General features: G+C 72.6%; 51 protein-coding genes (2 of these 51 only partly in view). 22 read left to right on the forward strand and 29 right to left on the reverse strand.

The window, feature by feature from the left end; genetic code table 11:
* The 10 genes from Aau02nite_RS10625 to Aau02nite_RS10670 all read right to left on the reverse strand — a co-directional run.
* Positions 1 to 388, reverse strand: partial view of a nuclear transport factor 2 family protein gene (locus Aau02nite_RS10625; protein WP_212988169.1) — the 5' portion only. The gene continues 155 nt to the left of window position 1, outside the view; the window shows 388 of its 543 coding nt (coding positions 1–388); it begins with the start codon at positions 386 to 388; its stop codon lies beyond the left edge, outside the window.
* On the reverse strand, positions 375 to 911 hold the full coding sequence (locus Aau02nite_RS10630; protein WP_212988170.1) for a YybH family protein: 537 nt from the start codon (positions 909 to 911) through the stop codon (positions 375 to 377). Before Aau02nite_RS10630 ends, Aau02nite_RS10625 begins: the two co-directional genes overlap by 14 nt.
* A complete protein-coding gene (locus tag Aau02nite_RS10635; RefSeq protein WP_212988171.1) occupies positions 908 to 1,282 on the reverse strand; it encodes an Atu4866 domain-containing protein in 375 nt (124 codons plus the stop codon). Before Aau02nite_RS10635 ends, Aau02nite_RS10630 begins: the two co-directional genes overlap by 4 nt.
* Positions 1,283 to 1,455: 173 nt before the next feature.
* On the reverse strand, positions 1,456 to 2,145 hold the full coding sequence (locus Aau02nite_RS10640; RefSeq protein WP_212988172.1) for a TetR/AcrR family transcriptional regulator: 690 nt from the start codon (positions 2,143 to 2,145) through the stop codon (positions 1,456 to 1,458).
* Positions 2,146 to 2,174: 29 nt separating this feature from the next.
* Positions 2,175 to 3,173: an XdhC family protein gene (locus Aau02nite_RS10645; protein ID WP_212988173.1), complete on the reverse strand. Its 999-nt coding sequence runs from the start codon at positions 3,171 to 3,173 to the stop codon at positions 2,175 to 2,177.
* A 25-nt stretch (positions 3,174 to 3,198) separates the two neighbouring features.
* Complete coding sequence (locus Aau02nite_RS10650; RefSeq protein WP_212988174.1) at positions 3,199 to 5,397, reverse strand: xanthine dehydrogenase family protein molybdopterin-binding subunit; 2,199 nt, start codon at positions 5,395 to 5,397, stop codon at positions 3,199 to 3,201.
* Positions 5,394 to 6,374: an FAD binding domain-containing protein gene (locus tag Aau02nite_RS10655; protein WP_212988175.1), complete on the reverse strand. Its 981-nt coding sequence runs from the start codon at positions 6,372 to 6,374 to the stop codon at positions 5,394 to 5,396. Before Aau02nite_RS10655 ends, Aau02nite_RS10650 begins: the two co-directional genes overlap by 4 nt.
* Positions 6,374 to 6,835: a (2Fe-2S)-binding protein gene (locus tag Aau02nite_RS10660; RefSeq protein ID WP_212988327.1), complete on the reverse strand. Its 462-nt coding sequence runs from the start codon at positions 6,833 to 6,835 to the stop codon at positions 6,374 to 6,376. Before Aau02nite_RS10660 ends, Aau02nite_RS10655 begins: the two co-directional genes overlap by 1 nt.
* Positions 6,836 to 7,153: 318 nt before the next feature.
* Positions 7,154 to 8,578, reverse strand: coding sequence for a cytochrome P450 (locus Aau02nite_RS10665; protein WP_212988176.1), 1,425 nt, complete (start codon positions 8,576 to 8,578; stop codon positions 7,154 to 7,156).
* A 109-nt stretch (positions 8,579 to 8,687) separates the two neighbouring features.
* Positions 8,688 to 9,809, reverse strand: coding sequence for a PQQ-dependent sugar dehydrogenase (locus Aau02nite_RS10670; protein WP_246595043.1), 1,122 nt, complete (start codon positions 9,807 to 9,809; stop codon positions 8,688 to 8,690).
* Between the two features lie 158 nt (positions 9,810 to 9,967).
* Here Aau02nite_RS10670 and Aau02nite_RS48050 point away from each other — a divergent pair, with 158 nt between their 5' ends.
* The 4 genes from Aau02nite_RS48050 (at position 9,968) to Aau02nite_RS10685 (ending at position 13,327) form a co-directional block, all read left to right on the forward strand.
* Complete coding sequence (locus Aau02nite_RS48050) at positions 9,968 to 10,141, forward strand: hypothetical protein (protein WP_212988177.1); 174 nt, start codon at positions 9,968 to 9,970, stop codon at positions 10,139 to 10,141.
* The gene (locus tag Aau02nite_RS46325) at positions 10,138 to 11,364 is read left to right on the forward strand and encodes a sensor histidine kinase (protein WP_246595044.1); all 1,227 of its coding nucleotides are present in this window, start codon (positions 10,138 to 10,140) and stop codon (positions 11,362 to 11,364) included. Before Aau02nite_RS48050 ends, Aau02nite_RS46325 begins: the two co-directional genes overlap by 4 nt.
* On the forward strand, positions 11,361 to 12,020 hold the full coding sequence (locus Aau02nite_RS10680; RefSeq protein ID WP_246595045.1) for a response regulator: 660 nt from the start codon (positions 11,361 to 11,363) through the stop codon (positions 12,018 to 12,020). The genes Aau02nite_RS46325 and Aau02nite_RS10680 overlap by 4 nt, the downstream gene beginning before the upstream one ends.
* Before the next feature lie 83 nt (positions 12,021 to 12,103).
* Entirely contained in the window at positions 12,104 to 13,327 is a 1,224-nt protein-coding gene (locus Aau02nite_RS10685) for an alpha/beta fold hydrolase (RefSeq protein WP_212988179.1), read from the forward strand.
* A 280-nt stretch (positions 13,328 to 13,607) separates the two neighbouring features.
* Here the strand turns inward: Aau02nite_RS10685 and Aau02nite_RS10690 are convergent, their stop codons facing one another.
* Positions 13,608 to 16,100: a family 16 glycosylhydrolase gene (locus Aau02nite_RS10690; protein WP_212988180.1), complete on the reverse strand. Its 2,493-nt coding sequence runs from the start codon at positions 16,098 to 16,100 to the stop codon at positions 13,608 to 13,610.
* Positions 16,101 to 16,320: 220 nt separating this feature from the next.
* Here Aau02nite_RS10690 and Aau02nite_RS10695 point away from each other — a divergent pair, with 220 nt between their 5' ends.
* From Aau02nite_RS10695 to Aau02nite_RS10710, 4 genes are read left to right on the forward strand one after another with little or no spacing between them, the layout of a single operon-like run.
* Positions 16,321 to 17,388, forward strand: a complete 1,068-nt coding sequence (locus tag Aau02nite_RS10695; protein WP_212988181.1) for a hypothetical protein — start codon at positions 16,321 to 16,323, stop codon at positions 17,386 to 17,388.
* Complete coding sequence (locus tag Aau02nite_RS10700; RefSeq protein ID WP_212988182.1) at positions 17,385 to 21,482, forward strand: Hint domain-containing protein; 4,098 nt, start codon at positions 17,385 to 17,387, stop codon at positions 21,480 to 21,482. The genes Aau02nite_RS10695 and Aau02nite_RS10700 overlap by 4 nt, the downstream gene beginning before the upstream one ends.
* Positions 21,476 to 21,853: a hypothetical protein gene (locus Aau02nite_RS10705; protein WP_212988183.1), complete on the forward strand. Its 378-nt coding sequence runs from the start codon at positions 21,476 to 21,478 to the stop codon at positions 21,851 to 21,853. The genes Aau02nite_RS10700 and Aau02nite_RS10705 overlap by 7 nt, the downstream gene beginning before the upstream one ends.
* 10 nt (positions 21,854 to 21,863) lie before the next feature.
* The gene (locus tag Aau02nite_RS10710; protein WP_212988184.1) at positions 21,864 to 22,289 is read left to right on the forward strand and encodes a P-loop NTPase family protein; all 426 of its coding nucleotides are present in this window, start codon (positions 21,864 to 21,866) and stop codon (positions 22,287 to 22,289) included.
* Here the strand turns inward: Aau02nite_RS10710 and Aau02nite_RS10715 are convergent.
* The 3 genes from Aau02nite_RS10715 to Aau02nite_RS10720 are packed head-to-tail and all read right to left on the reverse strand — an operon-like array spanning position 22,277 to position 24,745.
* The gene (locus tag Aau02nite_RS10715) at positions 22,277 to 22,930 is read right to left on the reverse strand and encodes a response regulator transcription factor (RefSeq protein ID WP_212988185.1); all 654 of its coding nucleotides are present in this window, start codon (positions 22,928 to 22,930) and stop codon (positions 22,277 to 22,279) included. The two genes, Aau02nite_RS10710 and Aau02nite_RS10715, sit on opposite strands and share 13 nt — an antisense overlap.
* On the reverse strand, positions 22,848 to 23,135 hold the full coding sequence (locus Aau02nite_RS48055) for a helix-turn-helix domain-containing protein (protein WP_438841119.1): 288 nt from the start codon (positions 23,133 to 23,135) through the stop codon (positions 22,848 to 22,850). The genes Aau02nite_RS10715 and Aau02nite_RS48055 overlap by 83 nt, the downstream gene beginning before the upstream one ends.
* The gene (locus Aau02nite_RS10720) at positions 23,132 to 24,745 is read right to left on the reverse strand and encodes an AfsR/SARP family transcriptional regulator (protein WP_212988186.1); all 1,614 of its coding nucleotides are present in this window, start codon (positions 24,743 to 24,745) and stop codon (positions 23,132 to 23,134) included. The genes Aau02nite_RS48055 and Aau02nite_RS10720 overlap by 4 nt, the downstream gene beginning before the upstream one ends.
* Before the next feature lie 109 nt (positions 24,746 to 24,854).
* On the opposite strand from Aau02nite_RS10720, the gene Aau02nite_RS10725 reads away from it, so the two are divergent.
* Genes Aau02nite_RS10725 through Aau02nite_RS10750 form a run of 6 tightly spaced genes read left to right on the forward strand, consistent with a single transcriptional unit; the run spans position 24,855 to position 32,758 of the window.
* Entirely contained in the window at positions 24,855 to 25,517 is a 663-nt protein-coding gene (locus tag Aau02nite_RS10725; protein ID WP_246595059.1) for a response regulator transcription factor, read from the forward strand.
* Positions 25,514 to 26,767, forward strand: coding sequence for a sensor histidine kinase (locus Aau02nite_RS10730; RefSeq protein ID WP_212988188.1), 1,254 nt, complete (start codon positions 25,514 to 25,516; stop codon positions 26,765 to 26,767). Before Aau02nite_RS10725 ends, Aau02nite_RS10730 begins: the two co-directional genes overlap by 4 nt.
* Positions 26,768 to 26,819: 52 nt before the next feature.
* Positions 26,820 to 28,661, forward strand: coding sequence for a fibronectin type III domain-containing protein (locus tag Aau02nite_RS10735; protein WP_212988189.1), 1,842 nt, complete (start codon positions 26,820 to 26,822; stop codon positions 28,659 to 28,661).
* Positions 28,654 to 29,610: an AAA family ATPase gene (locus tag Aau02nite_RS10740; RefSeq protein WP_212988190.1), complete on the forward strand. Its 957-nt coding sequence runs from the start codon at positions 28,654 to 28,656 to the stop codon at positions 29,608 to 29,610. Before Aau02nite_RS10735 ends, Aau02nite_RS10740 begins: the two co-directional genes overlap by 8 nt.
* A gap of 23 nt (positions 29,611 to 29,633) precedes the next feature.
* The gene (locus Aau02nite_RS10745) at positions 29,634 to 30,704 is read left to right on the forward strand and encodes a DUF58 domain-containing protein (protein WP_212988191.1); all 1,071 of its coding nucleotides are present in this window, start codon (positions 29,634 to 29,636) and stop codon (positions 30,702 to 30,704) included.
* Positions 30,701 to 32,758: a transglutaminase TgpA family protein gene (locus Aau02nite_RS10750; protein WP_212988192.1), complete on the forward strand. Its 2,058-nt coding sequence runs from the start codon at positions 30,701 to 30,703 to the stop codon at positions 32,756 to 32,758. The genes Aau02nite_RS10745 and Aau02nite_RS10750 overlap by 4 nt, the downstream gene beginning before the upstream one ends.
* A 1-nt stretch (position 32,759) precedes the next feature.
* Here Aau02nite_RS10750 and Aau02nite_RS10755 read toward each other — a convergent pair whose 3' ends face one another.
* A complete protein-coding gene (locus tag Aau02nite_RS10755; RefSeq protein WP_212988193.1) occupies positions 32,760 to 33,713 on the reverse strand; it encodes a protein kinase family protein in 954 nt (317 codons plus the stop codon).
* A 183-nt stretch (positions 33,714 to 33,896) separates the two neighbouring features.
* Here Aau02nite_RS10755 and Aau02nite_RS10760 point away from each other — a divergent pair, with 183 nt between their 5' ends.
* Positions 33,897 to 34,727, forward strand: a complete 831-nt coding sequence (locus Aau02nite_RS10760; protein ID WP_212988194.1) for an alpha/beta fold hydrolase — start codon at positions 33,897 to 33,899, stop codon at positions 34,725 to 34,727.
* Positions 34,720 to 35,142, forward strand: coding sequence for a DUF4260 domain-containing protein (locus tag Aau02nite_RS10765; RefSeq protein ID WP_212988195.1), 423 nt, complete (start codon positions 34,720 to 34,722; stop codon positions 35,140 to 35,142). Before Aau02nite_RS10760 ends, Aau02nite_RS10765 begins: the two co-directional genes overlap by 8 nt.
* Before the next feature lie 93 nt (positions 35,143 to 35,235).
* Here Aau02nite_RS10765 and Aau02nite_RS10770 read toward each other — a convergent pair whose 3' ends face one another.
* A complete protein-coding gene (locus tag Aau02nite_RS10770) occupies positions 35,236 to 37,491 on the reverse strand; it encodes a discoidin domain-containing protein (RefSeq protein WP_212988196.1) in 2,256 nt (751 codons plus the stop codon).
* Between the two features lie 264 nt (positions 37,492 to 37,755).
* Positions 37,756 to 38,325: a TetR family transcriptional regulator gene (locus tag Aau02nite_RS10775; protein ID WP_212988197.1), complete on the reverse strand. Its 570-nt coding sequence runs from the start codon at positions 38,323 to 38,325 to the stop codon at positions 37,756 to 37,758.
* Positions 38,326 to 38,431: 106 nt separating this feature from the next.
* Here Aau02nite_RS10775 and Aau02nite_RS10780 point away from each other — a divergent pair, with 106 nt between their 5' ends.
* From Aau02nite_RS10780 to Aau02nite_RS10790, 3 genes are all read left to right on the forward strand, one after another.
* A complete protein-coding gene (locus Aau02nite_RS10780; protein WP_212988198.1) occupies positions 38,432 to 39,472 on the forward strand; it encodes an NAD(P)-dependent alcohol dehydrogenase in 1,041 nt (346 codons plus the stop codon).
* Positions 39,473 to 39,573: 101 nt separating this feature from the next.
* On the forward strand, positions 39,574 to 40,269 hold the full coding sequence (locus Aau02nite_RS10785; protein ID WP_212988199.1) for a hypothetical protein: 696 nt from the start codon (positions 39,574 to 39,576) through the stop codon (positions 40,267 to 40,269).
* Positions 40,270 to 40,357: 88 nt separating this feature from the next.
* Complete coding sequence (locus Aau02nite_RS10790; RefSeq protein ID WP_246595046.1) at positions 40,358 to 40,975, forward strand: copper resistance CopC family protein; 618 nt, start codon at positions 40,358 to 40,360, stop codon at positions 40,973 to 40,975.
* Between the two features lie 25 nt (positions 40,976 to 41,000).
* On the opposite strand, the gene Aau02nite_RS10795 is transcribed toward Aau02nite_RS10790, so the two are convergent.
* From Aau02nite_RS10795 to Aau02nite_RS10850, 12 genes are read right to left on the reverse strand one after another with little or no spacing between them, the layout of a single operon-like run.
* The gene (locus Aau02nite_RS10795; RefSeq protein WP_212988200.1) at positions 41,001 to 42,056 is read right to left on the reverse strand and encodes a DUF6177 family protein; all 1,056 of its coding nucleotides are present in this window, start codon (positions 42,054 to 42,056) and stop codon (positions 41,001 to 41,003) included.
* Positions 42,053 to 42,424: a hypothetical protein gene (locus Aau02nite_RS10800; protein ID WP_212988201.1), complete on the reverse strand. Its 372-nt coding sequence runs from the start codon at positions 42,422 to 42,424 to the stop codon at positions 42,053 to 42,055. The genes Aau02nite_RS10795 and Aau02nite_RS10800 overlap by 4 nt, the downstream gene beginning before the upstream one ends.
* Positions 42,421 to 46,368: a type VII secretion protein EccCa gene (eccCa, locus tag Aau02nite_RS10805; protein ID WP_212988202.1), complete on the reverse strand. Its 3,948-nt coding sequence runs from the start codon at positions 46,366 to 46,368 to the stop codon at positions 42,421 to 42,423. The genes Aau02nite_RS10800 and eccCa overlap by 4 nt, the downstream gene beginning before the upstream one ends.
* Complete coding sequence (locus tag Aau02nite_RS10810) at positions 46,365 to 47,453, reverse strand: nucleotide-binding protein (protein WP_212988203.1); 1,089 nt, start codon at positions 47,451 to 47,453, stop codon at positions 46,365 to 46,367. The genes eccCa and Aau02nite_RS10810 overlap by 4 nt, the downstream gene beginning before the upstream one ends.
* A gap of 4 nt (positions 47,454 to 47,457) precedes the next feature.
* A complete protein-coding gene (locus Aau02nite_RS10815) occupies positions 47,458 to 48,777 on the reverse strand; it encodes an EsaB/YukD family protein (RefSeq protein ID WP_212988204.1) in 1,320 nt (439 codons plus the stop codon).
* The gene (locus tag Aau02nite_RS10820; RefSeq protein ID WP_212988205.1) at positions 48,774 to 49,016 is read right to left on the reverse strand and encodes a hypothetical protein; all 243 of its coding nucleotides are present in this window, start codon (positions 49,014 to 49,016) and stop codon (positions 48,774 to 48,776) included. The genes Aau02nite_RS10815 and Aau02nite_RS10820 overlap by 4 nt, the downstream gene beginning before the upstream one ends.
* Before the next feature lie 40 nt (positions 49,017 to 49,056).
* Positions 49,057 to 49,458: a TY-Chap domain-containing protein gene (locus Aau02nite_RS10825; protein WP_212988206.1), complete on the reverse strand. Its 402-nt coding sequence runs from the start codon at positions 49,456 to 49,458 to the stop codon at positions 49,057 to 49,059.
* Positions 49,459 to 49,465: 7 nt separating this feature from the next.
* Positions 49,466 to 49,951 (reverse strand): DUF6301 family protein, encoded by a 486-nt coding sequence (locus Aau02nite_RS10830; protein ID WP_212988207.1) that lies wholly within the window; start codon positions 49,949 to 49,951, stop codon positions 49,466 to 49,468.
* A 43-nt stretch (positions 49,952 to 49,994) separates the two neighbouring features.
* Complete coding sequence (locus tag Aau02nite_RS10835; RefSeq protein ID WP_212988208.1) at positions 49,995 to 53,033, reverse strand: hypothetical protein; 3,039 nt, start codon at positions 53,031 to 53,033, stop codon at positions 49,995 to 49,997.
* Positions 53,034 to 53,062: 29 nt separating this feature from the next.
* On the reverse strand, positions 53,063 to 53,389 hold the full coding sequence (locus tag Aau02nite_RS10840) for a DUF6507 family protein (protein WP_212988209.1): 327 nt from the start codon (positions 53,387 to 53,389) through the stop codon (positions 53,063 to 53,065).
* A 13-nt stretch (positions 53,390 to 53,402) separates the two neighbouring features.
* Complete coding sequence (locus Aau02nite_RS10845; RefSeq protein ID WP_212988210.1) at positions 53,403 to 53,708, reverse strand: pore-forming ESAT-6 family protein; 306 nt, start codon at positions 53,706 to 53,708, stop codon at positions 53,403 to 53,405.
* Positions 53,709 to 53,725: 17 nt separating this feature from the next.
* Entirely contained in the window at positions 53,726 to 54,049 is a 324-nt protein-coding gene (locus Aau02nite_RS10850) for a hypothetical protein (RefSeq protein ID WP_246595047.1), read from the reverse strand.
* Positions 54,050 to 54,229: 180 nt separating this feature from the next.
* Between Aau02nite_RS10850 and Aau02nite_RS10855 the strand changes: the two genes are divergently transcribed.
* The 3 genes from Aau02nite_RS10855 to Aau02nite_RS10865 form a co-directional block, all read left to right on the forward strand.
* Positions 54,230 to 56,104: a WD40 repeat domain-containing protein gene (locus tag Aau02nite_RS10855; RefSeq protein ID WP_212988212.1), complete on the forward strand. Its 1,875-nt coding sequence runs from the start codon at positions 54,230 to 54,232 to the stop codon at positions 56,102 to 56,104.
* Positions 56,105 to 56,244: 140 nt separating this feature from the next.
* Entirely contained in the window at positions 56,245 to 56,733 is a 489-nt protein-coding gene (locus Aau02nite_RS10860) for a TlpA family protein disulfide reductase (protein WP_212988213.1), read from the forward strand.
* A protein-coding gene (locus Aau02nite_RS10865) for a cytochrome c biogenesis CcdA family protein (protein WP_212988214.1) crosses the window boundary here: on the forward strand, positions 56,733 to 57,473 show its 5' portion. Its footprint extends 111 nt past the window's final position; the window shows 741 of its 852 coding nt (coding positions 1–741); it begins with the start codon at positions 56,733 to 56,735; its stop codon lies off the right edge, out of view. Before Aau02nite_RS10860 ends, Aau02nite_RS10865 begins: the two co-directional genes overlap by 1 nt.

Below are 57,473 nucleotides of genomic sequence, written 5' to 3' on the forward strand. Positions count from 1 at the left end.
CCCACACGGCCACCACCGTGTCGCCCTCGGCGTAGAGCGCGCGGACCTGCGGGTAGATCGGCGTACTGAGCCGGCTGAGGATGGGCGCCGACCCCCGAGCAAGGAACTGCGCCCGGTTCGGGTAGGTCCGCGGGGGCACCGACGCCACCGTCCAGATCGCGTCCTCGTGCAGGATGTCGAGGTAGAAGTCGTTGGCCTGATTGAGGGTGCCGTGCTCGGCCGCGGCGCGGAAAGCCTCCGCCACCCGGCGCTTGTTGCGGCTCTCCCGTCCCCCGCTGCCGGCATGCGCGGGGCCGGCGCTCAGACCGAGCAGTCCCAGGGTCGCCGCGGCAGAGCCCCCGAGCAGCGCACGACGCCCCCAGTGGCCGTGCAGGTCATCGGTTTCCATGGTCATCCTCCTTCAGAGAGGTGTCGTCCCGCGCTCCGGGAAGGGTCGTCAGCAGCAGGTCGGCCTCGTCGGCCGGGATCCGCCGGGAGGAGGTGTGGTCGCCGACGATCTTCCAGTCGTCGCCGAGCCGTTGCCAGATCAGGGTGTTGTGGGTGCGGATGTCCACGACCGAGCCTTCCGCGACGGTCAGGCGGGCGATGAACACCAGCCGCGAGACGGCCAGGTCCCCGGACCGTACGATCTCCGGGCGGTCCTCGAGCCGGTGCACCGCCGAGCGCAGGCTGTTGAATGTCGGCTCCCAGATCTCCTGGTAGGCGCGGGCGCTGCGGACGGTCCGGTGCTCCGGATCCATGTCGTCGTAGAGCCGGAGCGTGTCGAGGTCCCAGTCGTAGTGCGAGCCCTGGATCGCACGGAAGTCCCAGTGCCCGGGATCCGGCTCCTTGTCCCAGCCCCAGAGCCACCGGAGGTGCCGGGCCCGGACGGCGGCGATGTCGTCGGCTGCCGGAACTGAATCCTCGCTCATGACCGGCCTGCGATCGCCCGGCGGTGGGCCTCGCTGCCCTCTCGATAGAAGGTGTAGCCGCCGTGGTCCAGGACGTCGCCGTCGAACGTGCCGTCCGCGGTGAAGCCCGTGTCGTCGACGTAGTCGATCCGGTTGCCGGAGACCCGGTAGGAGCCGGTGTAGGCGCTCTCCCGGTCGCCGCGGGCCTCGTCGTAGCGGCCGTCGGCCAGCAGTTGCTGGCGGATGTGACCGTCGGCCGTCACCCACATCCCCACGTACGGGTGCGCCGACGCATCTGCCGCCCGGGCACCGGTGCCGGGCGCCCCGAAGCACCCGCTGAGCAGCACGGTCAGGAACCCGCCGCCGACCAGGGCGAGTACACGTCGCATCATCGGTCCGGCCCCTGCCGCTGTGTCTGTCGGTTGTCCATGACCCGACGGTACGAACACCCGCGTGATCGAGGGAGGCCGCGCTGCACCCCCTCAGAGCGGCGCGGACGACCGCAGGAGCGACGTCCCAGCCGGGCCCGCACCTGATCGAAGCGGTCCTCAGCGCTTGACGAGGGTCAGCTGCGGCTGATCCGGCCCAGCCACTCGTCGAGCAGGGAGCGTTCCGCCGCGGTCAGGACGGTGGCCTCGTCGAGCGAAGCCTGGAGCGAAACCGCCGCGTTGAGCAGCCCGGCCGGGGCGGCCTCGGTGGCGGCGCCGTCGGTGATCGTGGCCAGTACCGATTCGCGGGCCATGGTGGAGAGGCTGAGGTCGCGTTTCTCGGGCAGAGTCGCGATGAGGGTGAGCGTGATCCCCTTGCCGGTGGAGTGGACCAGTTGCGCCGCGCGTTCCTCGCTGACCCGCAGGCGGCCGGCCTGGGCGACGCGTTTCACCCGGTGGGCCAGGACGGCGGCGGCCTGCTTGACGGCCGTGGACTCGTGGCCGGGGCGCGCGTCGCCGAAGATGAGCGTATAGAACCACGGCTGGGCCAGGCCGAATCCGACGTGCAGGTCCCAACCGGTACGGAGATCCTCGACCGGGTCGTCACTCTCCTTGATCGCCGACTTCTCGGCCAGGTACGAGGTCAGCCCGAAGCTGCCGGCCGCGTCGAGCAGGCCCGCCATGTCGCCGAACAGCCGGTAGATCGCCGGTGCCTGAACGTCGGCCGCCGCGCACACCGCACGGGTCGACGCGGCATCCCGCCCGCCCTCCGACAGCAGCTTCGCAGTGGCCTCGATGATGCGTTCGCGGGTGGTCTTGGCCGGCATGGCCGTAATGTACATCCACCGCATGACGGCTACGGCGCGACCACGCTGTCCGCGGGGTGGCAGCGGATCGGATCGGTGAGGTGGCGCAGCCGCCCACCGGCGCGGCGGTTGGCCACCGCGACGACCTCGGCGAGCATCGACAGCGCCGTCTCGGCCAGGGACGTCCCGCCGAGGTCGAGGCCGGCTGGACCGGCGAGGCGGTCGAGCCCGGGGACATCGGCCAGCCGGGCCAGGCGCCGGGCATGCGTGGTCCGGCTGCCCAGCACGGCGATGTGCCCGGCAGCACTGCCGAGGGCCGCGCGGATCGCCCGGTCGTCGATGCGGGGGTCGTGCGTGAGCACCAGCACGGCATCGTGTGGCCCCGGCGGATGCGCCGTGAGCCACTCGTCCGGCCAAGCTCGGACAACCGTCGTCCCGGCCGGGAACATCGCGTCGCGCGCGTGGTCGGCTCGGGGATCGACCACGACCACGCGGCGCAGCGTGACGGCGAGGTCCGCCACGGCGGCGGCCAGGTCGGTGGCGCCGACCAGGACGAGCCGGGCGCGGGGCCGCAACTCCTCGAGGAAGTACGCGTCCCCGCCGGCACCGGGGCCGGTGAGCGCCTCGGCGGTGGTGGCCACCGACCAGCCGTACGGGGCCCGCAGGTCGATGCGCAGGGCGAGGGCCTCGTCCGCAGCCAGCGCGGCGGTGATCGCCGTACGGACCGGGTCCGGCGGCACCGGCGTCAGCAGCACACTGAGCGCTCCGGCACAGGCCGGCGCCTCCTCCCAGGGCATCAGGTGCTCACCGGGGCTCACCGAGATCAGCCGGGGTGTGGCGCCGGCCAGGGTCAGCCGGGCCTCGGCGAGCACGATGCCTTCGACGCAGCCGCCGGAGACCGACCCTCGCCACGTACCGTCGTCGGCCACAGCCATGGTGGCTCCCAGCGGGCGCGATCCGGGCCCGTCGCGGCCCACCAGGCGGGCCAGCACGACGTGACGGCCCGCCTCGTGCCGGGCCTCGGCGAACGGCCAGATCTCCGTCAGCATGCGATTCTCTCCCCGGTGACGGCGGTCAGGACAGGGCCGCGATGACCTTGTCCTGGGTGATGGGCAGGTCCCGGATGCGCTTGCCGATGGCGTGGTGCACGGCGTTGCCGATCGCCGCGGTGACTCCCGTCATCGGTGTCTCGCCGAAGCCGCGAGCGCCCAGGGCGGGACTGGACGGGTCGGGCCGGTCGATGAAGCCCACCTCGATGTCCGGCACGTCCGCGTTGACCGGCACCAGATAACCCGACAGGTTGGGGGTGACGACCCTTCCCAGGTGCGGATCGATCAGGGTGTGCTCCATCAGGGTGAAACCGATGGCCCAGATCGCCCCGCCGATGGCCTGGCTGCGGGCCGTCTGCCGGTTCAGCACCCGGCCGGGATCGAAGACACCGACGACCCGCCGGACCCGGATCCGGCCGATCGCCGGATCGACGTGCACCTCGACGAACACGGCCCCCGTCGAGTAGCCCAGCGCGGCGGGCGCGGGGTCGCTGGTGACCTCGATCGGCTGCCCGTGGCGGCGGAGCACACTGCGGTAGCTGACCCGGCGGGAGGGCTGGCCCGTGACGTGGAGGTAGCCGTCGGCGGTGCTGATCCGGGCGGGCTCGACGCCGTACAGCGGGCTGCGGGGATCGGCGACCGCCAGCGCGACCACCCGGCCGCGGGCGGTGGTGGCGGCCCGGACGACACCGCTGCCGACGCCGGGCACCGTGGCGGATGCCGCCGACGCGAAAGCCGGCGGGAAGTTGGTGTCGCCGAGGTCGAAGCGCACCGCGTGCAGCGGCAGCCCCAGCACCTGGGCGCCGATCTGCTGCATCACGGTGTAGGTGCCGGTGCCCAGGTCCTGGGTGCCGGAGCGGATCAGCGCGGTGCCCTCGACGGAGATCGTCACCGCGGCACCGGCGCCGGGACGCCCGCCGGCGGTGTGCGCGGCGGTGGCCATGCCCCAGCCGATCAGCCCGTCACGGTCGCGCATCGAGCCCGGCCGGGGATCGCGCCGGGCCCAGCCGAACTCCGCGGCGCCACGCTCGTAGCATTCCCGCAGGAAGTTGCTGCCGTGCGGGGCGCCGGTCTCCTGGTTGACCGCCGACCAGTTGCGCAACCGCAGCTCGACCGGGTCCAGCTGCAACGCATGACTGAGCTCGTCCAGAGTGGACTCCAGCGCATGGCTGGTGGCGGCTTCCGGGGACCGTACGAAGCTCGCGGTCGGCAGGTCGAGCCGGACGGCGCGCTGGGTCGAGCGCACGTGGGGGCAGGCGTAGAGCATGCGGGTGGGCTCGGAGCTGTTGAAGACCAGCTCGTCACTGCGCGACACCGGCTGGGTGACGACGTGCTCGATGGCGGTGAGCCGCCCGTCACGGGCGGCGCCGATCCGGAGCGTCTGGTGGGTCTCCGCTCGATGACCGTGGGAGGTGTACGTGTGGGCCCGGGTGAGGACCAGCTTGACCGGCGTGCCGGCCAGCCGGGCGACGGCCGCGGTCAGCAGGGTGTGCGGCCACACCGGACCCTTGGCGCCGAATCCCCCGCCGACGAACGGCGTGATGACCCGCACGTTCTCCCGGGGCACGCCGAGGGCCTGCATGAGCGCGTTCTGCGTGTTGGAGATGCCCTGCGTCGACTCGTGGACCGTCAGCCGATCGCCCGACCACGCAGCGACCGTGACCGACGGCTCCAGGGGATTGTGGTGCTGCAACGGCGTTGTGTACGTGGCGTCGACGATGACGCCGGCAGCGGCCAGCCCCGCCCCGGTGTCCCCGCGAACGTAGTCGTTGGTGCCGTCCGAGCCGGGCGCCGGCACGTACGCGTCACCCAGGCCGTCGGCCAGTACGACCTGCGGAGTCTGCGATTCGTAGCGCACGATCACCAGGACGGCCGCCTGCTGCGCCTCCTCCAGGGTCCGGGCGACGACGATGGCGACCGGCTGACCGGCATGCTGGATGTTCTCGTCCTGCATCGGCACGAACCGCTTGAAGTAGCCGGTCGTCGGGGCGGGGACCGTCAGCCTCGGCATGGTGAGGTGGGTGTAGACGTCGACGACACCGGGGGCAGCCTGGGCCGCCCGGGTGTCCAGCGCGACGATGCGGCCCCGGGCCACGGTGCTCATCACCAGCACACCGTGCGCCACGCCGCGGACCTCGGCGTCGGCGGCGTAGCGGGCGGCTCCGGTCACCTTCGCGCGCCCGTCGACCCGGGCGATGGCCTTGCCCACGACACCCGCGCTCATCGCCTGCCTCCGAAACCGTCGAGAACGTCGGCCAGTGCGCGTTGCACCAGCGGGATCTTGAAGCCGTTGTGCTCACGCGGAATAGCGCCACGCACCAGGGCACGGCCGGCCGCTGCGACGGTCGCGGCGTGCAACGGCCGGCCGATCAGGGCCTGCTCCGCCTCGGGCGACCGCCAGGGCCGCGGTGCGACACCGCCGAAGGCGAGGCTCGCCTGCCGCACGACGCCGTGGCGTACGGCGACCACGGCCGCGACCGAGACCACCGCGAACTCGAACGTCGCCCGGTCGCGGACCTTGAGGTAGCGCGACTCGGCCGACCGGTCGGTGGCCGGTACGTCAAGGCCGGTGATCAGCTCTCCCGGCCGCAGAACGGTCTCGCGATCGGGGGTGTCACCGGGCGACAGATAGAACTCCCGCACCGGAATGCTCCGCGGGCCCTGGGCACTGAGGGTGGTCACGGTGGCATCCAGGGCGGTCAGCGCGACCGCGAGGTCGGACGGGTGCACGGCGATGCACCGGTCGCTGCCGCCCAGCACAGCGTGCCACCGGTTGAGTCCTTCGAGCGCCGAGCAGCCACTACCGGGTTCGCGTTTGTTGCAGGGCATCGTGGAGTCCCGGAAGTACCAGCAGCGGGTGCGCTGCAACAGGTTGCCGCCGATCGACGCCATGTTGCGCACCTGCGGCGACGCCCCGGCCAGCAACGCCTGCGACAACAGCGGCAGTCGGCGCCGCACGCCCGGATGCCCGGCCACGTCGCTCATCCGGGCCAGCGCTCCCAGCCGTACCCGGTCCTCCGAGACCGTGATCTCACGCAGCGGAAGGTTGTTGATGTCGATCAGCCGGTCGTGCTGCTGCACGCCGTCCTTCATCAGATTGAGCAGGTCGGTGCCGCCGGCGATGTAGCGCGCCTGCGGTTCGGCGGCCAGCCGGACGGCGGCCTCCGGCGAATCGGCCGGGGTATAGGCGAACGCTCGCATCAGGACATCTCCTTGGCGGCCTCGCGGACGGCGGCCACGATGTTCGGATAGCAGCTGCAGCGGCACAGGTTGCCGCTCATCCACTCCCGGATCTCGTCGTCGGACCGGGTGTGACCCTCGCCGATCAGCGCCACCGCGGACATGATCTGGCCCGGGGTGCAGAACCCGCACTGCAGGCCGTCCTCGCGGACGAACGCGGCCTGCACCGGGTGCAGCCGGTCACCGCGCGCCAGGCCCTCGACCGTGGTGATCTCCTTGCCCTGCTGCATCACGGCCAGGGTGAGGCAGGACTTGATCCGCCGTCCGTCGACCAGGACGGTGCACGCCCCGCACTCACCGCGGTCGCAGCCCTTCTTCGTCCCGGTGAGCCCGAGGCGTTCACGCAGGGCGTCCAGCAGGGTGACGCGTGGTTCGACAGTGCAGGGGCGGGCCACCCCGTTCACCGTCAGCGAGACCTCCACCGGCGATGTCGCGGTGGCGGCGGCCGCAGCGGAAGCCGGCGCCTCGCCGAGCAGAGCCGGCAGTGGCGTGCCGGCGGCCAGCGTGGTGGTGGCGCCGGCTTTCAGGACGGTACGTCTGGTGGATCCGACCTTGGTCGGAGTCTCTTCCTCGGACACTCGAACGCCTCCCGTTCCGGGACATACGCGCAGATGAGGGTGCGCCGCTCGACCGGCTCACGACGGTGCGTCCCCGGCTGCGACTCGATGACAGCGACGATAACAAGATATTCGTATCGACGCTACCGTTCCCTCGATGCCGGCGACTGACCCGGCGGGCCGTCAATCGGTGCGGTGGCGCAGCCGTACGCCCAGGTTCGTGGGGAACGAGGTGAACGCCGTCCGCTCCCCGACCGGGCCGGCGGAGTGATCCGGTTCCAGGTCGAACGCGCGGCTCAGCACCGAGACGACGATGGTGGCCTCGATCATCGCCAGGTTGCGGCCCGGGCAGAACCGGGGTCCGCCGCCGAACGGGGCGAAGGGCAGCGCTTCGGCCGGCAGCTTGCCGTTCAGCCAGCGCTCCGGCCGGAACACGTCCGGGTCCGGGAAGCGCACCCGGTCGCGGCGGGCTCCGTAGGACGTGATCAGGAAGATGAGCTGACCCTCGGCCAGGAAAAGCTTCCCGTCCCGGTGGTCCAGCGTGACGTCCCGGAGGGACTGCGACGGTACGAGCGGCGTCACCGGTTGCAGCCGTAGTGCCTCGTTCACCACCGCCTCGGCGTACCGGAGCCGGCCCACCGTGGCGGGATCGGCGGGCACCTGCTGGTCGCCGAGGACCTCGTCGGCCTCCGCGCGTACCCGCTGGTGCATCTCGGGATGCTCGGCCAGGAAGTGCAGCGCCCAGGCCGCGGTCGACGACGTGGTGTCCTCGCCGGCGAGCAACATGGTCGCCACGTTGCCGAACACCTCCCCGTCGGAGAGCTGCTGTTCGTTCTCGATCGGCTTGACCAGCGCCTCCAGGAAGTTGGCCGGCGAGGCACCGGTCGCCATGCGCTCCCGGGCCTCGGCGAACCGGTCCCGTACCACCGCCTCGATCTCGCGGACGGTGGCGTCCAGCCGCCGGTCCTGCGGCAGCTTCACGTACCGCCAGTACGGGAAGGGGGCGTAGATCCGCCGGGCGAACGCCGGGAACAGCTCGGGGACCCGGCGGTGCAGTCCGTCGCCGGTGCTCTCCAGTGCGTTCAGGTCGTGTCCCATCGCGAGCCCGGCCGTGACGTCCAGCGTGTACCGCATCATGTGATCGAGCACGTCGACCCGTTCGCCAGAGTCGGCGGCGCTCTCCCACAACCGCAACAGCCGCCCGCTGACCATGGTGATCGTGGTGAAGTACTGCCGCAGGTACGCCGCGTTGAGGCTCTGGGTGGCCACCTTCCGCAGCCGGCGCCAGCGGTCACCCTCGGCGGCGAATACGCCGTGCGGTGCGATCTCATCGATGACAGTCGCCGCCACCGCACTGCGCCGGAAATCGTCCGGCCGCCGGCGCAGGACCACGTCGACGACTTCCGGATCAGCGGTGGCCACGACCGGACGCCGGGCGAGGTGGAACCGGTACGTCAGGCCGTAGGTGTCGGCCCACCCTTCCAGCACCCGGTTGCCGGCCCCGCCGCGCCTCATCTGAAGGACATTGCCGAAAATCAGACCCGGTTTCGGCCCGGGCAGGTCGGCCACAGTCCGGACCGTCTGACTCGCGTGATGTACATCTGCCATGCAGGCCAGTGTCGTCGGCGTTGGCGCCGGCACACCTCCCCCGGCGCTCACCGTGCCCTTGCGACCGTGATGTCGGCCCAGCCGGGCGTCATGGTGCGGGATCGGAGCATCAGCCCGGCCGGACCTCCACCCGCAGTATCCGGTCGTCACCCGGCCGTGCGTCGGTGCCGCCCCAGGTGGCGCGGTCGGTGTTGGAGGTGATCAGCCACAGTGCGCCGTCCGGGGCGACCTCGACGGTGCGGATGCGGCCGTAGTCGCCGGCGAAGTGCTGGACTGCCTGCCCATCAGCGGCGGCTCCACGGACAGGCAGCTGCCACAGGCGCTGGCCGCCCAGAGCGCCGATCCACAGTGAGCCGGCGGCGTAGGCGACGCCGGAGGGCGAGGCGTCGTCGGGATGCACGGTGAAGATGGGTCGGACGCCGGTGTCGCCCTCGACGCCCTCGGTCTCCGGCCAGCCGTAGTCCTGGCCGGACCGCACCACGTTCACCTCGTCCCAGGTCCGGTGGCCCAGCTCGGTCGCGTAGGCGGTGCCGTCCGGGCCGAACGTGATCCCCTGGACGTTCCGGTGCCCGGAGGAGTAGATCGCCGAGCCGGGTGCGGCATTGCCGTCCGGGATCGAGCCGTCCGGGCGGATCCGGAGGATCTTGCCGTTGAGGGCGGCGTCGTCCGCGGCGTTCTCCGGCTCGAAGGCGTCGCCGGTGCCGATCCACAGGTTGCCGTCGGGTCCGATCGCGATCCGGCCGCCGTGATGGCGGTCGGCGGTCTGGATGCCGTCCAGCAGTACCCGATCGGCGGTGAGCGACCGGTGATCCGCGGCGATCCGCACGGCGATGATCGAGTTCTCCCGCGCGCCGGAGACCGAGGCGTAGACGGTACGGTCGCGGGCGAAGGTCCTCGACGCGACGATGCCCAGGAGACCTCCCTCGGAGGTTGCCGTCACGCCGGGCACGACACCGACCGTCTGTGGCGTACCGCCGGTGGCGGGCACCCGGAGGATCTCGCCGGTGATCCGCTCCGAGACCAGCGCGGAGCCGTCCGGCAGGAACGTGAGCCCCCATGGCGCGCCGAGCCCGGTGACCAGTTCGGTGGGTTCGCCCAGCGTCGCGACGGGCCCGCCGCCGGGGCCGGTGGCCGGCTCGGCGCCGGACGAGCAGGCCGGCAGGGCGAGCGCTACGACCAGACTCGCTACCAGCGACGTGCGCTGCACCAGCGGTTTGGAGAGGGAAGACATGAACGAACCTCCGTGTTATCGTCGCTAACGTAAAGATGTTTAGCACGATAACGAGTACGGCGCTATCTGGACTGCTGGTGGACATCGGATGGTCAGTCGCTCGGCACTTCCCACGACCACTTGGTGCTACCTTCGCGAACCGGGAGAAAGGAGGGTGGATGGCGCCGATCCGAACCGCTGTACAGGCGGCTGATCCGCTCACTCGCGCCGGACTCACCGGCCTGCTGCGCTCCAGCCGTGAGGTGAAGGTCGTCTTCGCGCTGACCCAGCGGCTGGCGCTGCGGAACCGGTCGCACGCGGTTGCCTACGCCGTCCGGGCCGGCCTGGTGTGACGCGAACCGCCCTGGCCACGGTACGCGCGTGGCGGCTGATCGGCCTCACGGCGCTCGGGGTGCCGATCGGGATCCTCGGCGCGGTGCTGCTGACGGTCTGCGTCGGCGCCCCGGTGCTCATGGTCGCCGGCGGCGTGTTGGGAGACCGGCCGGACATCGCGGCGGGAGCTGCGGTTGCCGGCGTGCTCGCCTCTGCCGCGGCGCTCGGCCTGGCGGCGCTCGACCGGGAGATCAGCCGGCACCTCGTGGACCCGGCGATGGCGCAGGCATGGTCACGGCGTCCGTGGACCTGGCGGCGGCTGGCGCGTCTGGTCGTCGACGAGACCACGTGGCGCCGCCTGCTGTGGCTGCTGGTCCGGGCGATGATCGGTTTTCCTACCGTGCTGTCGGGGTGGGCGGCGCTGGCGGGGATCTGGTCGTTGCTCGGCGCGCCGTTCCACCGGCTCACCGCCATCAGCCTGCTCGGGCCGCTCGCGGCGGTAACCCTCGCCTACGGGATGGTGCAGGCGGCGCGCGGCACCGGGTGGCTGCTCCAGCAACTGGCGGGCGAACTCCTCGGGCCCTCGTCGCGCGAACGCATCGCCCGCTTGCAGGAGCGCACGGTCGACCTGGAGGAACGGGCCCGGCTCGCCCGCGAACTGCACGACTCCGTGGGCCACAGTGTGACCGTGGTGGTACTGCAGGCCGCCGCCGCACGCAAGGTGCTGCGACGGGATCCGGCGTTCGCCGAGGAGGCGCTCGGCGCCATCGAGGAAGCGGGCCGGCGTACGGTCGGTGAACTCGCCGGGGTCCTGCGCCTGCTGCGCGCCGAACCGGGCCACCAGCAGCTCGATGCCCCCGGCCTGGAGCGCCTTTCCGTCCTGCTGGAGTCGACCCGGGCCGCCGGGCTGCCGGTACAGCTGCGCACGGACGGTAACCTGGCCGCGGTGCCGGCGCCGGTCTCGCACGTGGCGTACCGCGTCGTCCAGGAGGCGTGCACCAACGCCCTCCGCCATGCAGGTGGGGCGGCGACCGAGGTCGACCTGCGTATCGACGGCGAATGCCTGGAGGTTGGGGTGCACAACCACGCCGGCCGGTCAGCCCCGGCCCAGGTCCGCGGAAGCGGGCGCGGGCTCGCCGGGCTGCGCGAGCGGGTCGGCGATCTGGGCGGGACGCTCCAGGCCGGCCCGGCCGGCGACGGTTACCGCGTCCATGCCCGCATCCCGCTGGGCGGCGATTCGTGATCCGGTTGCTGCTGGTCGACGACGACCGGCTCGTGCGCAGCGGCCTGCGGGTCCTGCTCGACGGCGAGCCGGGCCTGACCGTGGCCGGTGAGGCCGGTGACGGGGGCGAGGCCGTTGAGCGCTGCGCCGCCGCCGGCATCGACGTCGTGCTGATGGACGTGCGCATGGCCGGGATGGACGGGATCGAGGCCACGCGCCGGATCACGGCCCTGCCCGGCGTGAGTACGCGGGTCCTGGTCGTGACCACGTTCACCGATGAGGAGTACGTGTTCGACGCGCTCACGGCCGGAGCGTCGGGGTTCGTGCCCAAGAGCGCCGAGCCGGCCCAGCTCGTGCACGCGATCCGGGTCGTCGCCGCCGGTGACGCGCTGGTGCTGCCGGCCGACACCCGCCGCCTCGTCGAACGGTCGGTTCCCCGGCGGCCACGCCACTCCGACCCGCGCCGGAAGATCCTCGACCGGCTGACCCCGCGCGAGGCCGAGGTGCTGCGCCTGATCGCGGGGGGTCTGTCCAACGGCGAGATCGCGACCGAGCTCTACGTCGGCGCGGAGACCGTCAAGTCTCACGTCGGCAACGTGTTCGCGAAGATCGGTGCGCGGGACCGTACCCAGGCCGTCATCTTCGCCTACGAGAGCGGGTTCGTCCGCGCACCCTAGGGGGTTTCTCCCCCACCGGGGGGAGGAGCATTCCCCGCAGTACGGGGATCCGTCCCGGCGGGAGTTCCGTGAGGCTTCGAGGCATGAAGATCCGACGTATCGCCTCCTGGTTCCTCGCCCTCCTGCTCCTTCCGCTCGGGATCGCGGTGACCGCTGCCGTCGCGTTCCTCGCCGCGCCGTCGTTCGACCGTGTTGCCGCACTGCTGGCCCTCGCCGCGGGGGCCGCCGCGGTCACCGGTGCCCTGGCCGGCGTCGCCCTCGGGCGCGGGCTGGGCCTGCCCCGCGGTATCGCGGTGGCACTGCTTGCGGGAGTCGCCGCCATTCCGGCACCGGTCCTGCTCACCGTGGCCGCCGCCGACGGCCGTACGCAGCCCGCGGCGCGTGACACGGCCGACCCTCGCGGCCCGCACGAGGTGACGGAGCTGTCGACGGGTTCGCGGGTCGCCGTCTGGCGCCGGCCGGCCGACCTGCGGAAGCACCGGACGCCGGTGGTGTTCCTGCACGGCGGCCCCGGCATGTACACCCAGGCCGGCAAGATCGCCGAAGGAGCGACGCTGCGGGCGGCCGGATTCGACACCGTCTACTTCGACCAGGCCGGCGGCGGGGCGTCCGGAAACCTCCCCGTCCGGGAGTACACCTTCGAACGGGCCGTCGCCGACGTGGAAGCACTGCGGATCAGCCTCGGCGCGGACCAGCTCGTCCTGTGGGGCAACTCCTACGGCGCGTCGCTCGCCGCGGCCTACACTGCCTCGTACCCCCGGCGCGTGGCCGGACTGCTGCTGACCTCACCGGGAACGTTCCCCGGAACACCCGCCGTACGGGACTACACGCCCACCGACTCCGGCGGGGACAGCGGGGTGTCCGGACGCTTGCTCCTCACCGGCCTGCTGCTGAGCCGCAACCCGGAGCTGGCCGAGGACCTGTCCGACCAGGCCGAGGCCGGAGCGATGGTCGACCGGACCACGGGCGACGCCGTCAGCGGGTTCGTCTGCCGCGGCGCCGACGACGGGCCGGTGCAGGCTGAGGCAGCCGCCGGGCACGGGGGCAACCTGTTCGCCAACCAGCTGATCACGCCCGGGGTCTCGGCGTTCCGGATGCCGACGTCCGCTGTGCCGGTTCCCGCGCTGGTGGTGCACGGCGGGTGCGACTTCATCCCGCGCGCCAACGCCGAACGCTATCTGCGCTTCACGCAACCGTCCCGGCTGGTGGAGGTGGCCGGCGACGGCCACTCCCTGCACATCAACCGATCCGTGGTGGACACGGCGGTCAGCACCTTCGCGGCGGACGACCTGGCCGATGTCCGCTGAAACGCTCGGCGCGGTCACAGCCGACGGGCAGGCCACCGCACCGACGCTGGCCGACAGGTTGCGCCGGGTGCGGGCCGCGACGTCAGGGCATGGAAGGCTGGTTGTCGCGGACGGACGCGGTGGCACTGCTGCGCGGACGCGGTCTCACCGAGTGGCACGTATCGGCATCAGCTGTCGGCAGCCCTCGGCCGGGTCACGGAGACGCTCTGGCAGCGCGCCACCGGGTCCGATCGCTGACAGCGGGGGGCGCCGCCCCCGGCGCCCCCCGCTGGCGGAAGGATCAGACGTCGTACACGCGGACCCAGGCCACCTCGAACATCGCCGGCGTGATGCCCTTGCCGTCGAAGTTGTCGAGCTGGATCGTCAGCCGCCCGTTGTTCATGGTCTCGATGTCCCGCCTGATCGAGTTGCCGCCGCCGCTGAGCGTGTACCACTCCTTGCCGTCGATGAAGCCGCGGATGTGATCCGGCGTCCACTCGAAGGCGAAGTTGTGCCATTCGCTCAGTGGTGCACCGCAGTCCGTCTGGACCTTCCTGACCTGCTGGACGTCGACATCCTCGTCGTGCGGATAGTGCAGGAAGGCCTGGGCGCACTGCTCACCCGGCGCCATGTTCTCCAGGAAGTCGTACTCGCCGTTGATCGGCCAGCTGTTGTCCGACGGGAAGATGAGCAGCAGCGGATGGTGCTGCTTGCCGTTGCTGGAGGCGGTGTTCTTCGAGCGGACCCGCGCCTCCCACCGGCCGTGCGTCGTCTTCCACTTGTTACCCACCCAGCCGGACTTCGCGTCGGCGCTGCCCGTCATGATGAGTCTTCCGTTGTCCACCGTCGTCTTCTCGGGGCAGCGGAGGGCGTCGGCGTGGTGCGGGGTCGGGTCGCACGACGGCTTCGACTGACTCCACTTGGTGGCGTCCGGCGCACCGACGTACTCGAACTCGTCGCTGAAGTCGGCCCGCGCCGTACCCCAGTTGTGCCGCACCGCCGCCTGGTCTCCGTCACCGGCCGGCGCGGTCGCGCTCGGCCGGGCGCTGATCGTCACCGGGCTCAGCGTGCCGGTCGCGGTCCGCGGAATGACGGTGAACGAGTAGTAGGACTCGTTCTTCAGCAGGTTGAACTGATGGGTACGGGTGTCCGCCGGCCGTTCCGTGCTCCACGGGCCGTTGTCCCGGGAGTCGGTGCCGTCCCGGCCGACGTTCCAGCCGGTGATGTCCTTGCGGTCCGTCCGCCAGGTGATCGACACGGTGCCGTTGCCGGGAGCGGCCGACAGCGTCACGTCCGGCTTGACGATCGGCCGGTACGCGCAGGCCGTACTCGCGAAGCTGCCGCCGGCCGGCAGGTCGGTGGCCTTGGTCAGCACGTTGGCCCGCACGGCCGTGGCCGGGGCCGTGAACTGGCCGGACACCTTGGTGAAGGCCCGGGTGCCGGGCACCGGGAGGAACCCGCCGTTGGTGCGCCCGAGGTACCCGCTCGTGGCCGAGTACCAGTCGACCTCCATCCGGACCCGGGCCGGGGCGGAGGTCCGGGCCTCCGCCGAGAACTCCCAGACCGCACCGGCCAGCACCTTCTGCTGCGGCAGGAACATGCCGGCCGTGACGGCCGTGCTGTGGGAGACGGAGTACTCCGCCGTGGCCGACGGATGGTCGGTGATCGCCTGCCGGGCCCCGGTCACACCGGGGCCGTTCGCCCCCCACGACTTGTCACCGGCGGCCGGCTCGGGCTTCGCGCATTCGTTGTCGGACACGCGGTGGATCCCGGAGGTCAGGAAGTCCTGCACGTCCTGGTCCGACCCGTTCAACGCCTGCTGTGCGGCCCGGGCCAGATTGCCCCGCCCGGAGGCCGTGGCGTCGTTCATGATCGTGGTCAGCTGGGCCCGTTGCTGCAGGCCGATCTGGCGCAGGGCCTCCGCCGTGTCCCGGCGGAACGCGTCCGCGAGTCCGGTGTGGATGAACGCCGACCAGACCGCCGGGTCGGAGCTGCGCAGCGTGGCCGTCGCGGCGAGGTACACCTGGGTATTCGGTGTCGCCCTGGTCCAGGCCCAGCGCACGAAGCCCTCGTCGCTGGCGGCCAGCAGTCCTTCGTCGGCGGCGATCAGGAACAGGGCGGCGGCCCGCTTGCGGGCCTCCCGCTCCCGCAGTGCCTGCCGCTCCGCCTCGGTCCGTTCCTGGTCGGCCGCGATCTCATCGAGCCGATCCTGTTCCCGGGCCGCGACGATGCCGGTGCTGATGAAGTCCCGCTGCTGCTGCGCGGTGCCGCCGAACGCCGTCAGCGCCCCCGCCCGCACCAGCGCACCGGTCGCCTGCAGATAGACGGCATAGATGAATTCACGATCGGCCAGCAGCAGGAGCTCCGGCGTCACCCTGATCTCCAGACTCACCAGCGCGCGCTGCTTCACCTCCCGGGCCTGCCGGGCGGCGCCCGCGTCCCGCACCTCGTCGGCGACGTCCCGGTCCTTGGCGGCGTGGATGCCGGACTCGATGTAGACGGTGCACTCGTCGAACCTCGTGGAGCTGCTGTTCATCAGGGCCAGCTCGGCTGACGCGCGAACCTCCGTCGCTTCGCCCGCGTGCTGCCACAGCGCGAACACGAAGTCCCGCTCGTTGAGCACCAGCCAGCTGTCCGGCGCCACCACGCCGACGACGGCGGCCGCGCGCACCCGGTCCTCGATGGACGACTCCAGACCGTCCGCCATCCGCTGCACGGCCGATGGCGGTGCGGCGCTCGCGGCCGGTCCGGCCAGGCTCAGCCCCATACCCAGTACGACGGCAGCGGCGGCCACCGATCTCAGTGTTCTCGACGTTTTCATGATTCCCTCCCGCGGGCATCGGCGAGCACACTTATAGGCCGCGCCGATACACGTCAGCTCCAGCGCCGATACATTCACCGGCATACGTGGCCGTTTGCGGTCAGGGCCGGCCGGCGGAACCATTCTGCGTGTTCCACTGTGGCCGCTGTCGATCCTCGGCCCCGGTGAGGGAATCATGAATGCAAGAAAGCGAATGCTGGCTGCCGCAGCGGGGGCCGCACTGTCCGGACTCCTCGCCGCGCCCGGCCCGGCGCACGCCATCCCGGCTCCGCTCAGCGCACCGTCCCTGACCAGCACGGACATCCGGTCCGGCGACTGGGTCTACGTACGCTATCTGGCCGGATCGGACAGCCGGTCCACCGTCAAGGCCGCCGCCTGGAAAGCGCTGACGAGCAGCAGCGTGGACGCGGCGATAGCCCGGTTCATCGTCTCGGATTTCCCGTTCGCGAAAAAGCGGGCGGCCGACGCCAAGGTGCGCAACGCCGATTTCGCCCGCCGGGTGCTGGCCACCCATACCGCGGAATTCGCGCCGGAAGTGCATGCGGCCGCCCGGTACGCCCTCGACCACACCGATGCCGACCGCGATTACTTCGCCCGTACCGGATATGCCGCCGCCAAGGAACGCGACCGGGTGGCGCGCGAGGCGACCGGTGAGCAGGCGGCCGCGCTGGCCCAGACGGACCGCGACTTCGTCGCCCTGCTGCGGGACCATGATCCCGGCGAGCAGGTCCGGGCGGCGGCGACCTTCGCACTGCGGCCCGCCGCCACGGACGCCGACCTGGTGGAGTTCTTCGCGCACGACTGGGTCGGCGCCGCCGCCCTGGACCTCGAGGCGTTCCGGCTCGGCTGCGTCGACGCCGACATGCTGTGGCGGGCCACGTCCGCGGGCCTGGTCACCCGCGCCCGCGCCGCCGAGCAGGCCGCCCGGGACGCCGCCGGTGAAGCCGCGACCCAACTGCGGGACGCCGCCGCCCGGGCCTGGCGTGAAGCGGGTGCGCAGACCGGACCGGCCCGCGTGGCCTGGGCCCAGGCGCAGCTGGTCGCCGAGGAACAGGCCGCGAACTGGCAGCAGGTGGCCCAGGTGGCCGGCGCGGCGACGGGCCTCAACTGGCACGCGATCGCCGGCACCGCCGGGGCCACCGCGGACAGCTGGGCGGCCGAGCGCCAGAACGCCGCCGAGCAGGCCGCCTACTGGCAGGCGCTGTACGCCGAGGCCCTGGCCGGCGAGCGGCGCACGACCCCCACGGATGGTGCCGCATGAAACGCCTTCTGGTAGCCCTGCTGGTGGCGTCCGGATTCCTGGTCGCGCCGGCCCCCACCCCGGCGTCCGCCGCGGCCCGACCGGCCGCCGTCCGCGATCTGCCCCCCATTTCCGTGCCCCCGCTGGTCACCGAGGTCTGGGACGGCCGGACCGGCGTGCACTTCCCCACCGACCCACGCCTGCGCCAGCTGGTCGCCGACACCGCCGAGCTGCACGCCGAACCCACCGTCCGGGACGCCGCCGCCGAGGCCCTGGCCTCCGACCAGCCCGGCGCGATCATGCGGTTCCTCAACGAGACCCAGCCCCGGCTGGAGGACGAGGCCGACCAGCGCCGCATCGACACCGCCCGGCGCAACACCACCACGATCCGCGCGATGGCCGGCACGGGCGTACCGGGTGGCTACTTCAACACCGAGGTCGACCGGGTCCTGCGGGGCACCGACACCGACCGGGCGCTGTTCCTGGCGTACGGCGCCGACATCGCCCGCGGCCGGGACACCGCCGCCGCAGCCACGGAGACCGACCGCCGCCGGGTGCTGCGCGAGCGGCTCACCCTGCTGATCGCCGCCGCCCCCGCCGAATCGACGATGAAACGCACCGCCACGGCTGCCCTGGCCGGCGACGACGCGGGGGTCGCGGCGTTCTGGAACACCGGATACCTGGCCGCGGCGACGGCGGACGCCACCGCCCGCGAGCAGTATCTGGCCGACCTGGAAGCACGCAACAAGGCCGCCGAGGACCTCTCCGACCTGGCCCAGCGCGCCGCGCGGGCGTCGGAGGCCCGCCGGCACCTGCTGATCGCCCACGGCAACGCGGTCCGCGAGCTCCAGCGCACGGCGAACGCGATGGCCGGGGCGGCGAACGCGGCCCGCTCGGCGGAACGCATCCTGGCCGGCACCTCCACCACCAAGACCGCCGAACTGAACGCGGCCAAGACGGCGACCACCACCGAGCTGACCGCCGCGCAACAGGCGGCGCAACGGGCCCAGGCCGCGGCCATCGCGGCCCAGGCGGCTGCCGACACGCTCATCGACACCGGGCTGACGTACGGCGCGGAATGGACCTTGATCGTCCAGGGGATGCACCAGGCCGCGACGGCTGCGGTCGGGGCGACGCAGACCGCGGCGCACGCGGTGGACGCGACGATCGCGACGAACAACGCGCAGGACGCGCAGGCCCGGGCCGAGGCGCACGAGCGGCAGGCGGTGCAGTGGCGCCTGCACGCGCAGGAGCATGCGGCGGCGGCGAAGAAGCTGGCCGACGCGGCGAAGGCACAGGCGAACGCGGCCAAGACGGCGGCGGCGCGGGCGAAGGCGGCCCGGGTGGCGGCGCAGGCGGCCGAGGCCCGTGCCTGGGCGGCCGCGGAACGGACCCGGCAGCAGCGGGTCATCGCCGAGGCGGAAGCTGCGACCGCACGCTCGGCGCGGCTGGTCGCCGAGCAGGAACGGGCGAAGGCTGCCGGCCACCGAGCGCAAGCGGAACGGCAGGCGGCGGTGGCGGCCAACGCGCGTCGCAACGCCGACCAGCAGGCGGCCGTCGCGGCGGCCGCGTACCAGCGTGCCAAGGCGTCGGACGCCGCGGCCCTGAACGCCGCTGACACCGCTTGGCGCCAGGAAGGGCTGGCCGCGCGGGCACGGGCCGCAGCCGAGAAGGCCGAGCGGGAACACCAGGTCGAGGTGGCCAAGCATCAGGCCCTGCAGACGTGGGCCGCCGCGACCCCGGCCGGCGAGGCCAAGGACGAGGCACAACGGCGGGCGGACCAGGCGAAGCGCGACGCGGACGCGGCCGGCGCCGCAGCCCGGAACGCTCGGAAAGCGGCACACACAGCGACCGGCGCGGCAGCCACCGCGCGTAGCGCCGCCACGGAGGCGAACCGGTCCGCGGAGCGTGCCTGGGCGGCATCGCAGGAGTCCCGCGCCGCAGCCGCCCGAGCGGACGCGGCGGCGGGCCGGGCCGAGGCCGAGGCGAAAGCGACCCATCGGGCACGCCTGCAGGCGGACGAGAAGGCCGCCGCGGCCACCGCCCAGGAGGCCCGGGCCGCCGAAGCCGCCAATGCCGCGGTGCGTCTGGCCCAGCAGGCGGCGGACGAGTCGGTCCAAGCGTTGTGGGCGGCGCAGCGAACCCAGGCCGAGGCAGAAGCCGCGACCATGGAATCCGTCGCGGCGGCGGCCCAGGCCGAGATCGCGGTCACCGCCGCCGTCGCCGCCCGGGCGTCGTCGGCCGGCATCGCGCAGCCCCACAACGCCGCCCTGGCCATGGTCCACCCGTTCACTAGTGCGGACATCGACGCGGACTTCGTGGCCGCGGTCGCCGAGCAGGCAAGAGTCATCGGCGCGGAACAGGCCGCCGCGGCCACCGCCCGGGCCCGTGAGGCGCTGGCAGCAGCGGAAGCCGCCGCGGACGCCGCGGACAACGCCACCGGCCAGGTGAAGATCGCCTTCACCGCGGCCGCTGAGGCAGCGCGCTCGGCATCCGACGCCGCAGCTTCGGCGGCGGAGGCGAAACGCGCCGCGGCCGATGCCGCGGCGGACGGCGCCGCCGCTCGCAGCGCCGCCGCCGGAGCCGCACGGGCCGACGCCCAGGCAAAGGCCGACGCACGCGGAGCCCGCAACGCCGCGAACGAAGCTTGGAAGGACGCCGCGATCGCCGGCCGCAGCGCCGCTGACGCGCGCAGCGACGCCGACCAGGCAGCCGCGGCGGCTCGCACGGCGGAGACCGACGCGGCCGCGGCGAACACCGCGGCCGCGGCGGCCGAACAGAACGCCTCGGCGGCGCAACGTGCGGCGGACAGCGCCCAGGCCCACGCGGACAGTGCAGCCGAGGCCGCGGAGAACGCCCTCCAGCACGCCATCGCGGCGCAGGTCGCCGCGGATCGCGCGGAGAAGGCGGAACGCGACCGGATCAACCTGGCCATGGCTCAGGCGGCGGCCGGACAACCCACCCCACCGACGCCCGACGACATCCTCTCCGTGCTGAGCGAGGAGGAACAGCAGCTGTACCGCGAGGCCGAGGCCATCAACGGCATGAGCCTCATGGACTTCCTCATCCAGGAGCTGGGCGAGCTCTTCTGGGAGCTCAGCGGCCTCGGCAACATCCATGCGTGCATCGTCGAAGGCGACCTGCTGGCGTGCCTGTGGACGCTGGTCGAGCTGCTGCCGTGGGGCCGGATCTGGAACGCCGTCGAAAAGCTGATCAAGTTCGCACCCCGGCTCTACACCTTCATCACCAAGTCCCAGGAAGCCGCCAAGACGCTGGCCGGCCTGCTGAAAAGGGCAGACGAGCTGCGGGACTGCCGGAACAGCTTCCTGCCCGGCACTCCGGTGCTGCTCGCGGACGGTCGCGCGGTGCCGATCGAGGACATCCGGCCCGGCGACCACGTGCTGGCCACGGATCCGGTCGCGAACCTGACCAGGCCGGAGCCGGTCATCCGGCTGCTTCGCGACACCGGCGAGAAAAATCTGGTGGACATCACCGTGGACACCGACGGGGACCGCGGCGACGCGACCTCGACGATCACCGCCACCGGTAGCCACCGGTTCTGGTCACCCGAGTCCCGTCGATGGTGGCCCGCCGAGCAGCTGGAGACCGACAAGCTGCTGCTGGACGACAGCGGCAGATCGGTGCGGATCACGGCCGTCCGGGAACGGGTGGCGACGGCCACCGTCCACAACCTCTGGGTCGCCCGCATCCACACGTTCTTCGTCCTGGCCGGCGGCACCTCGATGCTCGTCCACAATTGTGACGACATCGCCCTCGGTCTTCGGGACCCGGACGAAGGATTGTCGTTGGCGGATTTCGCGGAGCAGGTCGGCGGCGCCATGTACACCGACTGGCCGTCCGGCATCGACTATTGGATGAGGGACTTCCGCGGGTTCCTGAAAGACGGCAAGACCAAGATTCACTTCAACCTGGACGGCATCGACGATTGGCGGGAGTGGTCACGCCAGGGCGCGGAGGAAAGTGACCCCGACCTCGGGTACCTGATGACGGCGTGGGAACTCAACCAGGTTCTGACCAACGAGTCGGCGAAATCGCGGACGACCTTCTATCGGAACGGTAAGGCATGCAAACTGGAAGGCTCCCCGTCGTGCTGAACGCCCTGTTCAAACCGTGGCGGTACGTCATCGGCCATTCCGATCTGGAACTCAGGAGCTTCGGGCCGGACGGGTCCGTCACCCATGTCACCTTCACCGGAGTCAGCGCCGTGAAGCTCAAGGCCAGGTATTCCCCCTTGACACTGGACCTCGCCGTGGGGGAAGAGGCGCGGGAAATTCTGGACTTCTCCGACCCCGCAGGGCGGAGCAAGCGAGTCCTCCCGGTGCTGATGACGCCTGACTTGCGGGACGGATTCGTCGCGTGCATGGCCTTCGAGGTGAAAGAACGCAGCGGCCCGTCGGGCGTCGATGCCAACGGAATCCCCCTCGGTGCGGAGGATCTGATCTTCCGCTACCGCAAGGACGGCTGAGGTGCGGGGCGTGATCCGCGGAGCCGCCGCGGCGCTGGCCCTGACGGTGGCGGGCTGCTCGGTCGAGCAGCCCGCCGGGCAGCCGCCCGCACCGAGCGCGTCGGCCCAGGCACCGAGCCCGACCTCGAGCCCGGCCCCGGCTCCCAGCCCGACCCGCAGCGCGGCCGACGGGACCGACGTCAGGGCCTGCTTCGACGGCACGTGTGAGATCACGGTGACAGGCAAGAAGCGGATCCCCCTGACCACGAAGCTCGGGGTGAGCGGGCTGACCGTCTCGGTGGCCGGCCCGAGCAAGGTCCAGGTGGCGTCCGACGACGGCATGATGCGCGCCGGCGGCGGGCCCGGCGCGCGGCTGGGGCTCAACGGGCTGCTCGTCGAGGTGATCGAGGTGCGCGACGGCACCGCGCTGCTCCGGATGTCGGGTCAGCGCAGGTGATAGCCGACGCCGCGCACGGTGTGCAGGACGGGTGGCGGCCCCAGCTTGCGGCGGATCTGGGCGATCAGCACGTCCAGGACGTTCGAGGCCGGGGGCACCACCTCGTCCCAGGCGGCGGCGATCAGCTCGGCCCGGGGCACCGGCACGCCCCGGGCGGTCAGCAGCCGCTCCAGGACGACGAACTCCTTCGCGGTCAGGGCGAGCGGCCGCCCGTCCCGGTGGGCCTCGTACCGGCCCGGGTCCAGGGACAGGCCGGCGAAGCGCAGCACGGGCGAGCCACCCGACCCGCCCCGGCGGCACAGCCGGCCGACCCGGGCCAGCAACTCCGGCATGGCGAAGGGTTTGCCCAGGTAGTCGTCGCCCCAGGAGAGTCCCTCGACGCGCTCGGCGGGCGCGCTGCGGCCCGTCAGGAAGAGCACCGGCACGTCCCAGCCGGCGCTGCGGCGGGCGGCCACGTAGCGCAGGGAGTCGCCGGCCGGCAGCATCCGGTCGAGCACGGCGCAGTCGTACGCGTTGACGCTCAGCGCCTCGTCCGCCTCGGGCAGATCGGTGGCCGTGTCAACGGCGAACCCCGCCCCGCGCAGCGCCACGTCCACCGCCAGCCGGAGGTTCGCGTCGTCCTCCGCGACAAGCACCCGCACAACCGCACACCCTATCGGGCAGCAGATCCCGCAGCAGGATCCCGGCCTGGAACCGGCTGCGCGCACCGAGCCGGTCCATCACGCCCGACATCATCCGGCGCACCGACCGGGCCGAGATGCCCAGCCGGACCGCGGCGGACTCGTCGGTCATCCCGGCCGCCAGCAGCTTCAGCAGTTCGCGCTCCCGCCCGTCCAGCTCGATCATGCGACGAGCTCCAGCGGGCCGGCGGCGCAGCCGGCCAGGTGCCGCACCAGGACGTGGGTGCGGTATCCGTCCGGGCCGGCGGCTTCCAGCAGTCCCCCGTCGACCAGCACGTCCAGCGACGCGCGGGCGGCGGCCGGGGAGACACCGAGGGCGCGGGCGGCGGCCGGCACGCCGAACTCGGCCGGCAGGGAGCCCAGCGCGGGCCATGCGGCGAGGCGACAGCCGTCCAGCCGGCGCCGGGTGCCGGTGAGGATCCGGCAGGAGTCCTGGTCGAGCTCCGACGCCAGCCGGCCGACCGTCCACTGCGGGCGGCTGCGCAGGCGCGCGGCCGCCTCGAGCAGGGCGGCCGGGAGCCCGCCGCAGTGCCCGATCACCGCGGCACCGGCGGGTGCCCCGGCCACCGCTGCGAACAGGGCCGCCGCGGACCGTCGGTCGAGGGGCTCGACGGCGATCCGGTCGGCGTGGGCCGGGTGCCAGCCGCGGTTCCGGGTGGTCACCACGGTCCGGGACTCGGCGGTGGCGGGCAGCAGCGGGGAGAGCTGGTCCTCGTCGGCGACGTCGTCCAGCACGATCAGCAGGCGCCGGTGCGCCGTCTCCGAACGCCACAGGGCGGCCCGGTCGTCGAGCCCGTCCGGGATGTCGCCCGCCGGCACCCCGATGCCGCGGAGCAACCGTACGAGTGCATCCGCAGCGGGCAGCGAGCCGCGCAGCTCGACGAAGAGCTGGCCATCGGGATGATCGGCCGCCATCCGGTGCGCGGCGTGCACCACCAGCGCGGTCTTGCCCGCGCCGCGCATGCCGTCGACCAGCACCAGCGGGCCACCCCGGCGGATCGCGGTCAGCTCGTCGGCCCGGCCCACCAGGCGCACGTCGCGCGGCAGTTCACGACGGGCACGAGGGGGACGCGCGGGCTCGCCGAGCGCCACGGACCCGGCTGCGGCCAGCCCGGGTCCGGGGGCCACGCCCAGCTCCGTCTCCAGCCGGTCCCCCGCCCGCCGGTACGCGATCAGCGCCTCGGCCCGCTGACCGGTGGCGTGCAGGGCCCGTACCAGCCGGGTCCAGGCCGCCTCCCGCAGGGGCGCGTCCGTGGTCACCTGCCGCAGGACGGCCACCGCCTCCCCGCTCCGGCCCGCCTCCAGCAGCCGGTCGGCCAGCTGCTCGCGCAGGTCCAGGCGCAGCTCGTCGAGCCGGGCCACCGCGGCGTCGGCACCAGGGGTCGGCACCCCGGAGAACGGCCGGCCGCGCCACAGCCCGAGCGCCCGTTCGAGCAGGCTGATCGCGGTCTGCGGATCGGTGGCGCGGGCGTCGGCCGCGAGCCGGGTGACCACGTCGGTGTCCAGCTCACCGGGCCCGACCTCGATCCGGTACGCGTCGGTGCGGCCCTGCAACCGCTCCGGCGCCGGGAGCAGCCGGCGCAGCTGCCACACGTACGTCCTGAGGTTCGGCACCGCCGACGCCGGCCCGCCACCCGGCCAGACGCTGTCCACCAGCCGGTCGACCGGCACCCAGGCGCCGGGTTCGAGCAACAGCGTGGCCAGCACAGTCGCCGGTTTGCCGGCCGCGAGCCGGTGGGTGTGCACCTCGATCGGCCCGAGCACTCCGAACAGCACCGCCCCGTACCTCCTCGCCGGCCGCCCGGACGGTGGCCGTCGTCAATACCATCCATCCAGGCACATGAGGATCCGGTGACATGACCTCCGGGAGGCGGCAGTGCGGGTGATGGTGGTCGAGGACGACGAGAATCTGCGGCTCGCCGTCACCACCGAGCTGGCCCGCACCGGCCTGGAGGTGGACGAGGCCGCCGATCTGGCCGGCGCGGACCGGATGCTGGGCGCCGGCTCGGGGTACGACTGCGTGGTGTTCGACCGGATGCTGCCCGACGGCGACGCGCTGTCCTACGTGCAGCGGCGCCGGCGTGAGGGCTGGACGTCGCCGGTGCTGTTCCTGACCGCGCTGGACACGGTCGCCGACGTGGTGGCCGGGTTCGAGCACGGCGGCGACGACTATCTGGGCAAACCGTTCGCCATGGCCGAGCTGACCGCGCGGGTGCATATCCTGACCCGCCGCGCGGGCACCGCCCGTCCGTCGGTGCTCCGGTCCGCCGACCTGGAGGTCGACTGTGCCCGCCGGCAGGTACGCCGGGCCGGCGTGCTGCTGGGGCTGACCACCAAGGAGTATGCCGTGCTGGAGTATCTGATCACCCGGGCCGGGCAGGCGGTGAGCCGGTCCGAGCTGCTGGACCACTGCTGGGACAGCAGCACCGACCCGATGTCCAACGTGGTGGACGTGACGGTGCGCCGGTTGCGCGGGAAGCTGGGAGAGCCGGAGATGGTGCACACCGTTCGCGGGCGCGGTTACCGGTTCGCGGAGCCGCGCGGATGACCGGGTCGCCGCTGGATCGCCTCCGCCGCCTGCCCGTACGGATCGCCGCCTGGTCCGGCGCGGCGGTCGTGCTGGGCGTGGCCGTGCTCGGAGGGCTGCTGATCCGGGCGGACACCACCCAGCGCGAGGTTCGGATGGACGGTGAGCTGCGGCGGGTGACCTCCAGCGTCATGCGGCTGGTCCACTTCGACGACGGCACCGTCAACACCGTGGGGGTCAGCGAGGACGAACTGAGCCGCGGCTGCCCCGAGTTCGCGATCCTGCCCGGCAGCACCGAGCGGTTCTCGGCGTTCGTCAGCGGGCTGGACTGTCTCCCGATGCCGGCTGGCGTCCTCGAGGAGCTGGCCGTCCGGGCGGTGGACAGCGGCCGGCTCCGGGCGGGATACGTCTACGACCGGGACGGGGGCCGCGTCCGCTACGGCGTGGAACCGTTCCGCAAGCCGAACGGCCAGTTCGTCGGCGCGGTGGTCGCGGTGCGGGACGCCGGGGACGCGGACGCGGCGCACCGGCGGTTCGCGCTGGCGGTGGCCGGCGGCTGCCTGCTGCTCCTGGCCCTGGCCGCGACCGGGGTGCATCAGCTGTCCGTGCGTGCCGTCCGGCCCGCCGTGACCGCGCTGGAACAGCAGGAGACGCTGCTCGCCGACACCGCGCACGACCTGCGCACGCCGGTGGCCGCGTTGCGGGCACTCGCCGAGTCGGCGCTGCTCAACCCCGACCAGCGGACCGCCCTGCTGCCGCGCACGGTCGACCTGGCCCAGCGGATGGGCACGATCATCGACGGCGTGCTGATCCGGGCCCGGCTGGCCGCCGGGGTGGAGCCGCTGCGCCGCGAGCCGATCTGGCTGGACCAGCTGGTCAGCACGGTGGTGGACGAGACACCGGCCGAGGGCGCCCGGGTCACCGTGACGACCGCGCCGACCTGGGTGGAAGCCGATCCCGCCCTGGTCCGCCGGGCGATCGGCAACCTGCTGGACAACGCGCTGCGGCACGGGCGTACGCCGGGTCAGGCGGCAGTCGTGCACATCACCGTGGCCGGCGGCCGGGTCATCGTGGCCGACCACGGCCCGGGCATCGATCCGGCGCTGGCCGCGGCCACGTTCGACCGGTTCACCAGCACCGGCGGGTCCAGCGGTCTGGGACTGTCCATTGTTCGCTGGGTGGCCCAGGCACACGGCGGCACGCTGCGCGTCTACAACGCGGACGAGGGCGGGGCCATCTTCGAGATGGCTCTGCCCGAGGGGGTTGGATGAACTCTGGACGACTAATGGACCATCCATGTACGTGGTTGTCTATGCTGGCCGGGTGACCAGGCCTGCCCGATCGACCAGGTGGCGCGGACTGCGGGGGCGGTTACCGCTCACCATCCTGCTCGCCGCCTGTCTGGTGGCCGCCGCGGCGGCTGTCTCCGGGGCCGGCACCACACCGGCCGGGCTCTCCTTCGCCGACGTCGGGCGGTGGTTCGCCGACCCCGACGCCGACCAGGTCTTCCATGTCAACGGCGCGACCCGCAGCATCGACGCGTACACCCAGATCGTGGGCATCGAGGACGGCAGCGAGGTGGTGCAGGGCGAGACCAGCGGGTACGTGGTCGGCCCGACCCGGATCACCGAGTTCGACAAGTCCAGCCTGACGCAGCAGGACACCACCGTCCCGCCGGCCGCCGAACCCCCGGTGCCGGTCGAGGTGAAGGGCGGTCCGTACCTGGTGTACCGGCAGGCCGGCAGCATCGTCCGGCTGGGCGCGCGGGCGGCCACCATCCCCACCGGTGGCGTGGTGGGCCCGCCGGTGGCCGCTCCGGACGGCACGCTGTGGCTGCACCGCCCCGACGCCGGCCTGCTCTGCCACCTCGCGCCGGACGCCGACCGGGTCTCCTGCACGGTGGCCGTGCCGGCCGGCCGCCACGGCGCGCTGACCCTGGCGCGGGGCGCGGTGACCTTCATGGACACCGACGCCGACACCCTGAGCCCGGTCCACGCCGACTCGCTCGGCACGCCGGTCGCGCTCGACATCGACCTGCCCGACGAGGTGCAGGTGGCCGGCGCGGACCTGCACGGGCGGATCGCCGTCCTCGACCCGCGGACGCCGCGGCTGCTACTGGTGGACGCGGACTCAGGCCAGGCTGTCCGCGTCACCCTGCCGAGCGGACGCTGGACTGCTCCGGCGGCCGGTCGCTCGTCGGTGGTGCTCCTGGACGCGCAAGCGCGGCGGGTGCACTCGTACGCGTCGGACGGCCGGGCCCAGGGCACCACGGCGGTCCGGGCCGGCGCCGGTGAGCCGCGCCTGAGCCGGGGCCAGGACGGGCGGGTCTACATCGAGGGCGGGGACGGCCGGAATGTGCTGGTCGTGGACGACCGCGGCGGGGTCGGCGCGGTGACCGGCGGTCCGGCCACGGCCGCGGGGCCCGTCACCTCGGCCTCCGGGCCCGTGCCTCCGATGCCCGGCACTACTCCCCCTTCGGCGCCGGGCACGAGCCCCGCGGTGCCTCCCTCGTCCCGTCCCGGTGCGCCGACCGGGCCCGGGACGACGCAGGACACCACCGCGCCACCCCGAGCCGGTCTCCCGGAGGCCGATCTGCGGCCGGTTCCGGCCGGCGTGCCCGGCATGCCCCCCGATCTCAAGGTGGTCGCCCGGGGCCCCCAGCTGGTCGTCACCTGGGGGGCCGCCGCGCCGCACGGGGCTCCCATCACCGCGTACCACCTGGCGTGGGAGCCCGGCGGCGGATCGATCCACCCGGGCGGGGCCCGCTCGGCGACCATCTCCGCGCCGATCCGAGGAGTCACCTACCGGATCACGCTGGCCGCGAAGAATTCGGCGGGTGTGGGCGCTCCGGCCACCGTCACCATCCCGTACCGGACCCTGACCGTGCGCCGCGGCGTCTCGGCCGAACACCTGCCGGATTGTCTCAAGCCACGATGCGCCAAGTTCCACATCGAACTGCGCGGCTTCGACCCGAACACCAAGTACGAGATCGACCCGTACTCCTCCGTCCACGGCGACTTCAACCCGGGGGCCGGGCTGACGACCGACGAGAAGGGCGACCTGACCTCGAGGAGCCGATTCCCGTACAGCGGCATCGGGGACACCGTCTGGGTCATCGTCGACGGACAGGAATCCAACCACTACGTCTGGCCGCCCGGTGACTGAGCCGGCCGCCACCCGGGTCGCGGCCCGGATCATCGAGAACGTGCAGCGGATCATCCGCGGCAAGCCCGAGCTGGTCCGGCAGGCGGTCGCCGGTCTGCTCGCCGAGGGACACCTGCTCATCGAGGACGTCCCGGGCCTGGGCAAGACGTCCCTGGCCCGGTGCCTGGCCCGCAGCGTCGGCGGCACCTGGCGGCGCATCCAGTTCACCCCCGACCTGCTGCCCGGCGACATCACCGGCGTCACCGTGTACCAGCCCGGCGATCAGCGGTTCGTCTTCCATCCCGGCGCGGTGTTCGCCAACGTGGTGGTGGCCGACGAGATCAACCGCGGCACCCCGAAGACCCAGTCGGCGCTGCTCGAGGTGATGGCCGAGGGCCAGGTCACGGTGGACACCGAGACCCATCCGGTGCCGCGGCCCTTCCTGGTGGTGGCCACCCAGAACCCGATCGAGCTGGAGGGCACGTACCGGCTGCCCGAGGCGCAGCTCGACCGGTTCCTGATGCGGCTGGCGGTGGGGTACCCGGACTTGGAGTCCGAGGTGCGGGTGGTGCTCGGCGACCGGGCCGGGGAGACCCCGGACGACCTGCGCCCGGTGGTGGATCTCGGCGCCCTGCGGGTGGCGATCGCCGAGGTACGCGCGCTGCACGTGGAGGACCTGGTGGTGGAGTACGCCGTACGACTGGCCGCCGCCACCCGGGGCCATCCGGCGCTGCGGTTCGGCGCCAGCGTGCGCGGCAGCGTGGCGCTGGTCCGGGCCGGTCAGGCGTTCGCCGTGATCGACGGCCGGGACTTCGTCACGCCGGACGACATCAAGGACGTCGCGGTGCCGGTCCTGGCCCACCGGCTGGTCCTCACCCCCGAGGCCGAGCTGGGTACGCGGAGCACCGGGGACATCGTCACGGAGGTGCTCTCGTCCACCGCCGCCCCGCTGACGGCCCGCGGCCGCTGACTGTGCGTCCGACCCGGCGCGGCGTGACGGTCCTGGTCGCGGCGGCGCTGCTGACCGCGTACGGCTGGTGGGGGTCCTATCCGCTGGTGACTCTGCTCGGCGTGTGCGGGCTCGCCGTCGTGCCCGCCGTGCTGCCGCTGACCGGCGGGCGGCTGCGGGCCGAGGTGACCCGGACGATCGAGCCGGACCGGGTGCAGCGGGGACGGCCGGCCCGGGCGGTGCTGCGGGTCCGGAATGCGGGCCGACGTCACCAGGGCGGTTTTACCGCGGTCGACTCCATCGGAGCCACCTCCCGCACCGTACGGGTGGACAGCCTGCGCGCCGGGGCCGAAGCGGTGCACGAGTACGCGCTGCCCACCACCGCCCGCGGCCGGGTCACCGTCGGCCCGCTGAGGCTGGACCGCACCGACCCGCTCGGACTGACCAGGAACAGGCTGACCGTGGGCGGCGCGGTGACCCTGGTGGTGCATCCGCGGCAGCTACCGGTCCGGCCCCCGTCCGGTGGGCACGTCCGGCACCAGCAGGGCGGCCGGCTCACCGACGACGCTCCCGGCGGCTCGGCCGACCTGCAGGACGTCCGCGAGTACGTACCCGGCGACGAGGTGCGGCACCTGCACTGGAAGGCGACCGCGCACACCGGCCGGCTGATGGTGCGCGACCTGGCCGACGCCCGGGAGAGCCGGTTGACCGTCCTGCTGGACACCCGCGCCGGCGTCCTGTCCGCGGGCGACTTCGAGGAGGCCGTCGACCTGGCCGCCTCCCTGCTCTACGCGGCCGCCCGCGCCGGCCACCCGTCCCAGCTGGTCACCCCGGGCGGCCGGGTCATGCCGGTGCACAGCGCCGGACCTGCCCTGCGTCAGTTCCTGGACGCGCTGTCGGAGATCCGGGCCGACGCCACCCCGGTCACCGGCCTGCTGCTCCCGCCCCGCACCGGCCGCGTGGTCGTGATCACCGCGGCCGGCATCCCGCCACCACCGGGCCGGGCCCTCGTCGTCCTGCTCGGCGCCGGCACCTCCGCCCCGGGATCGGGCCGGGTGATCCACGCCGGCGACGCCGCCGACGCGATCCGCCGGTGGAACGAGGCCGGCTGGTGAGGACCACGTCCGTCGTGCTCGCCGCCGCGGTCGGGGGGATGCTCTTCGCGCCGGTGTTCGGCGTCCCCGCTCTCCTGCTGGCCGTGCTCGTCCCGGCTCTCGCCGTCCTGCTGGTCGCCCGGCTGTGCGACCGCGGCGCCGCGTTGCGCGACTGGCGGCCGCTGTGCACCGCCGCGGCCGGCCTGCTGACCGCCGCCCAGATCCTGTGGTGGCCGGCGGGCATCCTGACCCCGCGCCTGCTGCCGTCGCTGCGCACCGGCGTCACCGAGTCCTGGCGGCTGGCCCTCCAGTCGACCTGGCCCGCCCGCCCGGACCCGGAGCTGCTCGTCTTCGTCCCGCTGCTGGTGGTGGCGGCGGCGGTGCTCGGCGTGGAGCTCGTACACCGGCTGCGCGCTCCCCTGCCGGCCCTGCTGCCCAGCCTGGCCCTGGTCGTCTTCACCCAGCTGTACGCCGCGCTGCCCCCGCTCCCCGCGACCGTCGCCGCCCTCGCGTACGCGGTGCCGGCCGGGACGCTGCTGGTAGCGGCCCGGCCGGCCGGCGCGCGGGTGTCGTGGACCTGGGTCCCGGCGACAGCGGCGCTCGCCGCCGTGGTCCTGGCCGGCCTCGCCCTGCCGGACACGCCGCCGCGCTACACGCTGCGCCAGGACCAGGTGGTGCCGCTGGACGACACGGCGCTCACCAACCCGCTGGACGAGATCGCCGTACGTCTGCGGGACCCCGATGCCGAGGTCTTCCGGGTCGGCGGCGACACGCTGCCGGACCGCTGGCCGCTGGTCGTGCTGGACGCGTTCGACGGGGTGAACTGGACGCCCGCCGCGACCTTCCGGTGGCTCGGCTCGGGCCTGGAGCCGGGACCGGGTGTCACCGTACGGGTCGAGGAACGCACCGCGGAGATCACCACGGCCGGCACCGGCGGACCCTGGCTGCCCAGTCAGAGCTGGCCCGCCTCGGTGCGCGGCGCGGACCCGGTGGTCGTCCCGGAACACGGCACGCTGCTGCGGCCGGGACCGCCCGGCCCGGCGCGGTACACGCTGAGGTGGTGGGAGCCGCGGGTGGACGTGGCCGCGCTCGCCGGGGCCGAGGTGGACCCGGACGCTCCGGGCGGGCTGAACGGCATCGGGGAGGCGCCGGCCGGGGTGGCCGTGCTGGCCCGGGAGGCGACGCGGGGCCTGCGGCCGTCGTTCCGTACCGCACTGGTCCTGGAGGACTTCCTGCGGACCCGCTACGACCTGGCGGTGGGCACCGACCTGCCGACCGGGCACGGGTGGCCGCAGCTGACGAAGTTCCTGCTCGAGAACCGGCGTGGCACCAGCGAGCAGTTCGCGACGTCCTACGTGGCCCTGGCGCGGATCGTCGGCATCCCGGCCCGGGTGGCGGTCGGCTTCCGCGCGCCGGCCGGCGCGACGACGATCCGCAACGGTGACGTGCTGGCCTGGCCGGAGGTGGCCGTGCGGGGGGTCGGATGGGTGCCGCTCAACCCCGGTGGCCGTCCCTCCACGACCCCGTCGGCAACCGGCGGGCTGGCCGCGGCGGCCGAACAGGCGCGGGCCGGTCTGCCCGCCCCGGACGACGTCCGCAACCCCCCGCTGGGCCGCCCGGGACCCGGCGCTCCCGCGTCCGGCCGCGACGGCTGGCCCGGGCTGTTACTCCTGCCGATGGTGCCGCTGCTGCTCTGGCCGATCGCCGCGCCCGCCGCCTGGGGCCTGCGGGCCCGCCGGCGCCGGCGCCGAGCCGGCCGGGAGTCGGTGGTGGGCGCGTGGGCGGAGGTGCGCGACCGGCTCCGGGCCCACGGGGTCCCGGTGTCGTCCGCGATGACGGCTCGTGACCTGGCCGCGGCGGCCGAGCCGGTCACCGATACCGCGACGGGCGACGAGCTGCGCCGCCTGGCCGCCACGATGGACCGGTCACTGTGGTCGGGACGGTCACCGGACCACGAGCAGGTCGAGCAGACCTGGGCGGGCGTCCGAAGCGTCCGCCGGGCGCTGGCCCGCCGCGGTCCCCGGGCGCGGGTACGGGCGACGCTGAGTCTGCGCGGTCTGCTGCCGCCCCGCTGACTCAGGCCGGGCAGTCCGCCGTACGGATCGGCACCGGGTCGCTCTTGACGAAGGAAGTCCCGTCCGTGCCCTGCACGGTCATGCAGTACGGCAGGTCCGGCTCGACCCGGACCTCGAAGCTCGTGGTACGCCCGGCCAGCATCACCTGCGGCGTCCGGCCCCGCGGCGTGACCACGACCGCATACGTCAGGCCGGCTCGTCCCCGCCACCTCAGCTCCACGACGTCCCCGCGATCGACCGGCGGGGCCACGGCCAGACGCGCGGCCGGAGCGGAACTCACCACCGGGCCCGCATTGCTCGTCCGTGCCGGTTCGTCCTCGCCGTCCCGGGCGATCAGCACAGCCCCGGCCACCGCCACCGCCACGACGCCGACCGGGATCACCCAGCGCATCCGGCGCGCCGGCCGGTGCGGCCCGAACTCCACGATCGGCCCGCCCCGCGGCAACCGGACATCCGCGCGCCCGGCGGCGAACCGCAGCACGGCCGCCAGCCCCGCCCGGTCGTCCGTCCCCGCGCGGCCGGTGGCGAAGTCGGTCAGCACCGCAGACCCGTCGGCCCGGAACAGCACGTTGCCCGGCGTCACCGCCCCGTGGGTGAGCCCGGCCGCCCGGACGGCGTCGAGCGCCCCGCTCACCGTGGCCTCGAGCTCGGCCACCTCGTCCGGGTGCATCGGCCCCGTCGACGCCACCAGCTCAGGCAACGACTGAGTGACCAGCTCCCGCCGTACCGCCCAGCGCCCGTCCGGCAGCCGCACCAGCCGGGGCTCCGGCACGACGATGGACTCGTGGTCCGCCAGCACCGACAGTCGCCGTAGCCGCGCCTGGATCCGCCGCCGGGCCCAGGGTCCCGGGTGCCCGTCGAGCACCTTCAGCGCGTACGCCGCGCCCGTACGCCCGTCGACCCCGGCCAGGACGGACGCCGCCTCGTCCAGCGGCACCAGGTCGTCGTGAGACACGGACCCGCCCCTTCGACACTCCCCGGGAGATTCATGACATTCCGTTCAGCCTAGACGGCGTCGACGCCGCTCGATCCGGCGGAGCCCGTGCGGCGGTGATGTTGACAAGCCGGGAGCCCTGCCCTAGCTTTTAGCTAATGGCAGTAGCCAAACGGCTAATGCACGAATCATGGGGAGATCGTTGTGACCGAGTTCCTGGCCGTCGACGCCGGCACGATCGCCTACGAGGTGGCCGGTGACGGGCCGCTGGTCGTGCTGGCGCACGGCATGGGCGACAGCCGCGCGGCGTACCGGTTCGTCACGCCGGAGCTGATCGCCGCCGGCTACCGGGTGGCCGCTGTCGACCTGCGCGGCACCGGTGAGTCGAGCGCGCAGTGGCCGTCGTACAGCCGTACCGATATCGCGGGTGACCTGATCGCGGTGATCCGCCACCTCGGTGGCCCGGCCGTGCTGGTCGGCCACTCGATCTCCGGCGGGGCCGCGACCATCGCGGCCGCCCGGGCGCCGGAGCTGCTCACCGGGATCGTCGAGCTGGCGCCGTTCACCCGCGCGCAGACGGTGAAACTGAGCGACCTGAAGTCCGGTGCCTACCGCAAAGGCGCGCTGATGCTGGCCCGCACCATGATGGGCAGCGCCGGGCAGTGGCTCCGGTACCTCGAGCACGCCTACCCGGGCACCAGGCCCGCCGACTGGGCCGCCCGGCAGGCTCAGATCGAGGCGATGGTGCGCGAGCCCGGCCGGATGAAGGCGCTCCAGGGCATGCTCAAGGCTTCGCCCGCCGACGCCGGGGCGCAGCTGGGCAACGTGCGCTGCCCGGCCCTGATCATCCAGGGCTCGCTCGACCCGGACTGGGCCGACCCGCGCGCCGAGGGCGAGGCCATCGTGGCCGCGCTGCCGGCCGGCCTGGGACGGCTCGAGATCATCGAGGGCGCCGGGCACTACCCGCACGCCCAGTACCCCGGCGAGACGGCGCGCCTCGTGCTCGCCTTCCTCCGGGCGAACGCCCGTGCCTAGCGCCGAGCTCGCCCCGGCCGGCGAGCAGACTCCCGGCGTGGTCACCGGCCGGCCCCTCACCTGGCTGCGGATCGAGGGCCTGGCCGTCGCCGGAGCCGCAGTGGTTCTCTTCGCCGCCACCGGTCACTCCTGGTGGCTGCTCCCGGCGCTGTTCCTGGTTCCGGACCTGTCCTGGCTCGCCTATCTCGCCGGGCCGAAGGCCGGCGCGTGGTTCTACAACCTCGCGCACTCCGCACCGCTGCCCTTGGCCCTGCTCGGCGCCGGAGCCTGGTGGGACAACAGCGCACTCACCGTCGCCGGTGCGGTCGGCCTGTTCCACCTCGGCCTGGACCGGCTCCTGAGATACGGCCTCAAGTACGACCACAGCTTCGGTCTCACCCACCTCGGCAGCCACGGCCCCCGCCAGCACCACTGACTGGTTCGAGGCGACAGCCGACGGCGGCGGCCACCGGTGCGGGTAGCACCGGTGGCCGCCGGGTTCACGTCGATGGTGGGTCAGGCGTCAGGGTCAGGGGTAGGCCACCACATTGCGCGGGGTGGTGTTTCCGGCCGGGTTGGGGACGGAGCCACCGGTGTCGTTGACGACGTTGGCGATGGTGCCGACGTCGCCGAGGGAAACGGTGAGGACGCTGCGGAGCCGCACGCCGGGCCGGTTGGGCACCTCGAACGCCCGGTCCACCCGCACGCTGGGGTTGACGTTGAAGTAGGCGTACGAGCCGCCGCCCCAGAGTTCGTGGTCGGTGACGGTGTCGGCGACCTTGTAGGCGGCGTATCCGTTTCCGCGGGGCCCGATCCAGGCGGCCTGGTTGGGCACGTCGTACGGCTTCTCGTTCTGGAAGAAGATCGTCCGTCCGCGGTTGCCGTTCCAGATCACTTCGTACTTCTGGTAGTGCTCGACGAACAGACCGGTGGCCAGGACATCGTCACCGTTGACGACGAGACCGGTGTCGCCGGTGTTCACCGTCCAGCCGGTGGGTGCCCCGCCGTGGTCGGCCCGCCAGGCCCACATGTGGTCGATGATCGTGTCGTCGCTGTGCACCGCGAGGGTCGTGGTGGCCTTGCCCTGGACGCTGCTGCCGATCCGGAAGAAGACGTCCTGCAGGCTGATCGGGTTCGCGGCGTGGTCGGTGTGGACACCGGGCCGTCCGACGCTCATCAGCGTCGGGCTGTTGGTCGTACCGGCGTCGAAGGTCAGGCCGCTCACCTTGACCCCGTCGACGTCGGCGACGTTCAGCGCCTCGACCCCGTTGTTCGGGATCAGGGTCGGGAAGCCGATGCCGGTCACCACGGTGTTGGGGCGGGTGACCCGGATGGTCTCGTTCAGCGAGTAGGTGCCGGGAGTGAAGAACAGGTTCAGGCCCTGGGCCAGCGCCTGGTTGATCCGGGCGGCGCTGTCACTGGGCTTGGCGACGTAGAAGTCCCGCATCGGGATCGACGTGCCGGCGGTGTTCGGCCAGTTGGCGCCGGCGGAGTTGCGCCGCAGAGCGGGCACGAAGACGCGGTAGAGGCCGGCGCTGTCGACGTACAGGAAGGGCTTCTCCCGGGTGACCGGGGTGGTCGCCAGAGTGGTGTGGGGCGGGTTCGGGAACGCGTTCGGCGGGGCACCCTGGACACCGGAGTAGGTCATGTTCCAGACGCCGCCGTCCCAGCGGCCGATCCGGCTGTCGCGGGTGTACCACTGCTGCTGGGAGCCCGAGGACACGGTGCCGTCGACGACGGAGTCGGCCAGGTAGCCGCCGCTGGCGTAACCCTGCCCGTTGTCCTGGTTGGAGGGCGCCAGGGTCAGGTTGCCGCGGATGTGCACCCGGCGCATCGGGGCGGCCTGGGAGACGGCCCAGCGGTTGGTGCCGCCCTCGGGCACGATCGCCAGGTTCTCCATGCTGCGCCAGAAGTTCTGGGTCGCATTGGACTCATCGCCGTAGTTCCATCCGGAGTCGACGTTGACCGCGCCGTTGATCGTCACGTCGTCGGGGTTGAGCCCGAGACCGGCCAGCGTGGTGTAGAAGCCGACGTTGGCCCAGACCCGGCCGTAGCTGCCGGGCTTGAACAGGAACACGTGGCGCTGCGTGCCGAACTGCGCGGTCGGGCTGCGCAGCTGCGCGTTGAACGCCTGGTCCACCGCCGACTGGATGGTCGACGCCGGCGTGCCCGCATCGAAGATCCGCACGTTCGGGCCCAGGTCAGGGGTGTCGGACGTGGGCAGAGCCGGGCCACTCGGGGTGGGCGTCGGCGTCGGGCCGGTGCCGCCGCCGGCGAAGACCTGGAACTCCCAGAGCGAGTAGCCGTACGGGGTGGCCCGGGTGGTGCCGTTCATCCGCACGTACCGGCCGCTGCCGGTGACGGCCAGGGTCTGGACGCCGGCCCTGCCCGCGGTGACCGGGGTGATGTTCGTCCAGCTGGTGCCGTTCGCGGAGGTCTGGATGGTGAAGGCCGAGGCGAACGCCGCCTCCCAGTTCAGCACGACCTGGCTGATCGACTGGGTGCTGCCCAGGTCGACCTGCAGCCACTGCGGGTCGGCGAACGTGCTGGACCAGCGGGTGCCGGCGTCACCGTCGACCGCGGCGGCCGCGGAGAAGGCGGCACTCTCGACGGACGAGGCGGTGGCCGGCTTGCCCTGCGACACCAGGGTGTCGGCGGCACTGGCGTTGGTGGCGAACGAGACGACGGTCGTGCCGAGGGCCGCGGCGAGGACGGCACTCAGCACGATCCGTCCACGGCTTCGGCGTTTCTGCGGGGGTGGGGGCGTCAGTGTCGGGGATGTCATGCGCCTACCTGTCGGACGGGTTGCCGGGTCTGTGGGGACAGACGTACGGCGGGGCGGGGACTTTGCGGTTGGAGCAGAGAGCGCTCTCCGGCAATTGTTACTTCCGCGTTGCGGCGCGTCAATATCCCGGCAACAAAGCATTCGGCCGTCAGTTCACGGCTGTTGCACCGATTGAACGGAATAGTTTCCGAAAAGAGCTTGCCGGAAATTGTTATGCGCGCAATAAGTCTGTTTGGTCCGGCCCATTGGTGACCTGGGTCACCCTCAGCCAGCCGCCCTCATGAAGGCGTCCCGGACGGCCGCCGCCAGGCCGGCCCGCCGGCGACGGTGATCGTCTGCCGGGTCGGACGGGGTCGCGGTGTAGGTCAGGCTGCTGGGCGACCAGGTCATGGCCAGCGCGATCACCATGGAGTGGAGGTCGGCGGCGGGCACATCGGCCCGGATCCGGCCCGCCCGCTGCGCGGCCGCGATGACCTCCAGCTTTGCGGATTCGTCGGCCTGCGGAAACAACGGACCGGACGGTACGCGCTCCAGGCGCGCCCAGGTGGCGAGGCGAACCAGCTGCGGCTGCTCCAGGTACGCGTCATAGAGGCGGACGGCGTAGCCGGGCAGGTCGGCGGTGATCGGCGCCTTGTCCAGGATGTCGTCGACCTGATCGGCGAGGACCGCGTCGAAGAGCGCCTCCTTGCCCGAGTAGTACGAGTAGATCTGGGCCTTGCTCACCTTGGCGTCGGCGGAGATGCGATCGATCCGGGCGCCGGCGACCCCGTACGCGGCGAACTCGACGGCGCCGGCGTCCAGCAGACGCCGGCGGCTGGCTTGGGATCTGTCCACCGCGCCAGCCTAAACGAACTCGTTCGTTTGTCGCCGAACGAGGAACCGGCTATGGTCGCCAAACGAACTGGTTCGTTTGCCACCCCCGGTCGAGAGGAAGTGCTTCATGAGGAACGCCATCGGATGGGCCGCCCTGGACAAGGGCGCTCCGCTGCAGCGCTGGGCCTTCCAGCGCCGCGATCTGCTCGACGACGACCTCGCGGTCCGGATCGAGTACTGCGGAGTCTGTTCCAGCGACATCTCCGCCGTCCGTCACAGCGGCGCGGACCCCTTGGTGCCGGGCCACGAGATGACCGGCTCGGTCGTCGCGATGGGCCCGGCGGTCACCGGCTTCCGGATCGGCGACCGGGTCGCCATCGGCAACATCATCGACTCCTGCGGCGATTGCCCTCCCTGCCGGGCGGGCCGGGAGAACTGGTGCGAGCGGCCCGTGACGCTCACCTACGGCAGCATCGACCCCAAGGACGCGATGCCGACCCGCGGCGGCTACTCCTCGGAGTACGTCCTGCCCGCGAAGTTCACGTACCACGTGCCCGAGGGGCTGGATCCGGCCGCAGTCGCGCCCCTGATGTGCGCCGGAGTCACCACCTACGTCCCCCTCAAGCGGTGGGGTGCGGGACCGGGCAAGCGGGTCGGTGTCGTCGGCATGGGCGGGCTGGGCCACCTGGCTCTGAAGATCGCCCACCACCTGGGCGCCGAAGTCGTCCAGTTCACCCGCACCATGGACAAGGCCGCCGCAGCACGCGCGCTCGGCGCCGACGAGGTGGTGCTCTCCACCGACGACCAGCAGATGGCGGCGCAGAAAGGCCGCTTCGATCTGATCCTCGACACGGTGGGAGCCCCGCATTCCCTGGAGCCCTATCTGACCGCGCTGGCCATGGACGGAACCCTGTGCATCGTCGGCATCCCCGAGGGTGATCTCACCGTCCAGCCTCTGAGCCTCATCGCCGGCGCCAAGAACATCGCCGGGGCCGGCAGCGGAAGCGTCGGCGAAACCCGGGAGATGCTCGACTTCTGCGCCCGCCACCACATCACCGCGGACATCGAGATCCTGCCCCAGCAGCGGGTCAACGAAGCGCTCGACCGCCTGGCCCGCAACGACGTCCGCTACCGCTTCGTCCTCGACATGACCGCCGAGGACAGCTGAGGCCGCGGGCGGCGCGCCCAGTGCATCCGGCGACGAGCCCGGTATATTGATCCGGATAGATCAGGTCGTCGGTGACGCTCGTTCCGGGCAGGAGTGACGCGATGTCTCGCAAGACCGGCAAGCCGTCGGGGACCCGACCGGCGCCCCGGAAGGCCCCGGCCCGTCAGCTGCCCGGTGGGGCGGTCAGCGCGGCGGTCGCTCTGCTGGTGGCTGCCGCGGTCGGGCTGTTCATCGGGGTGCAGTGGGCCGCCCCCAGCCCCACCGACGAGGCGATCGCCTCGATGCGCGCGGACGAGGCCAAGCGGGACGCCACCCAGATCGTCGCGCTGACCACCCTGGCGCGCAGCACCGCGCAACAGGTCAAGCCGGTGGTGGACGGCCTGCGGTCCGGACTTCCGGTGGCGGACACCGGCGCCGCGGCCGCCCGGCCGGTCACCGACGAGCAGCTGGCCGGCTGGAAGCAGATCATGGCGCAGCAGGTGGAGCGGCACAAGGACGCCCCTTCCGGCAGCACCGCCACCAACGTCGCGCGCAACGGTCTGCGCAACGCGGTCAACCAGCTGTCGGTCGCGCTCGACACCTTCGCTGCCGCTCGTGCGCTACCGGCCGCCCAGCGGGCACCGGTGCTGGCCGTGGCGTCCCGCCAGCGGCTGCTCGCCGTCACCGACTGGTCGGTGGCGGCCACCCAGCTGGACCAGATCAACATCGACGCCGGCCACGGGCACCAGCACGTCTACCTCACGGACTCCCCCGAAGGCGGCGCGACCGTCGGCGACGGCTCACCCGAGGGCAGCTGACATCTCCCGGCGGGTCATCGGGCGTTCGGCAGTGGCGTCCCCCATCCTGGGCGTGCCCGCCGCGCGCCCGGAAGGAATCATGAACCACATGCACGACACGGATCTGCTCCCTGACGCTCACCGGCGCGGTCTCTTCCGCCGGATCGGCCTGGCGACGGCACTGACAGTGGTGCTGATGGCCCTGGTGCCGCCGGGCGCGGCCTGGGCGCACAACGCGCTCACCGAGGCGACGCCGGCCAAGAACGCCACGCTCGAGAAAGCCCCGGCGGGCGTCGAGCTGCGGTTCCTGCAGAAGCTCGACCCGGACGACACCACGATCACCGTGACCGGCGCCGATCGGAAGGCCGTGGCCACGTCACCGCCCGCCGTCGACGGCGCCACCGGCAGCGTCACGTTCACCGAGCCGCTCACCAACGGCGAGTACACGGTCGCCTATCGGGTGGCCTCGCGCGACGGTCACAAAGTGCAGGGGTCGTACCGGTTCACCGTCGCCGATCCCGCCAGCACCGCCTCCGCAGCACCGCCGGTGACCACGTCGCCGTCGGCCGCACCGGTCGCGGCCGGCACCCCGGCCACGCAGCCGGCTGCCGAGACCACCTCGACGACGTCAGGCCCGATGGTGATCGCCGGGCTGGGCACCGCCGGCGTCCTTCTCGTGGCCGGGGGCTACTGGTTCGCGCGCCGCCGACGCACACACTCCTCCTAGCGACACCGCAGTCGGACCGCCCTCGTCAGGGGGCCTTGTCGGGCCTCTCCATCCCGCCCCACTCGCGCGGCATGTCCGGCGTCATACCCGGCGTGATCAGGTGCGCCATCACCTGTTCGAGACGGCTCCAGGCCTGGGCCGGGTCCTCGCCGGCGTCGCGCAGCTCGTACCAGCGCGACTCCGCCATCGGCGTCTGCTGCAGCTCGCCGATCCCGACCAGTTCGCGGTCCGGGCGACCGCCGGTCGCTTCCGCGCCGGCCAGCAGACCCAGGGGCGAGCTCAGGCCGGTCCAGTGGGCGCTCCGGGTCGCGTCCGGCTCGCCCGGATACTGCTGGACCAGTGCCTGCCGGATGTCGTAGGCCCCGGCGAGGACGGCCATCAGCGGGGTGAGGTCGGCGGCCTGCAACGGCTGGGAGTGCACGACCGTGCAGCGGACCGTCTCCAGGACCACGGTGGAGGTGCGGCTGACCACCGTGGTGGCCAGCAACGGACCGTCCACCAGGGCGCCGGGCCCTGAGGCGCCGACCGTGCACAGCCAGGTGCCGCGCGGCGCGCGCTGCCGGCACAGGTCGGTGAAGTCGGCGCGGTCCCACGGCTGGGTGGCCGGTTCCGCGGCTCCCCAGCCGGCCGGCGGGCGTTCGGTGAGGGTGGTGGCTATCTGCTCGAGTGCGCCGCCGAGCAGCAGGGCCGTGGTGGCCGGGTGACGGATCTGCAGAGCGATGGTGTGGTGCCAGGCCGGTGCGGGTGGACCGCTGGTGTAGGCGACGGCCAGCGGCGGCGACTCCAAGGTGGTGAACGCTTCGCCGTTCCAGGCCAGGGGCCGGCCGGTGCGACCGTCGTGGTGGCCGTCCGAGCTGTGCACCACCCAGCGCGTGTCGGGTCCGTTGAGCGCCCCGTACAGGGCGGTGGTGAGCCGGTTCGTCGCGGGGGTGACCAGCTGCAGGCCTTTGCCGTTCTCGCTGCAGATCCGGATGACGTCGGCGAGCCAGCTGGTCAGGGCGACGACCGGACGGTCCTGCATGACCACGGCGACACGGTCGGTGCGCAGGTCGACGGCGGGGTGGGTGCTGGTGGTCGTCACGGTTGCTCCTGGGCGGTGGCGGGCCAGACGAGGCCGTCGAGGCGGCGGGCGAGCTCGGCGGCGAAGCGGCGGGCCAGGGCCTCGGCCTCGGGACGGCCGCTGGGCGCGCGGGCCTCGATCCACCACACCGGCAGGCCGAGCCGGTCGCCGTAGCCGGGGCCGAGCAGCCGGTCGATCTCGCCGGGCACCTGGACCAGCACGGGGGTCTCCAGGGAGACCAGCGGTCGTCCCTGGTCGTCGCAGAGCTGGATGACGGCGCCGTTCGCCGTCTGCCGCACGCGCAGTTCGTCACCGGCGGCGCGCATGCCGGCGATGATGGCCTGCGGGTCGGGGGTCCGCCGGGTCAGGGCGATGACGTCGTAGGTCATGAGTTCTCCCGGAGCAGTGCGGTCTGGATGAGGCGTACCGGCTCGCCCCGGCGGATCCACTGGCCGCGGCCGGGTGGCAGCGCGCGGGGGTACACGTCGCCGAGCAGCTTGCCCTCACTGCGGTCGCCGGTCATCAACAGGCCGGTGGAGCCGCTCTCGCGCAGGGTCAGCAGGAACGGCTCGAACAGGGCCCGCGACGCGCCGGCCACCCGGCGCGCGATCACGGCGTGGAAGCGCAGGTCGTCGCCGGCCGCGAGGTAGGGCTGCAGCGGGGCCAGCGGCTGCGACGACGCGGTGAGGATGTCGTAGTCGTCGACGAGAAGCACGATGTGCGGCCAGGTCGCCGGGTCGCCGGGTGCGGTGCCGTTCTGTCGCTGTTCGAGCTGGGCGGCCACGGCACCGGCCAGCCGGCCGGCGAGCAGGGCGTTGTGCGCGTACCCGCCGAGGTGGCTGTCGGGCACGACGCCGTTCAGGCCGCGGCGCGGGTCGACCACCGCGAAGACCAGCTCCTCGTCGGTGTGCTGTTTGACCAGGCGGCTCGCGATCAGCGTGAGCAGGTTCGTCTTGCCGCACTCGCCGTCGCCGAGCACGACCAGATTCGGGTCGCGGCCGAACAGATCGAACGAGACCGGCTGGGCGGTGGCTTCGTCCAGGCCGATGGGTACGGCGGACGAGCCGTCCGCGGGGGTGAGCTCGTCGATGCCCAGCCGGGCGGGCAGCACCCGTACCGGCCGGGCGACCGGGCCGTGCCAGGAGGCGCGCAGGGCCCGGGCGATGGCGGTGATCGAGGCGCCGAGGCCCTGGTCGTCGGCCTGCGCGTCGATGCGGGGCAGCGCCACGTGGGCGAACAGCTTGCCGGCGGTCAGCGCCCGCCCCGGTGGCGCGTCGCGCAGAACCTTCGCCATCCTGCGGTCGATCGCCGAGTCGGCCGAGTCGCTCAGGCGCAGCTCGATCTGGGTGCCGATGGTGGACTGCAGGGCGATCCGCACGTCGTGCCAGCGCAGCATGGACGCCACGACGTGCACGCCGTAGCCACCGCCGCGCTGCAGCAGGGAGGCCACCAGGGGCTCGTAGGGCTCGAACTCGCCGGCGATGTGGCCGAAGCCGTCGATGACCAGCACCACGTCGGCCGAGGGCAGCTCGGGCAGCCGGCCGGCGGCGTGCAGCTCGCGCATCGCCTCGACGCTGTCGATCCCGTGGTCGCGGAACGCCTGCTCGCGCTCGTCGAGCATCGCGCGGACCTCCTGCAGGGTGCGCCGGACCCGTTCGGTGTCGGTGCGCCCGGCGACGCCGCCGACGTGCGGCAGCTGCGCGAGCGGCCCGAGAGTGTTGCCGGTCAGGTCGATGGCGTAGACGGAGACCTCGCGCGGGGTGTGGGTCAGCGCCAGCGAGGTGACCAGGGTGCGCAGCAGGGTGCTGCGGCCGGACTGGGGCGAGCCGATGATGGCCACGTGGCCGCCGGCCGTGGTGAGGTCGAGGATCCACGACCCCTGCCGCTGGCGGGCGGGGTCGTCCAGCAGGCCGATGGGCACCCGCATCCGGCCGGGACGGCCCGGCAGGTGCAGGCCGCGGTCGGCGGTCATGACCGGGGTGCCGCCGAGCCGGTCCAGGGTGAGGGCGTCCGGCAGCGGCGGCAGCCAGATCTGCAGCACGGGCTCGGCGGCGCCCTCCAGCTGGCCGGCGATCACGTCGAGCAGGGTCGGTGCGGTGCTGCGCACCGGCATGGCCGGGCCGCCGGCCGGGGCGTCGTTGCTGCCGAGCAAGTTGTACGCCGGGTACGGCAGCGGCCGCGGATGCTCGGTGGTGGTGTCCTGCTCCGCCGGGCCGCGGTACGGGCCGGAGACGTAGCTGGCCTTGAACTTGCGGTAGACGGTGGTGTCCACCTTAAGGTAGGCGTATCCCGGCAATGGTGGCAGATGGTAGGCGTCCGGGGTCTCCAGCACCGTACGGCTCTCGCCCTCGGAGAGCGTGCGCAGGCCCAGCCGGTACGACAGGTAGGTCTCCAGGCCGCGCAGTTTGCCGCTCTCGATGCGCTGGCTGCTCAGCAGCAGGTGCAGGCCGATGCTGCGCCCGATCCGGCCGATCGACAGGAACAGCTCGACGAACTCCGGCTTGAACTTCAGCAGCTCACCGAACTCGTCGATCATGACCAGGAGGTACGGCAGGGCGGGCAGCTCCGGGCGGCGTTCGCGCAGGGCCGCGTAGTCGGCGATGTTGGCCACGTTGCCGGCGTCCTTGAGGGCCTGCTGACGGCGTTGCACCTCACCGGCGAGACTGGTGTGCACCCGTTCGATGAGCACCTCGTCGTCTTCCAGGTTGGTGATCACCCCGGCGACGTGGGGCGCCCCGGCCAGCGGGGCGAACGTCGCGCCGCCCTTGTAGTCGATCAGCACCATCGCCAGCACGTCCGGCGAGTGCGTGGTCAGCAAGGCCAGGAGCAGCGAGCGCAGCAGCTCGCTCTTGCCGGAACCGGTCGCGCCGACACACAGCCCGTGCGGTCCCATGCCCAGCTGGGCCGCCTCCTTCAGATCGAGCAGCACCGGCTCGCCGGCCTCGTCGATCCCGATGGGTACGCGCAGCAGGTCGCGTTCGCTGCGCGGGCGCCACAGGGCGGGCAACGGAAGGTGGCGCGCGTCAGCCAGGCCGAGCAGATCGGGCAGGTCGCCGCGGTCACCGCCGCCGGACTCGCGGACGGATTCCCGGGAGAGCCGAAGCGGGCTCAGCATCCGGCTCAGTCCTTCGGCGGTGGAGGGATCGCACCGGTCGCGGCTGCCGCGGGCCTCGGCGACGGTCGTCGGCCGCAGGTCCTCGACGAACACGCCACCGTCGGCGACGGTGATCCGCAGGGCCACTTCGCCGGGCTCCTGCAGCCGGTCCTGCACCAGGTGCAGCACGGTCACCCCGAGCGCCGCCGCGGTCATCGCCTGGTCCGGAACGGCCACGTCCTGCGCGATCTCGCCGTAGGTGTCGTGGATGAGCATCAGTCGGGGCAGCAGCGTGATGGCGGCGGTGTTCGAACCGCTGCGGGCCAGTTCGGAAGCCAGAGCCGAGTGCTGGTGCAGCTGGCCGGCCACCAGCTCGGCGAGCTGGGCCGGGGCGGAGGCGATACGGCGGGCCGCGACCGGTCCGTCGCGCAGGTCGGCGTCCACGAGGTGGGGCAGCCACTTCAGCCACTGCCAGTCGGCGATCAGCGCGGGCGGGCAGGCCAGGCCGATGCGCAGGTCGTCGGGGGCGTGCAGGGCCGCTGCCTGCACGATCAGGGCGCGGAGCAGTTCCAGCACGTCCGGGCGGGGCCCGATGATGCTGACGTTGCCGATCCGGTCCAGCGGCACCACCAGGGGCAGCGCGGGCGCGGCCCCGTAACGGCGCACCAGCGCCTTCGCCTCGGCCAGCATGAACGGGTCGGTCGGGGTGAGCGGGCTGCCGTCGTCCTCGATGTGCAGCGGCATGACCGGGAGGGTGCCGGTGCCGACGCGTACGGACAGGAAGTCGCGGTCGATGCGGCGGCGTTCCCACAGCCGGGCCGGGTCCCGGATGACGTCGAACAGGGCCTGCGGCGGTGGGTGCAGCAACCGGGCCTCGGCCGCGCTGAGACGTTCGTCGGCCAGGAGCTGTTCGCGCAGTTCCTCGAGGTAGTCCAGGTAGCGTTCGCGTTGCCGGCGACGGGTGCGACCAGCCTTGCCGCGCTGGGTGAGCAGCATGACGCCGACACCGCCGATGGTCACCACCAGCAGCACCGCCCCGATGCCGATCATCGCGGTGCCGCGGAACAGCACCATCATGGTCAGTGAGGACAGCACACCGCCGACCGGCAGCAGCATCTGGGCGAAGTTGCCGCCCGAGTGGCCGTCCGGCAGCGTCGGCGGCGCCGCCACGTTCTGCGGCTGCCGGGGGGCCAGCGGCCGTACCGTGCGGGCCGGACGGTGCACGATGCGCGTGCTCATCCGCGGATGGCCCGGTCCATCGTCTCGGCTGCGACCCGGAGCGCCGCGGTCCGGGTCGCGGTGCCGATGCGCCGCTGGTCGATCGCCGCGCCCAGGGCGAGGTGACGGTCGTAGGGCAGCACCACCACGGCGGCGCCGTAGGCCCGTAGCCGGTCGGCGGCCTCCCGCAGGTCGACGCCGAGCGGTCCGGGCACTGTGGTGCTCAGCACCAGCACCGTACGGGCCAGCAGGCCGTCGCCGAAGTCCTCACCGAGACGGCGCAGCGCGGCGTCGGCGCCCAGCACTCCGTCCAGGGTCGCCGCGCCGGTCAGCACCACGGCGTGCGAGTCGGTGATCAGCGCCCGGTTCGCCGCGCCGTGCAGGCCGGCACCGAGGTCGGCCACGGTGACCGCGAAGTAGCGGCCGAGGAAGCGCACCCGGTCGCGCAGCAACAGCGCCGCGTGGGCCTCGTCCTGGCGTCCCAGAGCGGCGGACAACGCCCGCCGCCACAGCCACACGCCGGTGACCGTGCGGGCGAGATGGCGCGCGATCTGGTCGAACGCCGAGACCTGGGCGATGCCGTTGTCGGAGGCGGTCCGCACGCCGACGCCGAGCGGGCCGAGCCGCAGCGGCAACGACCCGGCGTCGGGGTCGGCGTCCACGGCCAGCACCGGGTCCCGGCGTACCCCGGCCAGCGTCGTGGTGAGCAGCGCGCTGACCGTGCTCTTGCCCGATCCGCCGCGCACGCCGGCCACGGTGATCCGCCGGCCGGTGGTGATCGGCAGGTTGGCGCGCTCGGCCAGACCGGCCAGTTCCTCGATCTCGTGGGTGGCCTGCCGGCCCAGAGCGGTCCGCAGCGTGCCGATCCACCGGCGGACCAGCGGGTCGCCGTGCACGCCGGCGTTGCGGTGCAGCGTGGCGGTCTGCTCGTCGGTGTCGATGGCGGTGCCGGCGTGGAAGACCGATGGCGGCGGCGCCGGGACGGGACCGGTCGCCGGCCCGGCGGCCGTTGAAGCCGGGCCGGCCGGGCTGTCGGTGCGATCGGCGGGTGTCATCGCCGGGTCCATCGAGCGCAGCAGCTGCGCCTGCCAGTTCTCGTCGGTCATCGCTTCAGAACACCTCGAGCAGCCGGGGGTAGACGCCGAACACGCCCAGTACCAGCGGCAGCAGGACCACCACGGCGACCGACTCGACCACGTCGCCGAGGCGGCGCAGCCGGGCCCGAGTGTGTTCCGGCAGGTCGCGGGTCAGCACGACGACGGGCAGGGTCAGCGTTGCCGCGGCGACCGCCAGCGGCCCGGGCAGCGTGGTGCCACTCGCCCAGCGCCACCACAGCACGCCGAGGATGCCCGTCGCCGCGCCCAGCAGAGCGATCACCTGCGCGGACAGCGGATACATCCGCGCGCGGACCAGCATCACCACGGCGAGCACACTCGCCAGCGACACCGTCCAGTACGTCGGCCGCGACGCCAGCAGCCATCCCGCGAACACCGCCGAGACGGCGACGGCGAGCACCGTGATGATCAACGACCCGTGGGCCGTGGCCAGTGCCGTGCGGACGTCCCGGCGCGCCACCGGCCGGTTCTCGACCCGGCGGTCGTCGAGCATCGCCAGCCCGGACGACGCCAGCGCGAACCGCGGCAGCACCCCGATGGTCAGGACCAGGACGACCGCGAGCACGGCGCCGAGACGGTCCCGGGGCAGCCCGGCGGTGGCGCCCGTGGCCCAGATCGCTGCGAGCACCAGGATCCCGGCGCCGCCCAGCAACGCCGCCCGGCCGGAAGCGACATTCAACCCGGCCGCGGCGACAGTGACACCGAGCGCGGCGCTGACCGCGACCACCCGCCAGAGCGGCGGCCAGGCGTACGCGTCGGCGAAGGCCCACGCCCCGATCGTCAGCGCGGTCCCGGCCCCGCCGAGCAGGGCGATGCCCAACGGCCGGCGGGCAGCACCGCACGCCACCCCGGCGAGCGCGAGCACCGCGCCGGTCACGGTGGTGATCACGGCGCCGGCCAGGGCGTCCGTGCGCAGGACGAGCAGCAGCAACGCGACCGCGACGACCGCACCGAACATGGTGACGGCCACCCATTGCCGGCTCTGCGGCCCCCACCGGGTGGCGCGCAGCGCGAGGTCGTCGGCCGTCTCCTCGGTGACGTCATGGATGACCGGCGCCGGCGGCAGATCCTCCGCGCCGGCCAGCCGGAGCACCGTACCGTCGGCGATCTCCGCACCGGCCAGGGTGTCGCCGTCGGCGAGCACCGTGCCGCCCGCGGTGACCAGCCGGCGCAGCCGAGCCGGGTGCGCCGGCGGCTCCCCCACCACGGTGAGCAGATCGGGCAGCAGCCGGCCGACCGTTTCCGCGGCGGGCAGCACCATGTCGACGCGGCGCCCGGCACCCACCAGCGTGACCCGCGTGTAGGGCGAGCTCATCGCCCCACCTGCTGTTGCTGTTGTTGCTCGGCCCGTTTGGCCAGCTGCTCCTGCAGGAAGGACCAGCCGACGCAGCCGGCGCAGAGCACGGCCGCCACGGCGGCGCCCGCGAGCAGCCGGGTCATGATCTCCGGCGCGGACCTGCGGGTGCGCAGCGATCCCCACAGCAGCGCGTCGCGCAGCCGGCGCCGACGTACCGCCACGGACTCCAGCAGTTGCGCGTCGAAGTCGCGCGACACGAACGCCTCCCCAGGTGTTCTTCGTCGTGAGAAGGCCCGCTCAGTAGAAGGCGTTGAATGCTTTGCCTTGCACCAGGTCAGGACTATCGATCTTGAACACGTCCCGCAACGCGCCGACCATCATCTGCGCCAGGCGCGCGCCCTCGTCATCGGACAGCGGCATCGGCGCCAGCACCGGCACCTTGACGTGCCAGTTGGAGTTGTTCGGCGGGTCCGGCGGCAGCCAGCCGTCGGCCCGCAGCCGCTCCTCCTGCTCGGCGGAGAGCTGATGCTCCGGCGGCAGGTGATGATTGGAGACGGCCTCCGCGTGCAGCCACACCTCGGCCATCTGACATTGGGTGTAGAAGTCTCCGTGCTGCAGGCTCAGGACATCGCCGTCGTCGAGGCGTGTCAGACGCTCCGCGACAGTCCGGGTGAGCTCCTGCCAGGTCGGCGACGTCATCGGCATCTCACCCCTGGTCCGCGGCGTCCACGGCATCCTGGGAGGCGTTGGGCGCCCAGGTCAGGGTGACCGCGACTTTCAGATTCCGGACGGCCAGCGTCGTCTGCTCACCACGCCACCGCACTTGCGGCACGGTGGAGGGGTGCGGAGTCGCCGGGCTGCCGAAGACGTCCGCGCCGACCTCCTGCACGCCGGCGAAGACCTCTTCCAGGAACGCCTGATCGGCGGGGTCTTTCTCAGCGACCCGCGACGTGATGCGCATGGAGACCTGCCAGACCCCGCCCTGCTCGAAATTCAGCCGGAACGCCTTGGCGCCGAGCCCGTGACCCGCGTCGGCCACCGCGCCCATACCCGGCAGCACTTCCACCAGGGTCCAGCCGAACCGCTCGGCCAGCGCGGGCACCCCGTCCTCGGTCCAGGACCACGACGTGTCACGTACGGCGGTCAGCAGAGACCGCAGCGCGTCCTTGTCGAGCGTGACATGCGCCGTCACTGATCACCACTCCTGCCGGTATTCACGGGTTCGCCGGACATCCTCAGAATTCTTTCACACTGGCTGACCAGGGATGCCACCGCTGCGCGTCGAGCACGAAGTCCTTGACGGTGACGGTGCCGGTCTCGGTGGTCCGGGCGACGAGATAGCGCACGTTGTTCTCCCGGACGGCCTTCTCGACCAGCTCCCGCAGCTCCGGTTCGTCCTCGAGGGCCTTGGCGAGCTTCTCGTCCTTGCTCAGGATCTCCCGCAGGTACTCGGGGCTGCCCTGCTCCGCCTTGATCTTGGGCGCATCCGGCTTGTTCGGATCGGTGGCCCGGGCCGAGCCCAGGTCGGCGCGCGGGCCCTTCTCCTCGATGATGACGAGCTTGCCGTCCTTGTCGAGCAGGATCCGGTCGAAGTTGCCGGGCGTACCCTTGGCCAGGTCACCGCCGGTGAGCCGCTGGGATCCCGGGAACATCCGGTCCTCGAGAAGGTTGCCCCCCACCGCGCCGAGCCGCTCGCTCGCGTCACTGTACTGCTGACGCAGACTGAGCCACTCCTTGCCGGAGTTCTCCAGCTTGAACAGCTCCTCGGTGGACAGCAGGTCCTCAGCCTTGACCACCGCCTCCTTGAGCAGATCGCTGCTCATCGTGCTCGGGTCGATCTTGAAGCCTGCCTCGATGAACTCCTGGTCCCCGTTGATCTTCTTGACGATCTCGGCGAGGTCCGTGTCCCACTTGCTGCGCATGTCGTCGCCGAGCTTCGTGCGTGCGTCGAGTTTGGCCTGCACGTCTCTGGCCAGGTCGTCCTGCAGCTCGGGCTTCGGCAGTTTGAGGGGCTTCTCCTTGTTGGCGGTGTCCACCACGGAGGGAGCGTCGATACCGTCCTTCGGACGGTTGTTGTCATCGAGAAAGTGTCCCCGGCTGTCGACCAGCTGACCGTTGTCACGACGGGACGAGCCGTCGGTCATCGAGTCGCCGTCGGCGTGCCACTTCCCGTCCGGGCCCTCGTAGAGGGTGCGGCCGTACCGGGTGTCGCGGATCGCCGGCGTGACGTCCTCGGCGAACTTGTAATGGCCGGGGTTCTCCGGATCCTCGTGGGGCCGCAGGGGCCTGGTGCCGGTGTCGTCCGCGCGGCTTCCGCCGGCCGTGTCTCCGTCGGCTCGCCCGGCGCCGTCGTCGGCGGCCCGTCCCCCACCGCTCCCGTCGCCGGCGCCCTGCCCTGCTTCATCGGCTGCACGGCCGTCGGTCGTGTCGTCCACGTCCCGGCCGGTATCGGTCGTGCTGTCGACATCCCGGCCGGTGGCGTCCAGGTCGGCGCGGACGTCGCCCGGAGTCCGGTCGCCTGCCGGCTGTTCCGGGGAGCGGTCCGGCGCGCCGGGGCCGTCGTCGGCCGGGTCGCCGGGCCTGCCCGTGGGATCGTCGTCGGCCGGATTGGCGGGCGCGTCCTGGGCGTCGCGGTCGGGTCCCGGCGGGTCGTCGACCGTCCGGCCGGGGTTGAGCGGGTCAGGGTCACCGGTGCGGCCGGGAGTGTCCGGCAGGCCCGGTTCTCCGTCGCGGCCCGGCCCGCCGGGCAGCTCGCCACCATCACCGGTACGCGGCGTAGGCACCTCGGCCCCGTCTCCAGGACGCAGCGTGGGCACCTCGGCCCCGTCACCGGTACGCGGCGCCGGTGCATCGATGCCGCCACCGCCACCGCCGACCCGCGGAGGAGGAGCATCAGCACCGTCGCCCCCACCCACACGGGGCGGAGGCCCGTCACCGCTCACACGGGGCGGAGGACCGTCACCGCCGCCGGTGCGCGGCGGAGGCAGATCAGCGCCGCCGCCGGTGCGTGGCGGGGCCAGGTCCGTGCCACCGTTGCGGCCCGCTCCGACCAGCGCCGGCTCGTCCACCCGGGTCCGCGCCTCCGGAGCGTCGACGCGCGCAGGCGCCTCCACCCGGGCCAGCGCGTCGGCGTCCTGCAACGCCCGCTGCAGGTCCGGGTTGGCCTTGAGGACGTCACCCAGGTGCAGATCGACCTGCGTGGCGAGATCGGCCACCGTCGGGAGGCTGTCGACCTTGCCCACGTCCGCCACGTCACCGAACTCGTCGAGGACCTTGCCCGCCGCGGTCAGCCGCGCCGCCTCGGCCGCCTTGGCCGCGTCAGCGCCGCCCTCGGCCACCGCCCCCGCCGCTTTGCCGCCCTTGCCGAGGGCGCCCACCTTCGCCGGGGCCAGCGGAAGCGTGAAGACGTTGTACACCACCAGCCCGAACGCCCGGCCCGGGTCCTCCGACCAGGTGTCCCAGGCGACCAGACCCTTGCCGAACTCCTTCCACGCCTCGCCCGTCTTCGCCGGGTCGGTGAACACCCCACCGGTCAAGGTCCACAAGCCACCCCACGAGGCGGAGAACGTGTCCCAGTCGAAGAAGTTGACCAACCCGAACAGGCCGGTGACGTCGCCCCAGAGACCGTCGACGAAGAACCCCTTGTAGTCCCCGACCACGAAGTTCCACCCGTCCTGATACCAGGGCAGGTCGCGCTCTTCCGAGGTGCCCCACGGCCGTTCCGCCTCGGCCGGCAGCGCGCCGGCGTCGAAGCCGTACGCGTTCGGGTTGCCGCTGCCGTCACCCACCACCCACTGGGTGCCGCCGAACAACCGGTTGATCCGGTTGGCCGCCTGCCGTTCGGCGGCCATCATCGCCGCCAGCTGGGTGTCGACCTGCCGGATCAGGTCGTTGTTCTGGTTGACCTTGCCCTCGTCGGAGCGCCAGTCGTCGTCGCCGTCGATGCCGGCGACGAACGTCCGCGCTTCCGACTGCAGCGCCGAGAGCCGGGCCACGATCGGGCGCATGACCTGCACGTACTGCGTCAGCGCGGACGCGACCTCCTGCACGTCGTCACTGACGGTGTCGGCGTCGTTGCGCACCCGCACGGTCGCGCCGAACAGCGTGGCCGCCTCAGGCGCCTCGTAGAAGGCCGACAATCCCTGCCAGGTGGAGTGCACCTCCTGCCCGGTCAGCCGGAAATCGCTGCCGGCGGCGTTCAGCGCGGTCGCCTGCGTTTCCACGGCGCCCAGATCCCCGCTGAACTGCGGGATGGCGTCCGGCTTGATGACCACGTTCTCCCCCGTACATCTGTGGCCGTGGCTCAGTTGAAGTTGCCCGGCGGCGCGGCGCCGGCGTTGGACTGCGCCGTCGCGGCCATCTCCAGATCGCCCGCGACATAGGCCTTGGTCGCGTCGACCGCGGCGGTCAGGATGCGCCCCGTGAGCTGCGTGACCCCGTCGATCGACGGACTGATGTGCTGGGCGAAACCGGCGAGCGCGCCCGCGACGATCTCGCTACCGCACGAGCCGGCGGCGCCGCTCAGCGCGTTGCCCATGGCCGTCCTGGCCGTGTCGAAGCCACCGGCCCGCTCACCGGTGCGGGTGACCACGCCCGAGACGCCCGGCGGGTCGATGTCCCACTTGCTCATCGCGACCGCCGGGTCAGCCGATGCTGTCGACCGCGGCCCGGGCCCGCGACAGCGTGGTCTGTGCCGTGTCGTCGTTCTGCTGCAGCGTGGTCTTGATCAGCGTGATGATCGTCCGCACCTCGCTGGCGGCGGTGTTCCACCGCACTTCCTTGTCGTGGTACTGGTCGGCGACGCCGTCGGCCAGGAAGTCGGCCATCGCCGCCTTCACCGCGGCGTCGCGGTCGTTGATCAGCACCTCGAGCCGCGCCACGACGGACTGGAGGTTGCTCTGCGCCTCGCTGGAGGTGGCCATGTCGAAGCTGCGCCGGTCAGAAGCCATCGGAGTCTCCCTCTGTCTCAGCGGCCTGCGCCGAAACGCGCGGCGTCGAAGTTGGCGGCACCCTCGGTGCTCCCGGCGTTGGCGGCCATGTCCTGCTCACCCTCGCGGAACGACGAGTCCATGCCGCCGATGCCGCCGAGGATGGCCGCCAGTGCCCGGTTGAGGTCGCTGGTGATCTCGTCACCGCGCACCTTGAACCGGTCGAAGGCGGCCTTGCCGGCCCCGTTGAAGTTGCCCTCCAGGGGCGCCGCCGCCTGGATCAGCTGCTGGATCAGGCTGCCGAGCTCCTGGTTGGAGCCACCGGTCTTGGTCTGCAGTGTCCCCAACGTCTCTGAACCCATGTCGAACTTCATCGAACCCACATCCCCGTTTGGTCGATAGTGACGCCCGTTCATGAAGCCTTGCGGGCAACCACCCTGTCAAGGTTACTGACCGCCGCAAGTCATCGATGGCATGAAGAGGACAAAGTGGCGACGGGCCCTCCCGCGTACCGCTGATCTCGGGGGTGTTTTGATCTGCCGGTGACCGAAGGGGACGGCATCATCGCATACGGATCTCCCGCGTTCCGGGCGCGGAGCGGGTCGGCGGCATTCATCGGCACGGACGACGGGCGGACGCTGCTGGCCGTCGACCCCGGGGTCGACGCGATCGACACCGGTACGGGTGCGGTGACGACGGGGCCTCGGGCCAGGGCGGTGGCCACCCACGGGGACCTCGTGGCTGTCGCGTCCGAGGAGCGACCGGATGCGGTCACGCTGCTGATGTTGCCGGAGCTGACGGCGCGGGAGGAGATCGACGCCGGCGGCCGGGTGTATCAGCTGGCGATGGGCGGCGGCACGATCGCGGCGCTCACCGCCGAGCCGTACGTGCTGGTGCTGATCGTGGACGGCACCGTGCAGCGGATCGACCTGCCCGACAAGGCGACCTGCCTCGCCGTGTCGCCGGACGGGACGCTGGTCGCGGTCGGCACCGACCAGGGCCGTACGGGAAACGTGCTGGTCGTGGACGCGACGACCGGGACGGTCCGGCACACGCTGACCGGGCCGCGCGCGCCGGTCAGCGCGGTGGCCGTCTCCGCGGCACACGACGTGGTGGTGGCGGCGGCCGGGCCGCGCGTGCTCGGCTGGACGCCGAGCACGAAGAAGCCGAGGGCCAGGAGCCTGTGGGCGGCACGCCGGGTGGGCGCGTCCCTGGCCGGGATCACCCGGGCCGGGCGCCTGATCGCGTACGCCCGGGGGGCGACCGTCTCGATCGATCCGGCAGCCGCCGCCGTCGACTGGGAGATCTATTCTTCCGGCCCGGCCCTGGTCCATGACGACCGGGTCATCTCCACCCGGTTCGGCGAATGCCGCGAGCTCGACCCGTCGACCGGGGCGGTGCGGCACACCTGGACGCACCGGGGACACCTGATCCGGTTGTCCGCCGTCGGCGAGACGATCGTCGGAAGTGGCCTCGAGTCCCGCCCGGTCCTGTTCCGCCCCGGTGCGACCGGAGCCGCCGAGCTGGGCGACGGTCATTCCCGGTTCGTCATCGCCGTCTCGTTCGACGGCGACCGGTTCGCCACGGCCGGTGAGGACCGCGTCTGCGTCTGGGAGCGGGGCCGGCCGGCACCGCTGTTCACGGCGATGCTGGACGACAGGCCGAACATCTACCGCCGCCAGGGCGTCTCGCTCGACGGCGGCACGCTGTTCGTCGGTGACGACGAGCGCCTGCTGCGGTTCACGGTCGGTGATCCGGAGCCGGAGGCACGCAGCGAGGAGCTGGACGGCCGGGTGGTGGCCGTGGCGCCGCTGACGGACCGGGGCGAGGTGCTGGCCGCCTGCTCGAAGGGTTACCGCAACGGCGTGCTCTACCGGCTCGACGCGCTGACGCTGGAGGTCCGCGCACGGGCCAGGGCGCCGCACGTCCTGGGGTCGATCGTGTACACGCCGAGGGCTGCGACGTTCGACCTGCGCTGGGCGACCGGGTTCCGGACCCACGAGATCAAGAGATTCACCGACGTCGCGGAGTTCGACTATCCCGCCCACCGCCCACAGGTCTATCTCACCCCGGACCACGCGCTGGCGGTCGCCGTGGACGATCACGGAGCGACTTCGGCCCTGACGGTCCTGGACATCGCTGCGCGTGCCCCGCTGCACGATCCGATCACCATCCCGGCCGTGATCGGCGAGCCCTGCATGTCCTCCGGCGGTCTGCTGACCACCGGGCACGCGGACGCGATCCGCTTGTGGGACGTCCGTTCCGGCACGCTGGCCCGTCAGCTGCCGTTCCGCACGCCCCTCGACCGGGGCTCCGTTCTGCGCTGGACGCCCGGTGAGACGGCCGTCCTGATCACCCACTCGTCCGGCGGGTTGCAGGAGGTGCCCGCGGCGCCCGGGAGCCGACGATTTCGGTAAGCGACTCGTAAGAGTTCGATTCGCGTGCCGGGACCTACGGTGAGCTCATGAGAAAGTTCTGCCTGTCTTTGGCCGCGGCTGCCCTGGTTCTGACCGCCTGTGGGACCGGCGCCGAAGATCCAGCCGGTTCCCCAGCGCCCGTGACGACCACCGCGGAAGCCTCGGCAGGAGCGCCCTCGCCGGATGACAGCCCCACGGCGTCCGGGCCCGCCGCGGACGTGCCCGCTCTGCTGAAGTTCACCGGCACCACATTGGAGGGCGCGGCGTTCGACGGGACGCGCCTGGCCGGCGGCCCGGTGGTGTTCTGGTTCTGGGCCCCGTGGTGCCCCAAGTGCCAGGCCGAAGGTCCCGCCGTCGCCAAGACCGCGAAGAAGTACGGCGACAAGGTGCGCTTCGTCGGCATCGCCGGTCTCGACAAGAACAAGGACCAGATGACCAAGTTCGTCGACCGCACCGGCACCTCCGGTCTCGTCCAGCTCGACGACCGGACCGGTGCGCTCTACAAGCACTTCAAGGTCACCTCCCAGTCCTCCTACCTGTTCGTCAGCCCCGACGGGAAGACCAGGTCCGCGACCGGACCACTGGACGAAGGGCAGCTCTCCGAACTCATCGACCAGCACACCGCCTGATGGACGACATCACCGTCGCGCTGGCCGCCGGCCTCGTCGCCGCTTTCAACCCGTGCGGCTTCGCCATGCTGCCCTCCTTCCTGGCCATGCTCGTCTCGGGGCCGGGCGGCGTGCTCCGCGCCCTGCGGTTGTCGAGCGCCATGACCGCGGGTTTCGTCACCGTCTTCGGGGCCATCGGCTTCGTCATCAGCATCGCGACCGCGCCGATCCAGCAACACCTGCCCTGGGTCACCGTGGTCACCGGCGTCGTCCTGGCCGGCCTGGGCTGCTGGATGCTGTCCGGGCGCGAACTCTCGCTGCCGATACCCCGCCTCACCATCGGCGGCCCGTCCGGCTCGTTCATCGCCCTGTACGGCTACGGCGCCTCCTACGCCATCGCCTCGCTGTCCTGCACGATCGCGCCGTTCCTCGCCGTGACCGGACTGGTCTCCGGCTCCGGTGACATCGCGACCGGGCTGGCCGCCTTCGTCGCCTACGGCCTCGGCATGGGTATCGTCGTCGGCTTGCTGGCCATGCTCGTCGCCCTCGCGCAGGACACCGCCGTGCGCCGCACCCGTGCCGTCCTGCCTCACATCCTGCGCATCAGCGGGGCGTTCCTGCTGCTCGCCGGCCTGTACGTCGCCTATTACGGTTGGTACGAACTCCGCGTCATCGCCGGCGACTCCGCCGATGACGCGGTCGTCGGGACCGTCACCGAGATCCAAGGGCAGATCACCACATGGCTCGACGCCGTCGGCGTC

The sequence above is a fragment of the Actinoplanes auranticolor genome, from assembly GCF_018332655.1.
Lineage (GTDB): Bacteria > Actinomycetota > Actinomycetes > Mycobacteriales > Micromonosporaceae > Actinoplanes > Actinoplanes auranticolor.

Bases quoted from the DNA above. Each gene is read 5' to 3' on its own strand.
- Aau02nite_RS10630 (WP_212988170.1), bottom strand. From the start codon at position 911: ATGAGCGAGGATTCAGTTCCGGCAGCCGACGACATCGCCGCCGTCCGG.
- Aau02nite_RS10635 (WP_212988171.1), bottom strand. From the start codon at position 1,282: ATGATGCGACGTGTACTCGCCCTGGTCGGCGGCGGGTTCCTGACCGTG.
- Aau02nite_RS10640 (WP_212988172.1), bottom strand. From the start codon at position 2,145: ATGCCGGCCAAGACCACCCGCGAACGCATCATCGAGGCCACTGCGAAG.
- Aau02nite_RS10645 (WP_212988173.1), bottom strand. From the start codon at position 3,173: ATGCTGACGGAGATCTGGCCGTTCGCCGAGGCCCGGCACGAGGCGGGC.
- Aau02nite_RS10650 (WP_212988174.1), bottom strand. From the start codon at position 5,397: ATGAGCGCGGGTGTCGTGGGCAAGGCCATCGCCCGGGTCGACGGGCGC.
- Aau02nite_RS10655 (WP_212988175.1), bottom strand. From the start codon at position 6,374: ATGCGAGCGTTCGCCTATACCCCGGCCGATTCGCCGGAGGCCGCCGTC.
- Aau02nite_RS10665 (WP_212988176.1), bottom strand. From the start codon at position 8,578: ATGGCAGATGTACATCACGCGAGTCAGACGGTCCGGACTGTGGCCGAC.
- Aau02nite_RS10670 (WP_246595043.1), bottom strand. From the start codon at position 9,809: ATGTCTTCCCTCTCCAAACCGCTGGTGCAGCGCACGTCGCTGGTAGCG.
- Aau02nite_RS48050 (WP_212988177.1), top strand. From the start codon at position 9,968: ATGGCGCCGATCCGAACCGCTGTACAGGCGGCTGATCCGCTCACTCGC.
- Aau02nite_RS10685 (WP_212988179.1), top strand. From the start codon at position 12,104: ATGAAGATCCGACGTATCGCCTCCTGGTTCCTCGCCCTCCTGCTCCTT.
- Aau02nite_RS10695 (WP_212988181.1), top strand. From the start codon at position 16,321: ATGCTGGCTGCCGCAGCGGGGGCCGCACTGTCCGGACTCCTCGCCGCG.
- Aau02nite_RS10700 (WP_212988182.1), top strand. From the start codon at position 17,385: ATGAAACGCCTTCTGGTAGCCCTGCTGGTGGCGTCCGGATTCCTGGTC.
- Aau02nite_RS48055 (WP_438841119.1), bottom strand. From the start codon at position 23,135: ATGATCGAGCTGGACGGGCGGGAGCGCGAACTGCTGAAGCTGCTGGCG.
- Aau02nite_RS10725 (WP_246595059.1), top strand. From the start codon at position 24,855: ATGGTGGTCGAGGACGACGAGAATCTGCGGCTCGCCGTCACCACCGAG.
- Aau02nite_RS10730 (WP_212988188.1), top strand. From the start codon at position 25,514: ATGACCGGGTCGCCGCTGGATCGCCTCCGCCGCCTGCCCGTACGGATC.
- Aau02nite_RS10770 (WP_212988196.1), bottom strand. From the start codon at position 37,491: ATGACATCCCCGACACTGACGCCCCCACCCCCGCAGAAACGCCGAAGC.
- Aau02nite_RS10780 (WP_212988198.1), top strand. From the start codon at position 38,432: ATGAGGAACGCCATCGGATGGGCCGCCCTGGACAAGGGCGCTCCGCTG.
- Aau02nite_RS10785 (WP_212988199.1), top strand. From the start codon at position 39,574: ATGTCTCGCAAGACCGGCAAGCCGTCGGGGACCCGACCGGCGCCCCGG.
- Aau02nite_RS10790 (WP_246595046.1), top strand. From the start codon at position 40,358: ATGCACGACACGGATCTGCTCCCTGACGCTCACCGGCGCGGTCTCTTC.
- Aau02nite_RS10800 (WP_212988201.1), bottom strand. From the start codon at position 42,424: ATGACCTACGACGTCATCGCCCTGACCCGGCGGACCCCCGACCCGCAG.
- eccCa (WP_212988202.1), bottom strand. From the start codon at position 46,368: ATGAGCACGCGCATCGTGCACCGTCCGGCCCGCACGGTACGGCCGCTG.
- Aau02nite_RS10810 (WP_212988203.1), bottom strand. From the start codon at position 47,453: ATGACCGACGAGAACTGGCAGGCGCAGCTGCTGCGCTCGATGGACCCG.
- Aau02nite_RS10815 (WP_212988204.1), bottom strand. From the start codon at position 48,777: ATGAGCTCGCCCTACACGCGGGTCACGCTGGTGGGTGCCGGGCGCCGC.
- Aau02nite_RS10825 (WP_212988206.1), bottom strand. From the start codon at position 49,458: ATGACGTCGCCGACCTGGCAGGAGCTCACCCGGACTGTCGCGGAGCGT.
- Aau02nite_RS10840 (WP_212988209.1), bottom strand. From the start codon at position 53,389: ATGAGCAAGTGGGACATCGACCCGCCGGGCGTCTCGGGCGTGGTCACC.
- Aau02nite_RS10845 (WP_212988210.1), bottom strand. From the start codon at position 53,708: ATGGCTTCTGACCGGCGCAGCTTCGACATGGCCACCTCCAGCGAGGCG.
- Aau02nite_RS10850 (WP_246595047.1), bottom strand. From the start codon at position 54,049: ATGGGTTCAGAGACGTTGGGGACACTGCAGACCAAGACCGGTGGCTCC.